General features: G+C 61.6%; 54 protein-coding genes (2 of these 54 running past the window's edge). 40 read left to right on the top strand and 14 right to left on the bottom strand.

The window, feature by feature from the left end; genetic code table 11:
- From cobU to ACW9IN_RS12245, 7 genes are all read left to right on the top strand, one after another.
- Positions 1–447 carry the 3' portion of a bifunctional adenosylcobinamide kinase/adenosylcobinamide-phosphate guanylyltransferase gene (gene cobU / locus ACW9IN_RS12275; RefSeq protein ID WP_457366116.1) on the top strand. The gene continues 75 nt to the left of window position 1, outside the view, so only the last 447 of its 522 coding nucleotides appear in the window; its start codon lies off the left edge, out of view; it ends in the stop codon at positions 445–447.
- On the top strand, positions 444–1,499 hold the full coding sequence (gene cobT, locus ACW9IN_RS12270) for a nicotinate-nucleotide--dimethylbenzimidazole phosphoribosyltransferase (RefSeq protein ID WP_457366115.1): 1,056 nt from the start codon (positions 444–446) through the stop codon (positions 1,497–1,499). Before cobU ends, cobT begins: the two co-directional genes overlap by 4 nt.
- Complete coding sequence (gene cobC / locus ACW9IN_RS12265; protein WP_457366114.1) at positions 1,496–2,071, top strand: alpha-ribazole phosphatase family protein; 576 nt, start codon at positions 1,496–1,498, stop codon at positions 2,069–2,071. Before cobT ends, cobC begins: the two co-directional genes overlap by 4 nt.
- Positions 2,072–2,073: 2 nt before the next feature.
- Positions 2,074–2,802, top strand: a complete 729-nt coding sequence (locus ACW9IN_RS12260) for an adenosylcobinamide-GDP ribazoletransferase (protein ID WP_457366113.1) — start codon at positions 2,074–2,076, stop codon at positions 2,800–2,802.
- A 42-nt stretch (positions 2,803–2,844) separates the two neighbouring features.
- Positions 2,845–3,249, top strand: coding sequence for a MarR family winged helix-turn-helix transcriptional regulator (locus tag ACW9IN_RS12255; RefSeq protein WP_457366112.1), 405 nt, complete (start codon positions 2,845–2,847; stop codon positions 3,247–3,249).
- Between the two features lie 54 nt (positions 3,250–3,303).
- A complete protein-coding gene (locus tag ACW9IN_RS12250; protein WP_457366111.1) occupies positions 3,304–4,512 on the top strand; it encodes an MFS transporter in 1,209 nt (402 codons plus the stop codon).
- A 149-nt stretch (positions 4,513–4,661) separates the two neighbouring features.
- Positions 4,662–5,210, top strand: a complete 549-nt coding sequence (locus ACW9IN_RS12245; RefSeq protein ID WP_457366110.1) for a glutathione peroxidase — start codon at positions 4,662–4,664, stop codon at positions 5,208–5,210.
- Between the two features lie 65 nt (positions 5,211–5,275).
- On the opposite strand, the gene ACW9IN_RS12240 is transcribed toward ACW9IN_RS12245, so the two are convergent.
- From ACW9IN_RS12240 to ACW9IN_RS12225, 4 genes are all read right to left on the bottom strand, one after another.
- Positions 5,276–6,562 carry an OmpP1/FadL family transporter gene (locus ACW9IN_RS12240; protein WP_457366109.1) on the bottom strand — a complete coding sequence of 429 codons (1,287 nt, stop codon included), beginning with the start codon at positions 6,560–6,562 and terminating at the stop codon, positions 5,276–5,278.
- A gap of 147 nt (positions 6,563–6,709) precedes the next feature.
- Positions 6,710–7,192: a hypothetical protein gene (locus ACW9IN_RS12235; RefSeq protein ID WP_457366108.1), complete on the bottom strand. Its 483-nt coding sequence runs from the start codon at positions 7,190–7,192 to the stop codon at positions 6,710–6,712.
- A gap of 279 nt (positions 7,193–7,471) precedes the next feature.
- Positions 7,472–7,696, bottom strand: a complete 225-nt coding sequence (locus ACW9IN_RS12230; protein WP_071482924.1) for a hypothetical protein — start codon at positions 7,694–7,696, stop codon at positions 7,472–7,474.
- 441 nt (positions 7,697–8,137) lie between these two features.
- On the bottom strand, positions 8,138–8,443 hold the full coding sequence (locus tag ACW9IN_RS12225) for a hypothetical protein (RefSeq protein WP_457366107.1): 306 nt from the start codon (positions 8,441–8,443) through the stop codon (positions 8,138–8,140).
- Between the two features lie 458 nt (positions 8,444–8,901).
- On the opposite strand from ACW9IN_RS12225, the gene ACW9IN_RS12220 reads away from it, so the two are divergent.
- Both ACW9IN_RS12220 and rmuC read left to right on the top strand, forming a co-directional pair.
- Positions 8,902–9,225: a sel1 repeat family protein gene (locus ACW9IN_RS12220; protein WP_457366106.1), complete on the top strand. Its 324-nt coding sequence runs from the start codon at positions 8,902–8,904 to the stop codon at positions 9,223–9,225.
- 175 nt (positions 9,226–9,400) lie between these two features.
- Positions 9,401–10,765, top strand: coding sequence for a DNA recombination protein RmuC (rmuC, locus tag ACW9IN_RS12215; protein ID WP_457366125.1), 1,365 nt, complete (start codon positions 9,401–9,403; stop codon positions 10,763–10,765).
- A 301-nt stretch (positions 10,766–11,066) separates the two neighbouring features.
- Here rmuC and ACW9IN_RS12210 read toward each other — a convergent pair whose 3' ends face one another.
- From ACW9IN_RS12210 to ACW9IN_RS12200, 3 genes are all read right to left on the bottom strand, one after another.
- A complete protein-coding gene (locus tag ACW9IN_RS12210) occupies positions 11,067–14,537 on the bottom strand; it encodes a hybrid sensor histidine kinase/response regulator (RefSeq protein ID WP_457366105.1) in 3,471 nt (1,156 codons plus the stop codon).
- A 135-nt stretch (positions 14,538–14,672) separates the two neighbouring features.
- On the bottom strand, positions 14,673–15,062 hold the full coding sequence (locus tag ACW9IN_RS12205) for a YbaN family protein (RefSeq protein ID WP_457366104.1): 390 nt from the start codon (positions 15,060–15,062) through the stop codon (positions 14,673–14,675).
- Positions 15,063–15,082: 20 nt separating this feature from the next.
- Entirely contained in the window at positions 15,083–15,670 is a 588-nt protein-coding gene (locus ACW9IN_RS12200) for a UPF0149 family protein (RefSeq protein WP_457366103.1), read from the bottom strand.
- A gap of 276 nt (positions 15,671–15,946) precedes the next feature.
- On the opposite strand from ACW9IN_RS12200, the gene recQ reads away from it, so the two are divergent.
- The gene (recQ, locus tag ACW9IN_RS12195; protein WP_457366102.1) at positions 15,947–18,073 is read left to right on the top strand and encodes a DNA helicase RecQ; all 2,127 of its coding nucleotides are present in this window, start codon (positions 15,947–15,949) and stop codon (positions 18,071–18,073) included.
- A gap of 121 nt (positions 18,074–18,194) precedes the next feature.
- On the top strand, positions 18,195–18,629 hold the full coding sequence (locus ACW9IN_RS12190) for a MarR family transcriptional regulator (protein WP_457366101.1): 435 nt from the start codon (positions 18,195–18,197) through the stop codon (positions 18,627–18,629).
- 79 nt (positions 18,630–18,708) lie between these two features.
- On the opposite strand, the gene ACW9IN_RS12185 is transcribed toward ACW9IN_RS12190, so the two are convergent.
- On the bottom strand, positions 18,709–20,898 hold the full coding sequence (locus tag ACW9IN_RS12185; RefSeq protein ID WP_457366100.1) for a patatin-like phospholipase family protein: 2,190 nt from the start codon (positions 20,896–20,898) through the stop codon (positions 18,709–18,711).
- An 83-nt stretch (positions 20,899–20,981) separates the two neighbouring features.
- Between ACW9IN_RS12185 and ACW9IN_RS12180 the strand changes: the two genes are divergently transcribed.
- A complete protein-coding gene (locus tag ACW9IN_RS12180) occupies positions 20,982–21,269 on the top strand; it encodes a SelT/SelW/SelH family protein (protein ID WP_457366099.1) in 288 nt (95 codons plus the stop codon).
- Between the two features lie 37 nt (positions 21,270–21,306).
- Here ACW9IN_RS12180 and ACW9IN_RS12175 read toward each other — a convergent pair whose 3' ends face one another.
- The 3 genes from ACW9IN_RS12175 to ACW9IN_RS12165 form a co-directional block, all read right to left on the bottom strand.
- Complete coding sequence (locus tag ACW9IN_RS12175) at positions 21,307–21,588, bottom strand: hypothetical protein (protein ID WP_457366098.1); 282 nt, start codon at positions 21,586–21,588, stop codon at positions 21,307–21,309.
- A gap of 128 nt (positions 21,589–21,716) precedes the next feature.
- Positions 21,717–22,601, bottom strand: coding sequence for a DMT family transporter (locus ACW9IN_RS12170; RefSeq protein ID WP_457366097.1), 885 nt, complete (start codon positions 22,599–22,601; stop codon positions 21,717–21,719).
- Positions 22,602–22,701: 100 nt separating this feature from the next.
- Positions 22,702–23,451, bottom strand: coding sequence for an AraC family transcriptional regulator (locus tag ACW9IN_RS12165; protein ID WP_457366096.1), 750 nt, complete (start codon positions 23,449–23,451; stop codon positions 22,702–22,704).
- Positions 23,452–23,588: 137 nt separating this feature from the next.
- Here ACW9IN_RS12165 and ACW9IN_RS12160 point away from each other — a divergent pair, with 137 nt between their 5' ends.
- The gene (locus ACW9IN_RS12160; protein WP_457366095.1) at positions 23,589–24,398 is read left to right on the top strand and encodes a UDP-2,3-diacylglucosamine diphosphatase; all 810 of its coding nucleotides are present in this window, start codon (positions 23,589–23,591) and stop codon (positions 24,396–24,398) included.
- Between the two features lie 256 nt (positions 24,399–24,654).
- Here ACW9IN_RS12160 and ACW9IN_RS12155 read toward each other — a convergent pair whose 3' ends face one another.
- From ACW9IN_RS12155 to phhA, 3 genes are all read right to left on the bottom strand, one after another.
- Positions 24,655–25,848, bottom strand: a complete 1,194-nt coding sequence (locus ACW9IN_RS12155; RefSeq protein ID WP_457366094.1) for an amino acid aminotransferase — start codon at positions 25,846–25,848, stop codon at positions 24,655–24,657.
- Positions 25,848–26,204, bottom strand: coding sequence for a 4a-hydroxytetrahydrobiopterin dehydratase (locus tag ACW9IN_RS12150; protein WP_457366093.1), 357 nt, complete (start codon positions 26,202–26,204; stop codon positions 25,848–25,850). The genes ACW9IN_RS12155 and ACW9IN_RS12150 overlap by 1 nt, the downstream gene beginning before the upstream one ends.
- A 98-nt stretch (positions 26,205–26,302) precedes the next feature.
- On the bottom strand, positions 26,303–27,094 hold the full coding sequence (phhA, locus tag ACW9IN_RS12145) for a phenylalanine 4-monooxygenase (protein ID WP_457366092.1): 792 nt from the start codon (positions 27,092–27,094) through the stop codon (positions 26,303–26,305).
- Between the two features lie 258 nt (positions 27,095–27,352).
- Here phhA and ACW9IN_RS12140 point away from each other — a divergent pair, with 258 nt between their 5' ends.
- The 27 genes from ACW9IN_RS12140 to ACW9IN_RS12010 all read left to right on the top strand — a co-directional run.
- Complete coding sequence (locus ACW9IN_RS12140; protein ID WP_457366091.1) at positions 27,353–28,918, top strand: sigma-54-dependent transcriptional regulator; 1,566 nt, start codon at positions 27,353–27,355, stop codon at positions 28,916–28,918.
- A gap of 246 nt (positions 28,919–29,164) precedes the next feature.
- The gene (locus ACW9IN_RS12135; protein ID WP_457366090.1) at positions 29,165–29,905 is read left to right on the top strand and encodes a flagellar basal body rod protein FlgF; all 741 of its coding nucleotides are present in this window, start codon (positions 29,165–29,167) and stop codon (positions 29,903–29,905) included.
- A gap of 61 nt (positions 29,906–29,966) precedes the next feature.
- Complete coding sequence (gene flgG / locus ACW9IN_RS12130; protein WP_457366089.1) at positions 29,967–30,752, top strand: flagellar basal-body rod protein FlgG; 786 nt, start codon at positions 29,967–29,969, stop codon at positions 30,750–30,752.
- A 53-nt stretch (positions 30,753–30,805) separates the two neighbouring features.
- The gene (gene flgH / locus ACW9IN_RS12125) at positions 30,806–31,501 is read left to right on the top strand and encodes a flagellar basal body L-ring protein FlgH (RefSeq protein WP_457366088.1); all 696 of its coding nucleotides are present in this window, start codon (positions 30,806–30,808) and stop codon (positions 31,499–31,501) included.
- A gap of 27 nt (positions 31,502–31,528) precedes the next feature.
- Positions 31,529–32,617, top strand: coding sequence for a flagellar basal body P-ring protein FlgI (locus ACW9IN_RS12120; RefSeq protein ID WP_457366124.1), 1,089 nt, complete (start codon positions 31,529–31,531; stop codon positions 32,615–32,617).
- Between the two features lie 10 nt (positions 32,618–32,627).
- Positions 32,628–33,887, top strand: coding sequence for a flagellar assembly peptidoglycan hydrolase FlgJ (gene flgJ / locus ACW9IN_RS12115; RefSeq protein ID WP_457366087.1), 1,260 nt, complete (start codon positions 32,628–32,630; stop codon positions 33,885–33,887).
- A 10-nt stretch (positions 33,888–33,897) separates the two neighbouring features.
- Positions 33,898–35,940: a flagellar hook-associated protein FlgK gene (gene flgK / locus ACW9IN_RS12110; protein WP_457366086.1), complete on the top strand. Its 2,043-nt coding sequence runs from the start codon at positions 33,898–33,900 to the stop codon at positions 35,938–35,940.
- A 14-nt stretch (positions 35,941–35,954) separates the two neighbouring features.
- Positions 35,955–37,553: a flagellar hook-associated protein 3 gene (locus ACW9IN_RS12105; protein WP_457366085.1), complete on the top strand. Its 1,599-nt coding sequence runs from the start codon at positions 35,955–35,957 to the stop codon at positions 37,551–37,553.
- Positions 37,554–37,835: 282 nt separating this feature from the next.
- Positions 37,836–38,765 (top strand): ketoacyl-ACP synthase III, encoded by a 930-nt coding sequence (locus ACW9IN_RS12100; protein WP_457366084.1) that lies wholly within the window; start codon positions 37,836–37,838, stop codon positions 38,763–38,765.
- A gap of 276 nt (positions 38,766–39,041) precedes the next feature.
- Positions 39,042–40,463, top strand: a complete 1,422-nt coding sequence (locus tag ACW9IN_RS12095; protein WP_457366083.1) for a flagellin N-terminal helical domain-containing protein — start codon at positions 39,042–39,044, stop codon at positions 40,461–40,463.
- A 75-nt stretch (positions 40,464–40,538) separates the two neighbouring features.
- Complete coding sequence (locus ACW9IN_RS12090) at positions 40,539–40,889, top strand: flagellar protein FlaG (protein WP_457366082.1); 351 nt, start codon at positions 40,539–40,541, stop codon at positions 40,887–40,889.
- Between the two features lie 82 nt (positions 40,890–40,971).
- A complete protein-coding gene (gene fliD, locus ACW9IN_RS12085) occupies positions 40,972–42,360 on the top strand; it encodes a flagellar filament capping protein FliD (RefSeq protein ID WP_457366081.1) in 1,389 nt (462 codons plus the stop codon).
- A 140-nt stretch (positions 42,361–42,500) separates the two neighbouring features.
- The gene (gene fliS, locus ACW9IN_RS12080; RefSeq protein ID WP_457366080.1) at positions 42,501–42,905 is read left to right on the top strand and encodes a flagellar export chaperone FliS; all 405 of its coding nucleotides are present in this window, start codon (positions 42,501–42,503) and stop codon (positions 42,903–42,905) included.
- 25 nt (positions 42,906–42,930) lie between these two features.
- Entirely contained in the window at positions 42,931–43,227 is a 297-nt protein-coding gene (locus ACW9IN_RS12075; RefSeq protein WP_457366079.1) for a flagellar protein FliT, read from the top strand.
- Between the two features lie 170 nt (positions 43,228–43,397).
- Positions 43,398–44,873, top strand: coding sequence for a sigma-54 dependent transcriptional regulator (locus ACW9IN_RS12070; RefSeq protein WP_457366078.1), 1,476 nt, complete (start codon positions 43,398–43,400; stop codon positions 44,871–44,873).
- A 110-nt stretch (positions 44,874–44,983) separates the two neighbouring features.
- On the top strand, positions 44,984–46,195 hold the full coding sequence (locus ACW9IN_RS12065; RefSeq protein ID WP_457366123.1) for a sensor histidine kinase: 1,212 nt from the start codon (positions 44,984–44,986) through the stop codon (positions 46,193–46,195).
- 5 nt (positions 46,196–46,200) lie between these two features.
- Entirely contained in the window at positions 46,201–47,580 is a 1,380-nt protein-coding gene (locus ACW9IN_RS12060) for a sigma-54-dependent transcriptional regulator (RefSeq protein ID WP_457366077.1), read from the top strand.
- Between the two features lie 145 nt (positions 47,581–47,725).
- Positions 47,726–48,055: a flagellar hook-basal body complex protein FliE gene (gene fliE, locus ACW9IN_RS12055; protein ID WP_457366076.1), complete on the top strand. Its 330-nt coding sequence runs from the start codon at positions 47,726–47,728 to the stop codon at positions 48,053–48,055.
- 16 nt (positions 48,056–48,071) lie between these two features.
- A complete protein-coding gene (gene fliF / locus ACW9IN_RS12050) occupies positions 48,072–49,847 on the top strand; it encodes a flagellar basal-body MS-ring/collar protein FliF (protein WP_457366075.1) in 1,776 nt (591 codons plus the stop codon).
- Positions 49,840–50,859: a flagellar motor switch protein FliG gene (gene fliG, locus ACW9IN_RS12045; RefSeq protein WP_457366074.1), complete on the top strand. Its 1,020-nt coding sequence runs from the start codon at positions 49,840–49,842 to the stop codon at positions 50,857–50,859. The genes fliF and fliG overlap by 8 nt, the downstream gene beginning before the upstream one ends.
- 10 nt (positions 50,860–50,869) lie before the next feature.
- Complete coding sequence (fliH, locus tag ACW9IN_RS12040) at positions 50,870–51,634, top strand: flagellar assembly protein FliH (protein ID WP_457366073.1); 765 nt, start codon at positions 50,870–50,872, stop codon at positions 51,632–51,634.
- On the top strand, positions 51,624–52,982 hold the full coding sequence (gene fliI, locus ACW9IN_RS12035; protein ID WP_457366072.1) for a flagellar protein export ATPase FliI: 1,359 nt from the start codon (positions 51,624–51,626) through the stop codon (positions 52,980–52,982). Before fliH ends, fliI begins: the two co-directional genes overlap by 11 nt.
- A 3-nt stretch (positions 52,983–52,985) precedes the next feature.
- The gene (gene fliJ / locus ACW9IN_RS12030; protein WP_457366071.1) at positions 52,986–53,435 is read left to right on the top strand and encodes a flagellar export protein FliJ; all 450 of its coding nucleotides are present in this window, start codon (positions 52,986–52,988) and stop codon (positions 53,433–53,435) included.
- 65 nt (positions 53,436–53,500) lie between these two features.
- A complete protein-coding gene (locus ACW9IN_RS12025) occupies positions 53,501–53,806 on the top strand; it encodes an STAS domain-containing protein (RefSeq protein WP_457366070.1) in 306 nt (101 codons plus the stop codon).
- Positions 53,803–55,521 carry an ATP-binding SpoIIE family protein phosphatase gene (locus ACW9IN_RS12020; protein WP_457366069.1) on the top strand — a complete coding sequence of 573 codons (1,719 nt, stop codon included), beginning with the start codon at positions 53,803–53,805 and terminating at the stop codon, positions 55,519–55,521. The genes ACW9IN_RS12025 and ACW9IN_RS12020 overlap by 4 nt, the downstream gene beginning before the upstream one ends.
- 30 nt (positions 55,522–55,551) lie before the next feature.
- On the top strand, positions 55,552–55,896 hold the full coding sequence (locus tag ACW9IN_RS12015) for an Hpt domain-containing protein (RefSeq protein ID WP_457366068.1): 345 nt from the start codon (positions 55,552–55,554) through the stop codon (positions 55,894–55,896).
- Between the two features lie 222 nt (positions 55,897–56,118).
- Positions 56,119–57,012 carry the 5' portion of a flagellar hook-length control protein FliK gene (locus tag ACW9IN_RS12010; RefSeq protein ID WP_457366067.1) on the top strand. The gene runs 465 nt beyond the window's last position, so 894 of the gene's 1,359 nt are visible here — the first part of the coding sequence; it begins with the start codon at positions 56,119–56,121; its stop codon lies beyond the right edge, outside the window.

Raw genomic sequence — 57,012 nt, 5'->3', positions numbered from 1 at the left:
TTGCCTGTCATTTACATCGCCACCAGCCAGCCGCTGGACGGTGAGATGAACGCGCGCGTGGCGTTGCATCGCGAGCGTCGTCCACAGGCCTGGGGGCTGGTCGAAGAACCTGTCGAATTGGCCCGCGTGCTGCGGGACAACGCGGCGCCCGAGCGTTGCCTGTTGGTGGATTGCCTGACGTTGTGGCTGACCAACCTGCTGATGCTCGACGACCCGCAACGCCTAGCGCTCGAACGCGAAGCCTTGCTGGATAGCTTGGCGAGCTTGCCGGGGAACATCATTTTTGTCAGCAACGAGACCGGTCTGGGTGTCGTGCCGCTGGGCGAATTGACTCGCCGCTATGTGGATGAAGCCGGTTGGCTGCATCAAGCCTTGGCCGAGCGGTGTCAGCGTGTGGTGCTGACCGTTGCCGGCCTGCCCCTGACTTTGAAAGGTACTGCGTTATGAACGACACCTGGTGGCTCAACCCCTGCAAGGCTACTGACGCTTCGGCGTACGAGGCTGCGCTGGAACGCCAGCAGCAACTGACCAAACCGGCCGGCTCCCTGGGCCAGCTGGAAGCATTGGCGGTGCAATTGGCCGGCTTGCAGGGGCGGGTCAAACCATCGGTGGACCAAGCCTGGATTGCCATCTTTGCCGGAGACCACGGTGTGGTGGCCGAAGGGGTTTCGGCATTTCCCCAGGAAGTGACCGGGCAGATGCTGCTCAACTTTGTCAGCGGCGGCGCGGCCATCAGCGTATTGGCGCGGCAGTTGGGCGCGCGTCTGGAGGTGATCGACCTGGGCACCGTCACACCGGCGTTGGACCTGCCCGGCGTGCGTCACCTGAACCTGGGCGCGGGCACCGCCAATTTCGTCAACGGGCCGGCCATGACTGATGGCCAGGGGCAGTTGGCGTTGCATGCCGGGCGTGACAGTGCGCGTCGTGCCCTGGCCAGCGGTGCGCAATTGTTTATCGGCGGTGAAATGGGCATCGGCAACACCACTGCAGCGAGTGCGCTGGCCTGTGCCTTGCTGGACTGCCAGGTGAGTGATCTGACCGGCCCGGGCACGGGGCTGAGTGCCCAGGGTGTGAGCCACAAGGTAGCGGTGATCGAGCGTGCGTTGGCGTTGCACGCCGGGCAGCGTGAGGATGTGTTGCGAACCCTGTTCAACTTGGGTGGTTTTGAAATCGCCGCCTTGGTGGGCGCTTATCTGGGCTGCGCCCAGGAAGGTATCGTGGCGCTGGTAGATGGGTTCATTTGCAGCGTCGCGGCCCTGGTTGCCACGCGCCTGAACCCGGCGTGCCGTGAGTGGTTGGTGTTTGGCCATCAGGGCGCCGAGCCAGGTCATCGCCATGTGCTGCAAAGCCTTGACGCGCAACCGCTGTTGGAACTGGGCCTGCGCCTGGGCGAGGGCAGTGGCGCGGCGCTGGCGGTGCCGGTATTGCGCCTGGCCTGCGCGTTGCACGGGCAGATGGCGACATTCGCCGAAGCCGCCGTGGCAGACCGCCCGGCATGACCTTGCACCTGGACCTGCTGCGCCACGGCGAAACCGAGTCGGGTGGCGGCTTGCGCGGTAGCCTGGACGATGCGCTCACCGCCAGGGGCTGGGAACAGATGCGCGCAGCCGTGGTGAACCAGGGCCCATGGGACCGACTGGTCAGCTCTCCGCTGCAACGTTGCGCACGTTTTGCCGAGGAACTGGGTGCGCGCCTTGCGCTGCCGGTCAGTCTGGACAAAGACCTGCAAGAACTGCATTTCGGCGCCTGGGAAGGGCAGAGCGCGGCGGCGTTGATGGAAACCGACGCCGAAGCACTGGGCCTGTTCTGGGCGGATCCCTACAGCTTCACACCGCCTGACGGTGAACCCGTGAGCGAGTTTTCCCGACGGGTGATGGGCGCCGTGTCACGTTTGCATCAGGCCTATGCCGGCCAGCGCGTGCTGCTGATCAGCCATGGCGGTGTGATGCGTTTGCTCCTGGCCCAGGCGAGGAGTTTGCCCCGCGAGCAGTTATTGAATGTCGAGGTTGGCCATGGCGGGCTGTTCAGTATGCAGGTCCTGGCCGATGGCGTTTTTAAGGAAGGGCGCTGAGCATGTTGCCGTTCTGGATTGCTTTGCAGTTTCTCAGCAGCCTGCCGATTCGTCTGCCGGGCATGCCGCAGCCGCAGGAACTGGGGCGTTCGTTGTTGTTTTATCCGGTGGTGGGTTTGCTCTTCGGCGTGCTGCTATGGGGCCTGAATGGGCTGTTGATGGGTGCGCCGTTGTTGTTGCACGCCGCGCTGCTGCTCACCGCCTGGGTGTTGCTCAGTGGCGGTTTGCACCTGGATGGCCTGGCGGACAGCGCCGATGCCTGGCTGGGCGGTTTCGGCGACCGTGAGCGCACCCTCAGCATCATGAAAGACCCGCGCAGCGGGCCGATTGCGGTGGTCACCCTGGGTCTGGTGTTGCTGCTCAAGTTCACGGCACTGGTGGCCTTGATCGAGCAGCGCAATGGCGCCGCGCTGATCCTGGCCCCCTTGATCGGGCGCGCATCCCTGCTGGCGCTGTTTCTTACGACTCGCTATGTGCGGGCGGGAGGACTGGGTCAGGCATTGTCGGATCATTTACCGAGAGTCGTCGGCCAACAGGTGCTGATCCTCAGCGGTCTGGCGTGCATCCTCATCGGTGGCTTCAGCGGCGGGGTCGCCGTGCTGCTGGCTGCGCTGGCTTTTATGGGGCTGCGCCAATTGATGGTCAATCGCCTCGGCGGCACCACCGGCGACACCGCCGGAGCCCTGTTGGAGTTACTGGAAATGGTGGTGCTGGTCGGTCTGGTGTTGTAACACTTTCTTGCATTTCCTTAATCCCGGGTATATACACGCTCCATGCTTGCCTCCCAATGTTTATGTACCAACCTGCGTCGCGCCGCCCGTGGCGTCAGCAGGCATTACGACGGCGCTCTCGACGGCTTCGGGATCAACGTCGCCCAGTATTCTTTGCTGTGCAATCTGCAGCGCCTGGATCAACCGAGCATTTCCAGCCTGGCCGACGCCATGGGCCTGGATCGCAGCACCCTGGGGCGCAACCTGCGGGTGCTGGAAGGCGAGGGCCTGGTGCAGTTGGTGGAGGGGGATGACTTGCGCAATCGCCTGGTTGTGTTGACTGAAACCGGCACGCAGCGATTGGCTGCGGCGTTGCCGGCCTGGGAAGCGGCACAGCAGAAATTGATCGATCGACTCGGCGCGGAAAAACGCGAAACCCTGTTGGCCTTGCTGGATGAACTCGCCTGACGGCGGGTTTTTCCGATTACAAGCGGGTATATACCCGCGAACGGAGAACAAGAAATGACCTCGATGTGGCGCACCAGTGGATGGGTTCTGTTAGGGAGTGCGCTGATCCTGGCGCTGTCATTGGGCGTACGCCATGGTTTTGGCTTGTTCCTGGCGCCGATGAGTGCCGAATTCGGCTGGGGTCGTGAGACGTTTGCCTTCGCCATCGCCCTGCAGAACCTGATCTGGGGCCTGGCGCAACCCTTCACTGGCGCCCTGGCGGACCGCTTCGGCGCCACCAAGGCCGTGTTTGTCGGCGGCGTGCTTTATGCGGCGGGTCTGGTGCTGATGGGCATGTCCGATTCGGCGTGGTCGCTGTCGCTCAGTGCGGGACTGTTGATTGGTATTGGCCTGTCCGGCACCTCGTTCTCGGTCATCCTCGGCGTGGTGGGCCGTGCCGTGGCCCCGGAAAAACGCAGCATGGCCATGGGGATCGCCAGCGCCGCAGGCTCTTTTGGGCAGTTCGCCATGGTGCCGGGCACCCTCGGATTGATCAGCTGGCTGGGGTGGTCGGCGGCGCTGCTGACGCTGGGCATGATGGTGGCGCTGATCCTGCCGTTGGTCGCCATGCTCAGGGATCGCCCCTTGCCGGTTGCGGTGGGCCAGCAAAGCCTGCGCGACGCCTTGCGCGAGGCGTGCTCCCATTCCGGGTTCTGGCTGTTGGCGTTCGGTTTTTTCGTCTGTGGTTTCCAGGTGGTGTTCATCGGCGTGCACCTGCCGGCGTACCTGGTGGATCAACATTTGCCCGCAACCGTGGGCACCACGGTGCTGGCCTTGATCGGTCTGTTCAACGTATTCGGCACCTACACCGCAGGCTGGCTCGGTGGACGCATGTCCAAGCCGCGCTTGCTCACCGGTTTGTACCTGCTGCGGGCGCTGGTGATCGTGCTGTTTCTGTGGGCGCCGGTGACCGAGGTTACGGCTTATCTGTTCGGCATGGCGATGGGCTTTTTGTGGCTGTCCACGGTGCCGCTGACCAATGGTACGGTAGCTACCTTGTTTGGCGTGCGAAACCTTTCCATGCTCGGCGGGATTGTGTTCCTGTTCCATCAGTTGGGTTCGTTCCTCGGCGGCTGGTTGGGCGGTGTGGTCTATGATCGAACCGGCAACTACGATTTGATCTGGCACGTCGCGATCCTCTTGAGCCTGCTCGCGGCGGCCCTGAACTGGCCGGTGCGCGAGCGTCCGGTGGCGCGTTTGCAGGCGCAGATGGAGGCGGCATGAGCATCGCGATAAGGGGGCTGGTCCTGATTGCAGGAGGGGCTCTGCTGTTGCTGGCCTGGTGGGGCTGGCAGCACGGTGGTCTGGCGTTGATGCAACTGGGTATGTCGATCTGTTAAGTTCAAGGGCCTGACCTTTTCAAGGACTCCACCATGCAGATGCGCTGGCTTGTTGTACCTGTGCTGATGGCCATTGGCAGCGCCGCGATGGCTGCCAGTTGTCCGCCGTTGCTGGAAGGCCAATTGCCCAAGTTGCGGGCCAAGGAATCCATCGACCTGTGCCAGCGTTTTGCGGGCAAACCGTTGGTGATCGTCAATACCGCCAGCTTCTGCGGGTTCGCGCCGCAATTCAAAGGCCTCGAAGCCTTGTACCAACGCTATAAGGGCGACGGCCTGGAAGTGATTGGCGTGCCATCCGACGACTTCAAGCAAGAAGCCAAGACCGGCGAGGAGACTGCCAAGGTCTGCTACGTGAATTACGGCGTGACCTTCACCATGACCGAACCGCAGAAGGTCAAGGGGCCGGATGCGGTGCACCTGTTCAAGGCGCTGGCGCAGCAGACCAGCGCGCCGAAGTGGAATTTCTACAAGTATGTGGTCGATCGCCAGGGCAAGGTGATCGCCAATTTCTCCAGCCTGACCAAGCCGGACAGTCCGGATCTGATCAAGGCGGTGGAAGAGGCGCTGGCGTCCAGGCCCTGATCATCGGTCATTAAAAAGCCCCGCCTCCTTTGCAGGAGAGCGGGGCTTTTTTACACCGATCCGAATCAGAAGGTGTAGGTCATGCCCAGGCCGAAACCGTTGGCACTGTTTTCGTACTTGGCGTTGTAGCTGGCCGTCGATGGTGCCTTGGCGGTGCGGTGAACCTTGACGTCTTCTTCCTGCAGGTAGGAGTAAGCCAGGTCGATGGTCATGTTATCCATGACTTTGTAGCCCAGGCCCACGCTGAAGATCGTGCGGTCGCCCGTCGGGATACGCGGCGAACGGTCGGTGTTGTTGGCGGGCGACTGGTCGAACGTCAGGCCGGTACGCAGCACCACTTGCTTGGTCAGTTGGTACGAGGTACCCACGGCGTATGCCCAGGTGTCGTGCCAGTTCTGTTCTTCGGAGATGCTGGCGATCTGCAGTGGAGCCAATCCGCCGCCGGTTGCGGCAGTGACACCTTCGTTGTTGACGGTAATGTCTTTCAGACGGCTCCAACGGGTCCAGGTGGCACCGCCGTAGAGTTTCCATGCGTCGGTCAGGTCTTGCGTCACCGACAGGTCGTAGGATTCTGGCGTTTCGATTTTCAGCGAGGCGTCGTACCGGTTGTTGCGCAGGAACGGCTGGGTGGCGGCCGGTCCGCTGACGGTAGTGTGACCTTCGAGCTTGTAGTTGACCTTCGAGTGGTAGGTCAGGCCGATGCGGGTGGTATCGGTCGCCTGGACCAGTACGCCGACGTTGAAGCCCAGGGCGGTATCGTCACCCTTGATTTTCACGTTGGTGTCGGCAACGGCCGGGTTCAGGGTGGCATCCGATTCCAGCACGCCGGAAATCCGGTTGAAGGTCGGGCCGAAGCCGATGGACACCTTGTCGTTGAAGGCGTAGCTGACCGTTGGCTGGAAGGTGATGACCTTCACTTCGCTCTTGCTGCCAAAGCCACGGCCCTGGAAGTTGTTTTCGTAGTCGGTCACCAAACCGAACGGTGCATAGACGCCAAAGCCGATCGCCCATTGTTCGTTGAGTTTATTGGTGTAGAAGCCGAAAGGAACCGCGGTGAAGGGCACCATATCGCCTTTGTTGGTACCGCGAGAGTTGCCGCTCACGTCGCTGATATCGGTCGACGCATCAATGGCAGCGACACCGCCCGTGATTTGTTGGCCTTCCAGGCGAGCCATACCGGCAGGGTTACCGTAAACAGTGCTTGCATCATCGGCAGAGGAAGAGCGACCTGCGAAACCCGTACCCATCCCGCTGACGCTCTGTTCGTTCAGTGCGAAACCGCTTGCGAACAGGTGGGAGGATGCCATGGCAACGGCGAGGCTAAGTGTGGTCTTGAGCATTACTTTTTTCATTATTAGAAACTCCTTGGTGATCACCGCTGCGGAAAGTAACAATAAATTTAAGATCGCGCTATAGGCTGTAATGCAGGAGATAGAGCGGTTTTGTAGGACAATCCGACCAAAATCAGGGTTTTTTGGCGAATCTTGCAAATTGCCCGGTCAGCAGGCCACGTGATTCAGGGGTGAGACACAGGTGTGCCAGGCGCGGGTAAAATCGCGAAGCCGTCCCTGGGGGTGAAATATTTCTTTCCATAGGCGCGCCATGGCCAATACATCTCCGGGTGGGGGCAGTGCAGGGGTGTGTTGTTCGACCAGCAGCCAGGCGATGGCGGTGGCGTAACGCAGGTTGACGGTCAGTTCGAGCTGGGGAGCGCCGAGGAAGGCGTGTTGGCTGGCCAGCCCGCGGACAAGGCTGGCGCGTTCGGGGTCCAGCGCCAGGTAGTTGTCCCATAAGGCGCGGTGGCGCGGTTCGGTGATGCTGTACAGGCCGTGGCCACGGCGATCGTGCAGAGCGGACCCCAGTTCCGACTGGCTGGCTGCGATGCCCAGCAGCAGGGATTCGGCGGTCGGATGATGGCGGCCCAGGTACGTCAATGTCGGCCGGATCACATAACGACACAATTCGCTGGCAGCGATACCCATACAAGCCTCAATCCGTGAAAGTGGTCGACGAAGCCTGAGAGGAGGGGCTTGGCAGCAGTCAATCGGATCTCAGGCTCGCCGGAAGCGGATCATGCCGCTTGACTTGAAGTGTAGTGTCATATTTGTGATGTAAAGGACTGTTTTTAAAACATCTTCTTCATTTAGTTATAACGTTTATATCTATTTGAACTTAGTGCAAACGCTCAATCGTTGAATTTCGGGCAATAAAAAACCCTGCTTTTCAGGCAGGGTTTTTTGTATTTCAGCGACGCAGGTCGATCAGGCAGTGAGGGCCTGACGGGTACGTTCGATCACGGCCTGCAGCGGTTCGGCGCTGGAGTACTGATCGGGGTACAGGCGTTCGCTGTGACGGGCGATGCCGTGTTCGTTGACCAGAGTGAAGCTGAAACAGCCTTTGCGGGCCGCCATGATCAGGCAGTTCATTGGAGCAAAAGCGTTAGTGAGGGTGCGAATGGCATCCTGAGTATGGATTTGAGTCGACATGTTATGGGTGTTCCTACAAATGACACGGAATAGAACCGTGCAACGTTAAAACGTTCCAGTAACGTTGATCACCATTGATCAAACGAAGAACCCGACTGGAACAAAGCAGCCAGTGTGAAGCGCTATCAAGTTGGCGCGCTTGGGCTGGCAGGTAGGTACTTAGGAGGGCAGGCAACACAACAGGGGCAAAGGTTCTGGGCCCGGGGTGAAGATCCTGATCAATTTGCAGGTTGGTTCGGTCAGAGTATGCGCATCTCGCGAAAACCCTTTGCTTGTTCAAAGGTGTCGTTGTCGCGAGGGATACCTGGAAACCATCGAGGTGGTCGATCCCGTGTGGTGAGGGGAATGTTTCGACCAGAATTGATTTTCAGCTTGGTACTAACGGCGCGGATACTAACGGATTGAGGTGATGAAAGAAAGGGGTATGCTCAAAAAAATCAATCAGCCACCCAACAGGCCCCGATAGACCAGAACGGTGACAGCCGCCGCCATCGAGCAACCCAGGCCATAGGCTGCCAGGGTCAGACGCAGGGATTGGCCAGCCTCGACCACCTTCATGACGTCGCCCATGTCATTGATTCGGCCTTCACCCAGTTCGATGCTCAGGCTCACCGCCGTGAAGGCTGCCGACAACAGGATCGCGATGGCAAACAACGCACCGTCCGGAGAGGGGAGTGCTGCGTTGATACCCAGGGATATCGCGCAAATGGCCAGCAACAGCACGGCAAACAGCAGCATTCCTTTCATCGTTCCGACCGGCCTGCGAGGGGAGGTGCAGCAGTGTGGCGAGCCGGATCGGATTTGAAAAGTCCCTGGGTTTGGCCTCGCGGTAACATTCCGGGACGGAAGCGAATCAAAAAATACCCGCGATATAACCAACGGATGTGTACTTGTGCACATTAGTTGCGGCAGGTGTAACCGTTATGTCAAGTACTGCCGAGCGCAGCCATTTGCCTGTGATAGAAATTTAAGTCAATGAAAAATCTCGCTTTTTTTTATTGGTGAAAAAATCGTCAGTTTGACTGCGGCCCCCGTTCCATGGGCCTTTGCGCGAGTTCAAGGGGGGTTGTCCACTGAGTTATCCACAGCTTCTGTGGATTGTCCCGAGCGCTTGCTCTAGAACGGGCGTGCAGCGTTTTTTCAGCTTTACCTGTACGAAAAAAAGAGTAGAGTGGCGCGCCTTTCGTTCCGTCCCACAGTGCTTTATGAAGTTTCGCTCAGTATCACCTTCTGTTACCGACGCCTCCCAAACTGTTACCGCACCCAAGCGCTTTTCATTGAAAGTGGCCTTGTGGTTGCTCGACAGCCCGCGCCTGGGCCATAACGTCAACGTCAAACATTTCGCCGGGCGCCTGCTCAAGCAGCCGGCCCGTGACGGTGTGGTGGCTGCGCAAAGCCGCTTGGGCCAATTGTTATGCCGTGAGTGCGGCAATGCCCGCGACCGTCGTATCGGCCACGATCTGCTGCGCATGGCCGCCCGTGCCGGCGACCGCCGCGCCCAGCGTGAACTGGGCCAGGTCGAAGACTGAGCTGTCGTCCCGCCTTGCGCTCCGCTAACCTTGCTCTTTTTCGGTAACGGCAGAAATGGCTATGGCTTTTGACTGGACCAGTATCGCCTTGGGGCTTGCTGGCGCCGCGGTGCCTTTGTTGGCGCTGTGCTGGCAGCTTCAGCGACGACTGACCGCGCGCACGACCGGTTGGGAACTGCTCGAGGAACGCCTCGCCACTGCACAACTGGCTCAGGAAGGGCTAGCCGCCCAACTGGATGCCAGTCGCGATGAAATCAGCGACCTGAGCCAGGCCAATGCCGCCAAACAAGCCGATCTGGCGGCGCTGAGACGTGAAGTCGAGCTGTTGCAGATCGACCGCGACAATGCGCGTGACGCAGCCCATGCCTGGAACCTCGACCGCAGTGCCAAGGAAACCGAACTGCGCCGGCTGGATGCGCTGTCGGCAGCCTTGCGCGCTGAGCTGCGTGAACAACAGGACAGCCATCAGCAGCGCCTCACTGACTTGCAAGGTTCGCGGGATGAACTGCGTGCCCAGTTCGCCGAGCTGGCCGGCAAGATCTTCGACGAGCGCGAACAACGCTTTGCCGAAACCAGTCAGGAACGCCTGGGCCAGTTGCTTGACCCGTTGAAAGAGCGCATTCAGTCCTTTGAAAAGCGCGTGGAAGAAAGCTACCAGAACGAAGCCCGCGAGCGTTTTTCCTTGGCCAAGGAGCTTGAGCGGCTACAGCAACTCAACCTGCGCCTGTCGGACGAGGCCACCAACCTCACCCGTGCCCTCAAAGGCCAGAAAACCCAGGGCAACTGGGGGGAGTTGATCCTTGAGCGCTTGCTGGAGCACGCAGGCCTGGAAAAAGGCCGCGAGTACCAGACCCAAGTCAGCCTTAAAGGCCCGGATGGCGAGCGCTTCCAGCCGGACGTGCTGATCCTTTTGCCGGGGGACAAACAGGTGGTGGTGGACTCCAAGGTCAGCCTGACGGCTTACCAGCAGTTCGTGGCGGCGGAGGATGAGGTGATCGGTCAGGCGGCGCTGAAGCAGCATGTGCTGTCGCTGCGCAATCACGTCAAAGGTTTGGCCGGCAAGGATTACAAGCGCCTGGAGGGCTTGCACAGCCTGGATTTCGTGTTGTTGTTCGTGCCTATCGAGGCGGCTTTTTCGGCGGCGTTGCAGGCCGAGCCGAACCTGTTTCAGGAGGCCTTTGATCGCCATATCGTGATTGTCAGCCCCACCACCTTGCTGGCCACGTTGCGGGTGATCGACAGCCTGTGGAAGCAGGAGCGCCAGAGTCAGAACGCCCGAGAGATCGCCGAGCGCGCCGGTTGGCTCTACGACAAGTTCGTGCTGTTTATCCAGGATCTGGACGAAGTAGGCAACCGTTTGCAGCAGTTGGACAAAGCTTACAGCGCAGCGCGAAACAAGCTGACAGATGGACGCGGAAACCTGGTCAGCCGCACCGAGCAATTACGTCTGCTCGGCGCCCGCGCCAGTAAAAGCCTGCCGGCCGATTTGCTGGAGCGAGCCATGACCGATGCCGATGGCGTGGCCCATCTGCCTGAATAAAATGCGGGCGATGTGGAAGCAACTGTCTTGCCTGCTGCCCAAAACATCTGCATGACCTGACCCACCGCTTTCGCAGCCTCGCCGGGGCTCGACAACTCCCACAGGGGCTTGCAGTGTCTGGAAAGCCTCTGCCAGCAGGGCCATCGCGTCGGGCACTATCTCGCCAACAATAGACATCCAATGTGGGAGCTGGCTTGCCTGCGAAGACGGCGGCATGGCCGACACAGATGCCGCCTGCCTCACCGCCTTCGCAGCCTCGCCGGGGCTCGACAGTTCCTCGCAAGGGATGAGCGCAGTTCTGCTACAACGGCAGATGCCGACTCAACAGCGCACGCAAGGCCGCCGGTTTCACCGGTTTGGCCAGATAATCCAACCCCGCCGCGTGCACCTCGGCCACCATTTCCGGGCGACCGTCGGCGCTGATCACCACGCCAGGGATCGGCTCTGCCAACTGCGCCCGTAGCCAGCCCATCAGTTCGGTGCCGGTTTCGCCATGGTCCAGGTGGTAATCCACCAACGCCAGTTGCGGGCGTACGCCCTCGGCCAGCAAGGCTGCGCATTGTGCCTGGTCAGTGGCGGTCCACACCTCGCAACCCCAGCGCGTCAGCAGGCTGCGCATGCCGATCAGGATGCTGTCTTCGTTGTCCACGCACAGCACCTGGGCTCCGCTCAAGGGCAGGCCGTTCTCCTGCGGGGTTTTGGCCGGTGCACTCGCCTGGTTGCGCGCCAGTGGCACCCGCACGCTGAATACACTGCCCTTGCCTGGCCACGAACGCACGCTCAGGCGATGGCCCAGCACGCGGCACAAACCGTCGGCGATCGCGAGGCCCAGGCCCAGGCCTTTTTCGGCGCGGGTCTGGTGACTGTCCAGCCGTTTGAATTCTTCGAAGATCACCTTTTGTTTGTCCTGCGGGATGCCAGGGCCACGGTCCCAAACCTCCAGGCACAGCTCACCTTTGCGCCGACGTACGCCAAGTAGCACGGGGCCGTCGGCATAGCGGAACGCGTTGGTCAGAAAGTTCTGCAAAATCCGTCGCAGCAGCTTGATGTCACTGTCCACGCGCAAACGGCTGCCGCGCAGACGGAAGCGCAAGCCTTGTTCCTGGGCCAATGCCTTGAACTCGGCACCGAGGGTATCGAACAGCTCGTTGAGCACAAAGGGTTGGCGCTGCGGGTTGATCTTGCCGTTTTCCAGGCGCGAGATATCTAGCAGGTCGCTGATCAGGTCTTCGGCAGAACGCAGCGAACTGTCCAGGTGCTGCACCAGTTGCCGGGCCTCGCTCGACAAGCCGTCGTGCTGGTGGGAGAGCGCGGCGGAGAACAATCGTGCAGCGTTCAGCGGCTGCATCAGGTCATGGCTGACAGCTGCGAGAAAGCGTGTCTTCGATTGACTGGCCGATTCGGCGACGCCCTTGGCGTCGGTGAGCGCCACATTGAGTTGCGACAGCTCATGGGTGCGTTCGGCCACCCGCTGTTCCAGACCCTCGTTGGCCTCGGTCAGGGCCTGCTCGGCTTCGCGGAATGCGGTGATGTCGGTAAAACTCATGACAAAGCCGCCGCCGGGCATCGGGTTGCCGATCAGCTCGATCACCCGTCCATTGGGGAACAGCCGTTCGGAGGTATGCGCGCGACCCTGGCGCATCCAGTGCAGGCGGCGCGCCACATGCACTTCGGCTTCGCCTGGCCCGCACAGGCCGCGCTCGGCGTTGTAGCGAATAATGTCAGCGATCGGCCGGCCTACGCTGATCAGCCCGTCGGGGTAATTGAACAGCTCCAGATAGCGACGGTTCCAGGCCACCAGCTTGAGGGACTGGTCCACCACGCTGATGCCCTGGGTAATATTCTCGATCGCGCCCTGCAACAAGGCCCGGTTGAACTGCAGCACTTCAGACGCCTCATCGGCGATACGTACTACGTCTTCGAGCTGCATTTCCCGCCCTTCGATGGCCGCTTTCACCACCGCACGGGTCGACGAGGCGCCGAGCACACCGGCCAGCAGTCGCTCGGTATGGGCGATCCACTCGTTGTCGGCATTCTGGTTGGGGTTGAAGCCCTTGCCCTGGCGATAGGCGAAGCGGATGAAGCTCTGCTGGGCGCGTTCCTCGCCGACGAAGCGCGCCGCGAGGCTGAGCAGGTCGCTGATCTGCACCGACAGCATGGACCGTGCACCGGCCCGCTGCCTGATTTCCTGGCCAATGAAACGCCCGGCCTGCCAGTGCTCGGAGACGCGCGTGCGCGACAGCATCGACACCCACACGAACAGCGTGAAGTTACCGGCCAGGGACAGCACCGTGCCCAGGGTCAAGGAGGTCACGGACAAGCCGAAAGGATGTGAATGCAGCCACGTCAGGCCGGGGAAAAGACTGAGGGACCAGCCCAGGCTTTTCGCGGTCACCGGCAGTACCAGGGTGTAGAACCACAGGAAAGTACCGGCCGCGAGTCCTGCGAATACGCCACGCCGGTTGGCCTGCTTCCAATACAGCGCGCCGAGCATGGCCGGCGCCAGTTGGGTGACGGCGGCGAAGGCGATCTGGCCGATGGTCGCCAGGCTCGCGGTGGAGCCCAGCAGGCGATAACTCACATACGCCAGCAACAGGATGATCACGATGCTGACCCGGCGCACCGACAGCATCCAGTGCCGGAACACTTCGAACGGCCGCTCGGCGCTGGAGCGGCGCAACAGCCACGGCAGCAACATGTCGTTGGACACCATGGTCGACAGCGCGATGCTGGCCACGATCACCATGCCGGTTGCCGCCGACGCGCCGCCGATGAACGCCAGTACGGCGAGGGCCGGATGGGCTTTGCCCAGGGGTAGGCTGATTACGTAGGAATCGGGCAGAACGGAGCCGGGCAGCATCATCTTGCCGCCGAGGGCGATGGGGATCACGAACAGCGCCGCGAGCACCAGGTACGCCGGAAACACCCATTTGGCCAGGCGCAGGTCCTGGGGGTCGATGTTCTCCACGACGGTTACGTGAAACTGCCTGGGCAAGCAGATGATCGCCATCATGGCGACGCCGGTCTGTACCACCATCGAGGGCCAGTTGATGGTCTCTTTCCAGTACTCCTCCAAGCGTGGCGCGAGGATCGCCTGGCTGATCAGGTCGCCGAAACCGTCATACAGGCCGTAGGTCACAAACGCGCCGACGGCAAGAAAAGCGAATAGCTTGACCAGCGACTCAAACGCAATCGCCAGCACCATGCCCCGGTGGTGCTCGGTGGCATCGAGGTTGCGCGTACCGAACACAATGGTGAACAGCGCCAGGGCCAGTGACACGATCAATGCCGTGTCCTGGGCCCGGGTGCCGGTGGTTTCCGGGCCGGAGCCGATCAGCAGGTTCACGCCCAGCACGATGCCTTTGAGTTGCAGGGCGATGTAGGGCAGCACGCCCACTAGGCAGATCAGCGCCACCACCACCGCCAGGGATTGGGACTTGCCGTAACGCGCGGCGATGAAGTCGGCAATGGACGTGATGTTTTCCTGCTTGCTGATCAGGATCATCTTCTGCAGCACCCAGGGCGCCAGCACCAGCAAGATCACCGGTCCCAGGTAGATCGGTAAAAACGCCCACAGCTGTTCTGCCGCCTGGCCTACGGCGCCAAAGAATGTCCAACTGGTGCAGTACACGGCGAGCGACAGGCTGTATACCCACGCGCGCATGCGTGGCGGCAAAGGCGCACGGCGGCGGTCACCGTAAAAGGCGATGGCAAACATAATGGCCATATAGGCCAGGGCAACGGCGGCGATCAGCCCGCTGGACAACGTCATGGTAACTCCGAGCGTAAGAACACCCGGGCATTCCGGGCCCGGTTGGACAGTCTCGCATGATGCCGGGGCTTAGTCAGTGTCGACCAAGGTCGTGTGCAGTGTGTGGGAGCCGGGCTTGCCTGCGATGGCCGGTTCCTAGGGTTTGCGGGGCGGCAGGGTTTTCTGGCGCAGGATGTAGATTGTCACCAGCACCGCACTCGTGAGCATGAAACCTCGGGCCCAGGGTAGCGACACCAGATAGCAGGAAAAACCGATGCTCAGCCACATCAAGCCGATGGCGTAGACCTTGCCTTTAAGCGGAATGCCATTGCCGTCCAGGTAGTCGCGGATCCACGGGCCCAGGCGCGGGTGTTCCACCAGCCACTGGTAGAAACGCGGGGAGCTTCGGGCGAAGCAGGCGGCGGCGAGTAACAGGAAGGGGGTGGTGGGCAGGACCGGCAGGAAGATACCGATCACTCCCAACGCTACGCTGAGCCAGCCGACGGCCAGCAGTGCGTAGCGCAGGAGCAGCGAGCGCTTGCCCATGGGTGTCACGGGCAAGCGGCTCAGTGGTGACGGGGCTTGAGGATCGCCGGTTTTTCGTCAGGGGCGTTGCACAGCAGGTACAGGGCGGTCAGGGCTTCCGGGATCTGCACGATCATGTCGTCCATCAGGTTGGCATCGGCGGCAATGTCGGAGAATTCCGGCTGGTCGTCGAACAGACCCGAACCGACCATGATCGGCAGCAGCATTTCGCTGACTTCTTCCTCGGCGGTTTCGAACCAGGCGGCTTCGCGCAGGAACACGCCTTCCATGAAACCGATGCACCAGCCGCGCAGTTCGGAGTCGTCCGGCTCATCGCCCAGGTCCAGCTCGCAGGGCAGCTCGAACTCTTCGTCGGAAGCCAGCTGGCGACCGATGTGGGCCTTGAGGGCCAGCAGGGTGCTTTCGATTTCTTCGCGCTGCGCAGCGTCGGTGTAGTGAGGCTCTTCGGCGAACAGCGCATCGATCCATTCGCGGTCAGGTACGGTCTCGGCGCAAATCGAAAGGGCGGTCAGGTAGCCGTGGGCGGCCACGTAGTCCAGCGCCTCGTCATGCAGCTCATCGGCGTCGAGGAAGGCTTGCAGGCGGGTTAGTTGCTCAGCAAAGGACATTGAAGGACTACCTTGGGGAATAAACGATGCTGAATTCTAGGCTTTCTTGCGCGCCCAGGCCAGCTGCAAGGCATATTTGCCAGGTTTTGGGTCACGACGTCTATTCGTCAGCGGCGCCCTGTGGCGGATGACGCTCGGGTATACTGCCGCGTTTTGTGATGCCCCGGCAGGCCGAGCGCCACCCCGAGAAAACTTCGCTTACGGATTATTTCCCGTGACGCGGTGTTTTTTCGGCCAGCCTGCACAGAGGGATTTCGGCACTATTTGGAGTTATACATGCTCGAGCAGGCTCAACGCGTCCTCAAGGACATCTTCGGCTACGACAGTTTTCGTGGCCGCCAGGGTGCGATCATTGAGCGCGTGGCCAGTGGCGGCGACGCCCTGGTGCTGATGCCTACCGGCGGCGGCAAGTCGTTGTGCTTCCAGGTGCCGGCGCTGTTGCGCAATGGCCTGGCCGTGGTGGTGTCACCGCTGATCGCGCTGATGGACGACCAGGTTGCCACCCTCGAAGAACTGGGTGTTGCCGCGGCTTCGTTGAACTCCACCCTCAGCCCCGAGCAGCAACGGGACCTGGCCGCGCGCATCAAGCGCGGTGAAGTGAAAATGCTCTACCTGGCCCCCGAGCGCCTGGTGCAGCCACGCATGCTGGCTTTTTTGCAGGGGCTGGAAATCGCCCTGTTCGCCATTGACGAAGCCCACTGCGTTTCGCAATGGGGCCACGATTTCCGCCGCGAATACCTGCAACTCGGGCAACTGGCGGAGCTGTTCCCCGATGTCCCGCGCATCGCCCTGACCGCCACGGCCGACAAGCGTACCCGTGAGGAAATCGTCGAGCGCCTGCACTTGCAGAACGCCGAGCGCTTCCTGTCGAGCTTCGACCGGCCAAACATTTTTTACCGCATCGTGCCCAAGGAGCAGCCGCGCAAACAGTTGCTGGCGTTTCTCTCCGAGCGGCGCAGCGATGCGGGCATCGTCTATTGCCTGTCGCGCAAGAAGGTCGATGAGGTGGCTGCATTTCTCTGCGAGCAGGGCTATCCGGCGCTGCCGTATCACGCCGGTTTGCCGAACGATCTACGGGCCTACCACCAGAAGCGCTTCCTCAATGAGGAGGGTCTGATCATGGTGGCGACCATCGCCTTCGGCATGGGTATCGACAAGTCCAACGTGCGCTTCGTGGCCCACATGGACCTGCCCAAATCCCTCGAGGCTTACTACCAGGAAACCGGACGTGCCGGTCGTGATGGCCTGCCCGCAGATGCCTGGATGGTCTATGGCCTGCAGGATGTGGTGATGCTCAAGCAGATGCTGCAGAACTCCGAAGGCGACGAGCGTCACAAGCGCCTGGAGCAGCACAAGCTCGACGCCATGCTCTCGTTGTGCGAGGAAACCCGCTGCCGGCGCCAGACCTTGCTGGCGTATTTCGACGAAGACATGCCCGAGCCCTGCGGCCATTGCGATAACTGCATCGATGGCGTGCAGACCTGGGACGCCACCGAGCCGGCGCGTCAGGGACTGTCGGCGATCTACCGCACCGGCCAGCGTTACGGCGTGGGGCATCTGGTGGATGTGTTGCTGGGCAAGGATAACGAAAAGGTACGCAGCTTCGGCCACGAAAAACTCTCGGTCTTCGGTGTCGGCAAGGCCCGTGCCGAGGGCGAGTGGCGCTCGTTGTTCCGCCAGATGGTCGCGCGCGGGCTGGTGGACATCGACATCGAAGGGTTTGGCGGCCTGCGCCTGAACGACAGCTGCCGGCCATTGCTCAAGGGGGAAGTGAGCCTGGAGCTGCGTCGCGACCTCAAGCCGCAAACCACCGCCAAGAGCAGCACCAGCCAGGCCAGCCAGCTGGTCAGGGGAGAAGAACGCGAACAGTGGGAAGCCCTGCGCACCCTGCGGCGCAAGCTGGCCCAGGAACACAGTGTGCCGCCATACGTCATCTTTCCCGACTCCACCTTGTTGGAGATGCTCCGCGAGCAGCCCACGACCATGGCCGAGATGGCGCGGGTCAGCGGCGTGGGCGCGCGCAAGCTGGAGCGTTATGGCCAGGCATTCCTCGAGGTGCTCGGCGGCCAGGCCGAAGCGCCCCGGGAAGTCGCCGATATTCGTCACGAACTGATCAGTTTGGCGCGTGCCGGCATGACGCCTATCCAGATCGCCGGCCAGTTGCAATGTTCGGAAAAGAACGTCTACACCTTGCTCGCCGAATCGATTGGCAAGCAGCAGCTGTCGTTGGAGCAGGCCCTTGATCTGCCAGAGGATTTGCTCGGTGAAATTCAGGACGCCTTTCTGGACGGAGAGGGCGAATTGCCACCTGTCGCGGAGATTCTGCCGCTGTTTACCGGACGTGTTCCGGAGGGTGTCTTGTACTGTGTGCGGGCCGCCTTGCAGTCTGAATTCGAAATTTAATGTGCCAATTACGACAATGTAACGAATCAGTACATACCGAAGCTTGCCTATGGGCATGGCTCATGCTTAGCTGACTAATAATTAGCCACACTTTATTTTCAGTCTAAATCATGAGTTTTTTATGCCGGTAACCGATCAACACCGTTTTGGCATGCAGTTGGCGCAAATGTCCCGAGGTTGGCGCGCCGAATTGGACCGCCGTCTGGCGGGGCTGGGCTTGTCACAGGCGCGCTGGCTGGTGCTGCTGCACCTGGCCCGTTTCGAAGAAGCCCCTACCCAGCGTGAGCTGGCGCAAAGCGTGGGGGTCGAGGGGCCGACCCTGGCCCGTCTGCTCGACAGCCTTGAAGGGCAGGGGCTGGTGCAACGCCAGGCTGTAGTCGAAGACCGCCGCGCCAAGCGCATCCTGCTGTGTGACACCGCCCGCCCGCTGATCGAACAGATCGAAACCATCGCCACGGCACTGCGTCATGAGCTGTTCGTAGGTGTGGACGAAGCCGATCTGAGCGTGTGCATGCGGGTGCATGGGCACATCCTGGCGAACCTGGAAAAGTCCTGACACGCAGCTGTTTTGTAGTGAGCGGGACAAGCCCGCTCACCACAATCGGTTTGTTCTTATATTGAATTTGTGTGGGGCATCAGAACGTCTGTCCCAGGTTCAGGTACACCGCTTTCTGATGCTCGGAGTTGACGCCATAGCTGAAATTCAGCGGGCCCAGCGGTGTGTCGAACCCCAGGAAAATACTGGCGGCGTTGATGTAGCCGCTGTCGAATTCGTTATCGTTGTTCCACGCTCGGCCGCGTTCCAGCGACGCGCCGAGGTACAGCGGGAAATCCAGTGGCAGGTACGAACGAGGGGTCAGGCGGCGGTAGTACACCGCCCGCATCAGGCTGATGTTCTGCCCTGAAATCGCGTCCTGGCGAAAGCCCGACAACTGCCGTGCACCGCCCAGCAGAAAGCTGGAAATCACCACGTCCGAATCGTCCAGTGTGCGCCCGTAGCGCCCGCCGAGCACCAGTGTGTCGGGGCCGTGGCTCATGGCCTTGTCCAGCGTGAACTCCCATTGCCGGTAGCGCTGGTCCGAGCCCAGCCCCGGTTCGAATTCGCGGTAGGCCAGGCCGATGTCTTCACCGGTGTGGGGGAAGTACACGTTGTCCAGGGAGTCGAAGGAGTACTTCAGTTCATAGAAGCCTTCGCTGAAACTCACGCTGGGCAGGTCGCGGTCGCCGATACGTACGTCCGCCTTGCCCCAGGCCTCGCCGACGCCGAAGCGGATTTCGCCGCTGTTGCCGATCTGTCGCCCCACGTTCAGGCCGAAACCGTAGCGTTCCAGGCGATATTCGGAGATGGGGTCGTTGTCCAGGATCAGCTCGACGTTCTGTGCCTGGGCGCTGATATAAGGCGCGACAAAGTAGCGTGAGCCGGTGTCCATCGGTTGATAGAACTCGCTGTACAGCTCTTGTCGATCACCGATCTGCACCCGCGTCAGCCACTCGGCGCCCAGGCGGTTGATGCCATTCATGCGGTAGCTGGCGCCGAGGTTGAATGCACTGTCGCCGCGCATGTCATCCGACAGATTCAGACCCAGGCGCAGGTAATCGGTACCGGCACGTTTGCCCCGTGCGCTGATGACCAGGGTGTTGTCCTGGCCCTTCTTGACCACGCGGTATTGCACTTGCTCGAAGTAATCCAGGCCGTACAAGGTGCCCATATCGGCCTGTAAGCGGCCAAGGTTCAGCGGCTCACCCAGGGGTTGGCGAATGTAGTAGCGGATCACGTCGTTGCTGACTTTCGAGTCGTTCTCCACGTCGATGGCGGTGATCACCGGTGTGCGTTCACCCGGGGTGCGCGCGGCCACCAGCTGCGGGTCGATCGGTTCGGCGGGGCGCAGGTGAGCCAGTCGCGCATCGAGGGTGCGGGTCGCGCGGTAGCCGGCATCGATCATGTCTTTGGCGCGACCGAAGTCGGTCACGCCGTAGGCCGCGAGGGGCGGCTGGATCAACACGTCCTTGGGGTGCAAGGCCTTGAGTTGTTCTTCGGAGTTGCGCCGGGTCATCAGGGTGATCGACTGGTTGAGCACATCCACCACGGTCGCCAGTTGCTTGCGCGAGCGCAGCGGGGTGCCGATATCCACCACGATGGCGATATCGACGCCCATCTCCCGCGCCACGTCCAGCGGAATGTTATCGGTCATGCCGCCGTCCACCAGCAGGCGTCCGTCGATTTCCACTGGCGCGAACACCGCCGGGATCGACATGCTCGCGCGGATGACCTGGGGCAGGTGGCCCTTGCGGAACACCACTTTCTCGCCGGTGGTGATGTCCGTCGCCACGGCGCGGAAGGGGATCGGCAGCTTGTCGAAATTGCGCGTGTTACTGCTGTGGGCAAACATGCTTTCGAGCAACAAGGCGAGGTTCTGGCCCTGGATCACGCCCAGGGGCAGGCCCAGGCTGCCGTCGTCGCGAAAGCTGAGTTTCTGTTTGACCAGGAAATCCCGGTCATCCTGCTTGCGCCGAAAGGGCACGTCTTCCCGGGGCGGTGCATCGGACAGTGCCTGTTGCCAGTCAATATTGAGCGCGAGCTTTTCCAGTTCATCGATCTTGTAACCCGAGGCGTACAGCCCACCAATCACCGCACCCATGCTGGTGCCGGCAATCGCGTCGATCTGGATGCCCTGTTCTTCCAGGGCCTTGAGCACACCGATATGCGCCAGGCCACGGGCGGCACCGCCGGACAGCACCAGGCCGATTTTCGGGCGTGGGCTTTCGACGGCGTCGGCAATCAGGGGGAACAGGCACAGCACAAGGCAGGACAACAGGCGGCGCATCATCAATCTCGAGGCTTGGCGATAAGGCCGGTATTATAGCCAGCCGATCCTCCGAGCCCGTTATGCCAGGAACCTGTCAAATTATGTCCGCGAGCAAACCCGAGATTGTCATCACCTATTGCACCCAGTGTCAGTGGCTGTTGCGCGCGGCGTGGCTGGCCCAGGAGCTGCTGAGTACGTTCGCCGACGACCTGGGCAAAGTGTCGCTCGAGCCGGCGACCGGCGGGACGTTCCGCATCACCTGCGATGGTGTGCAGATTTGGGAGCGCAAGGCGGATGAGGGCTTCCCCGAAGCCAAGGTGCTCAAGCAGCGCGTACGTGACCAGATCGACCCGCAGCGCGACCTGGGGCATAACGACCGCACACGCTGAAGGTCACCACCGGTGAGCGATGGTGACCTTCATACCGTTATTTGGTGGCGAGCTTTTGCTTGATGAACCCCACGACCCATGTCAGCACCAACCCGCCGACACCACCGCCGACGATATTGCTGCCCACTGCCGCGACATCCAGTGCTTCGCCGCCGGATGTGCCGGTGAACTGCGCCAGCACCTGGCCCAGTACCAGACCGCCGACACCGCCGAGCATGGTATTGAGCCCGGTCCCCAGGCTTTGTTTGGTCATGCCCGCCAGGTTACCGCCGACGGCTCCGCTGATGATCTGCACCAGCAAGCTGATAAGTGTTTCCATGATGAAGCTCCTGCATAGCGTTTAGGGAGTGACCACTCGCTTGCAGCAACTTCAATGGGACATGGCTGGCGTCGAGCGGCCTTATCCGTTGAACGACGACAGACTGTTGCGGATGCGCAGAGTATAGATCAGGCCGTCGCGGCGGGCTGTTTGGCCTGGCTGGCACCCCCCATCAGGCCGGACAGCACGATGGCGATGATGATCAGCACGCCCCCCAGCAGCATGCGCAGGGTCGGGGTTTCGGCGAACAGCAGCCACGCCACGGTGATGCCGTAGAGCGGCTCCATGGCAAACACCACCGAGGCGGTGCGTGCCTTGATCACCGCCAGGCTGGCGACGAACAGACTGTGGGCGAGCCCGGTGCAGAACACGCCGAGCAGACCGATCCACAACCAGTCCAGTGCGCGCACGCTCGCCAGTCCCGGCGCCGCGAACGGCAACAGGCAGGCAGCCACCACGAGGTTCTGGCACAAGGCGGCCTGGACCGCCGGGATACGCCCGGAGCTGGCGCGGTTGTTCAGTGACAACAGGGAAAACAACAGCCCCGACGCGATCCCCCACAACAAGCCGCCGGTGGCCTCGCTGGCCAGGTTGAAGTCCGGGGTGACGAGCACCAGGCCCACGCTGACCAACACCACCAGCACCACTTCATTGGCGCGGATTCGCTCACGGAAAATCAGCCCTTCGAGCATCACGGTGAAAGCAGGGAAGGCGGTGAACCCCAGGGTCGCAACCGCCACCCCGGCGACTTTGACCGCAACGAAGAAGGTAACCCAGTGAGCCGCCAGCAACACGCCGCTGATCAACAGGCGGCGACAGTCGCGCGCCTGCAGTTTTTTCCAGGTGTTGTTGCGGGCCAAGCGCGCGAACAGCGCAAGGGCGGCCACGGCAAATACGGCACGCCCAAATACGATGATCGTAGGCGACGCGGCCGCCAGCTTGCCGAATACGCCGGTAAGGCCAAACATCAATGCGCCGATATGCAGGGCGCCCAGGGCTGAACGGGGAGTCATTGCGATCCTTGAACCAACGGGGGTGACAGCGTCGCAGTCTAGAGGGTGTCAGGCCCTGGCGTCTGTCGCCCGCCTCGCGATTTTTATCGCAGGACTCTTCCTACGATACCCGGCGCAGCGCACCCGGGGAGGCGCCAAATTCGCGCAACATGGCTGCGGCAAAGGCACTTTGGGAGTTGTAACCGACACGCTCGGCGATTTCGCCGATGGGCAGCGGGGTTTCTCGAAGCAGTTTCAGCGCCATGTTCAGGCGACGGCTGCGCAGGTAGTCCATGGGCGTCTGTCCGCACTCCGCCATGAACCGTGCATGCAGACGCGCGACGGAAAGGCCGGCGATTTTTGCCAGGTCCGCCACTTGCAGCGGATGTGCCAGGTGTCGCTCGATATGCGCATTGAAGGCTGCGTAGGGCAGGCGTCGTCCCGGTTCGGGCCGGGCCAGGGGATGATTGAGGCTGGCAAGCAACAGCACGGCGCCTTGCTGCACGATCAGCGGGTCATCCACCGGGCTGTGCGCCAGCCATTGCACCAATTGGCTCTGCCGGGCATCCAGGGCCAGGCGCGCGGGTCGGTCGAGCAGGCGGCGGCTGGCATCGGCGTGCTCGCCCAGCGATTGCAGCACCCAGTGTTCCGTGGGCACGTCCAGGACCAGGCAGCGGCTGCCATCGCGGCTGCCACAGGCGTGGTGGGCGGAGAAGGGCAGCACCATCACGCTGCTTTCATGCACCTGGCTGCCGCGCCCATCGACTTCCAGGTCCAGATGCCCGGACAGCCCGAACACCAACTGTGCATGGTCATGGCTGTGGGCGAGGGGCGCTTCGATGTAGTGGCGTAGCGTGAGGGACGGTCTCATCGCGGTCTCCGGGGCTGCAAGCCGGCAGTCTACAACGCTTCGCGCTCATTGAGCGCTGTCATCAGACTGACGCACCGTTGTCATGGACTGTTAATCGCCATGGCGCAAGCTCGCGAAAACACCGTCGAGGGATGCCCATGACCAGTGCCGAGTTCGCCAAGCCCAGCCGCAAGCAACGGGTTCGTACCCTGTGGATTTCCGATGTGCACCTGGGCACCCGGGATTGCCAGGCCGAACACCTGTCGCAGTTTCTCAAGGGCTATCACGCCGACAAGGTGTACCTGGTCGGCGACATCATCGACGGCTGGAAAATGCGCGGCGGCATGTACTGGCCCCAGGCTCACACCAATGTGATCCGCCGGTTGCTGACCATGGCCAAGCGCGGCACCGAGGTGATCTACGTCACCGGCAACCATGACGAGTTCCTGCGTCGCTATTCCAAGCTGATCCTGGGCAACATCCAGTTGGTGGACGAAGCGGTGCACGTGACCGCCGACGGTCGTCATCTGTTGGTGATCCATGGTGATCAATTCGATGTGATCACCCGCTACCACCGCTGGCTGGCATTCCTCGGCGACTCGGCCTACGAATTCACCCTCACCTTGAACCGCTGGCTGAACCATTGGCGCGCGCGGTATGGCTACGGCTATTGGTCGCTGTCGGCATACCTGAAGCACAAGGTGAAAACCGCCGTGAGTTTTATCAGCGATTTCGAAGAAGCCATCGCCCACGAAGTCACTCGGCGCGAACTGCATGGTGTGGTATGCGGGCACATCCACCATGCCGAGATTCGCAAGGTGGGCGAGGTGGACTACCTCAACTGCGGGGATTGGGTGGAATCGTGCACGGCGTTGATCGAACACTGGGATGGCAGCATCGAGTTGTACCGGTTGGCCGATGCGCAGGCCAAAGAAGCCTTGCTGAAAGCCGAGATGGTTGCAGGTTGACAGGCTCTACGCGGTCAAATGTGTGCTTGCTCGCGACATCCAATAAAGATGTCGACTGATGCACCGCTATCGCAGGCAAGCCAGCTCCCACAGGGGATTCATGGAGGTTGGAAAAACGCTGTCGGCAGGGGGCATTGCGACGGGCGCTTTCTTACCGGCAACCGAGATTCAATGTGGGAGCTGGCTTGCCTGCGATAACGGCAGTATGGCTAGCAGAAAGTCTGCCGTTTGCTCCCACATTGTTGGTGCAGTTTCTTCAGTTGGAGACGTCGGCGATCGCCTTAGCCAGCAACCCCAGCCGCGTCGAGTCAATTCCGGCCATGCTCGCCCGGCCTGAGCTGACCATGTACACGCTGTGTTTCTCCCGCAACTGCTTCACCTGTTCGGCACTCAAACCGGTGTAGGAAAACATCCCGCGTTGCGCACCAATATGCGCATAGCGCTCGGCCAAACCGTGGGGCGCCAGCGCCTCCAGCAGCCCGGAACGCAACTGCGCAATTCGTGAGCGCATGGCTTCGACTTCGCCGGCCCACACCTGTTTGAGATCTGCATCACCGAGGATAGTCGCGACGATCGCCGCGCCGTGATCCGGTGGCGTCGACCACAGGTTGCGCGCGGTGTTCGCGAGTTGGCTGCGCACATCGGTCAGCTTCTCGGCATCTTTCGCGCATACGATCAGCGCTCCGACGCGGTCGCTGTACAGGCCGAAGTTCTTCGAGCAGGAACTGGTTACCAGCACTTCCGGCAGCTCGGCGGCGAACAGCCGCACGGCCCAGGCATCCTGTTCCAGGCCGTCGCCAAAACCCTGATAGGCGAAGTCGATCAGTGGCAGCAGCTGGCGCTCGCGCACGATCTGCAAGACCTGGCGCCAGTCATCCCGGGACAGGTCAAAACCGGTAGGGTTGTGGCAGCAGGCGTGCAGCAGCACGACGTCGCCCTGGGGCACGCTGGACAGGGTCGCGAGCATCGCCGTCACATCCAGACGATTGTCCGCCCCCACGTAGGGGTAATGACTGACCTTGAGCCCGGCCTTGGCAAAGATGCTTTCGTGGATCGGCCAGGTCGGGTTGCTCAGCCACACACCTCGGCCCGGCAGGTGCTGGGCGATGAAGTCGGCACTCAAGCGCAGGGCACCGGTACCGCCCGGGGTCTGGGTGGCGCCGGCGCGGCGTTCGCCGATCAAGGCCGAGTCGGCACCGAGGACCAGCTCAGTGATCAGGCTGCCGAACGCGGTGTTGCCGTGGCCGCCGATGTAGGTCTTGGTGGTTTGTGTGTCCACCAGGCGCTGCTCGGCGACTTTCACCGAATGCGGGATCGGCGTCAGGCCCTGGTCATCCTTGTACACACCCACGCCGAGGTCGAACTTGTTCGGGTTGGTGTCCTGGGCATACAGGTCCATCAGCCCGAGGATCGGGTCGCCGGGCACGCGGCCAATGGCATCGAAATGCATTACTTGCGGCCCTCGGCGTGCTTGGCCACTTCGTCGGTGCGCGCGGCCATGATGAAGTCGTTGCGGTGCAGGCCCTTGATGGAATGGCTCCACCAGGTCACGGTGACCTTGCCCCATTCGGTGAGCAGGCCCGGGTGATGGCCTTCGGCCTCGGAGATGTCACCCATGGCATTGGTGAAGGCCAGGGCGAATTTGAAGTTCTTGAACAGGAAGACCTTTTCCAGCTGCATCACGCCGTCGCGCACTTCGATGTTCCAGTCGGGGATCTGCTTGAGCAGCACCGGCAGTTCTTCATCGCTGACTTGCGGGGCATCGGCGCGGCAGGCTTCGCAGTGGGCTTGGTTCAAGGTGGTCATGTGGGGTGTCCTGAATTCGAATGTATGAAGGTCAGTGGCGTCACCCTAAAGCAACGCGGGGCCAGGGAACAGACTCACCTGGCCTCAAGATGTAAGGTTCACGCAGCTTTGGGCTTGGGTGGAAACTTCGGTGCATGCAAGCCAAGCTGCATGCCGTGTTCGACCATGCCCATGATGTCTTCCTGCGCCACCTCGAACAGGCGCTTGAGGTCGGGCAGCACGAAGTACAGCGGTTGCAGGATGTCGATGCGATACGGCGTGCGCATCGCTTCCAGCGGGTCGAAGACTTGGTGTTCGGGTTCGGAGGACAGGCTGTACACCGTCTCCTTGGGTGACGACAGAATGCCACCACCGTAGATGCGTCGACCGGCAGGCGTGTCTACCAGGCCGAACTCGATGGTCATCCAGTACAGCCGGGCCAGGTACACCCGCTGTTCTTTGGTGGCCGCCAGGCCGAGTTTGCCGTAGGTATGGGTGAATTCGGCGAACCAGGGGTTGGTCAGCAACGGGCAGTGGCCGAAGATTTCGTGGAAAATATCCGGCTCTTGCAGGTAGTCCAATTCTTCACGGGTACGAATAAAGGTCGCCACCGGGAACTGCTTGCTGGCGAGTAATTCGAAGAAGGTCTGGAAGGGGATCAGTGCCGGCACCCGGGCAACTTGCCAGCCCGTGGTTTCGGCAAGCACTTTGTTGATTTCGCCCAGTTGCGGAATGCGATCCAGGGGCAGGCCGAGCTTGTCGATGCCGTCCAGGTATTCCTGGCAGGCACGACCCTCGATCACTTTCAATTGGCGAGTGATCAGGGTGTTCCACACCGCGTGTTCTTCCGGCGGGTAGTGGATAAAACCTTGCGCATCGGGCTCGCGGGCCACGTACTGCGTCTGCTTCATACGGCTCTCCTGCTAGGCATTCGTTCTTTTTATGTCCTGCGATGCCTGTATTGATACCCGGTGCGGGCCAGGATTCCACTGCTCAGATGGCTGGATGCGTAGGAATATTTACCGTTTTTCGTAAAGTATTCGTTACGGTTGCGCAGTTGGTCTCTGTGATGGGCTGGGAAATGCCCATAACCTGTCACATAATCTTGACGATTATCTGCGCCCCAGCACAAAAAAAACGCGGCGCCTCCTACCTTTCGGGCCTTTTTCATGCGAATCAAAGTTCACTGTCAGAACCGCATCGGCATCCTGCGGGACATCCTCAACCTGCTGGTGGGATACGGCGTCAACGTGGCCAAGGGCGAAGTGGGCGGTGAGCACGGCAACGCCATCTACCTGTTCTGCCCGAACCTGGTGAACATGCAGTTCCAGGCGTTGCGCCCGCAGTTCGAAGCGATTGCCGGTGTATTTGGTGTGAAGCGGGTGGGGCTGATGCCCAGCGAGCGTCGGCATATGGAGCTCAATGCCTTGCTCGGTGCCCTGGAGTTTCCGGTCTTGTCCATCGACATGGGCGGCTCCATTGTCGCCGCCAACCGCGCGGCGGCGCAGTTGCTTGGCGTGCGGGTGGACGAGGTGCCGGGCATTCCCCTGTCGCGCTATGCCGAGGATTTCGACTTGCCGGAGCTGGTGCGCGGGAGCAAGTCGCGGATCAATGGCTTGAGGGTCAAGGTCAAAGGCGACGTTTTCCTGGCGGACATCGCGCCGCTGCAATCTTCCGAGCACGATGACAGCGAAGCCATGGCCGGTGCCGTATTGACGCTGCACCGTGCCGACCGGGTGGGGGAGCGTATCTACAATGTGCGCAAGCAGGAGCTGCGCGGCTTCGACAGCATCTTCCAGAGCTCCAGGGTGATGGCCGCCGTGGTGCGTGAAGCCCGACGCATGGCCCCTTTGGATGCGCCTCTCTTGATAGAAGGCGAAACCGGTACCGGCAAGGAGTTGCTGGCCCGCGCCTGTCACCTGGCCAGCCCGCGCGGCCAGTCGCCGTTGATGGCGCTCAACTGTGCGGGGCTGCCGGAGTCGATGGCCGAGACCGAACTGTTCGGCTACGGCCCAGGTGCGTTCGAAGGGGCGCGGGCCGAAGGCAAGCTGGGGCTCCTGGAGCTGACGGCCGGCGGCACGTTGTTTCTCGACGGTGTGGGGGAAATGAGTTCGCGCTTGCAGGCGAAACTCTTGCGCTTCCTGCAGGACGGTTGCTTCCGTCGCGTCGGCAGCGATGAAGAGGTGTACCTCGATGTGCGAGTGATCTGCGCGACCCAGGTGGATTTGTCCGAACTCTGCGCCCGGGGTGAATTCCGTCAGGATCTCTACCATCGCCTCAATGTGCTGTCGCTGCATATCCCGCCGCTGCGCGAGTGCCTTGATGGCCTGGAGCCGCTGGTCGAACACTTTCTCGATCAAGCCAGCCGGCAAATTGGCTGCCCGCTGCCCAGGCTGGCGCCGGCGGCGATGGACCGGCTGAGTCATTACCATTGGCCGGGCAATGTGCGCCAACTCGAGAACGTACTGTTCCAGGCGGTATCGCTGTGCGACGGCGGTACGGTCAAGGTCGAGCATATTCGCTTGCCGGACTACGGCGTGCGTCAGCCGCTTGGCGATTTCTCGCTTGAAGGTGGATTGGAAGAAATTGTCGGGCGGTTCGAAAAAGCTGTACTCGAAAGCCTGTATGCCGAGCATCCCAGCAGTCGGCAGTTGGGTAAGCGTCTGGGGGTGTCCCACACCACCATCGCCAACAAGTTACGCGATTACGAAATTCTCAAGTCTGAGCGCGGTTAAAAACTGTGGGAGCTGGCTTGCCTGCTCCCACAGTTGATCTTTGTCGTTTTCAAGGACGGGGCTTGCCGCAGGCGGCAGTAGTCCGCCGTTTTTTCGACTCTCGTTCGACCATCAGTTCTTCATACCTGCCTGCAAAGCCCCGCCCCGCCTGGACTTCTCCACCTTTTAAAAAGTTGGTTCGCAAATTGCTTAAGCCTCATCAGTACCGTGGTGGGCGGCAAGCGTCCGTCAGAAAGAGGAAAGAGTGTGGACAAGTACCTTTATGTGGCAATGACCGGCGCCAGCCAGAATGCTCTGGCGCAAAAGGCCCACGCCAACAACCTGGCGAACATTTCCACCAACGGTTTCCAGCGTGACCTGGAGCAGGCGCGGTCGATGCCGGTGTTCGGTGACAGCTTTCCGGCGCGTGCCTTTGCCATGACCGAACGGCCGGCCACTGACTTCTCGCCTGGTGCCATGGTGGAAACCGGTCGTGACCTGGACGTGGCCGTCAACGGCAACGGCTGGCTGGCCGTGCAGACCCCGGATGGCGGCGAAGCCTACGTGCGCAGCGCCAGCATGAACGTCGACGCGCTCGGCGTACTGCGGGCCGGCAACGGCATGCCGATCATGGGCAACGGTGGCCCGATTGCCGTGCCGCCCCAGCAGAAAATCGAAATCGGCTCCGACGGCACCGTGAGCATCCGCGCCATGGGCGAGGGGCCGCGGGTCATGGCCGAAGTCGACCGCATCAAGCTGGTCCAGCCCGACCTCAAGAACATGAACAAGGGCCTGGACGGCACCATCCACACCAAGGATGGCCAGCCGGCACAGGCCGACGCAAACGTCACGCTGACCTCGGGTTTCCTGCAGGCGAGCAACGTCAACGCCGTTGAAGAAATGACGGCGGTGCTGGCGCTTTCCAAGCAATTCGAGCTGCACATCAAAATGATGAACAGCGCCAAGGAAGACGACCAGGCCATGACGCGCGTCATGCAGATGAGCTGATCGAGCCCGTTAACTAATTTGTGATGCGGCGCCAACAAACAGGCGCACGAAGGAGAACAGCATGCTTCCGGCTCTATGGGTTGCCAAAACCGGCTTGTCCGCCCAGGACACCAACCTGACCACCATTTCCAACAACCTGGCGAACGTGTCGACCACGGGCTTCAAACGTGACCGTGCCGAATTCCAGGACTTGCTCTACCAGATCAAGAAGCAGCCTGGCGCCCAGTCGACCCAGGACAGCGAACTGCCGTCGGGACTGCAATTGGGTACCGGTGTGCAGATCGTCGGCACCCAGAAGAACTTCAGCGCCGGTAACCTGCAACAGACCGGTCAGCCCCTGGACATGGCCATCAACGGCCGTGGTTTCTTCCAGATCCTGCAACCGGACGGCACCACTTCCTACACCCGTGACGGCACCTTCCATCTGGATTCCAATGGCCAGATCGTGACCGCCAACGGCTTCGCCCTGGAACCGGCGGTGGTTGTGCCTGCCGATGCCAAGACCTTCACCGTCGGCAACGACGGCACCGTGTCGATCACCGTGGCCGGCAACCCGGCGTCGCAAGTGATCGGCAACCTGCAAACCGCCGACTTCATCAACCCGGCCGGCCTGCAGGCCATCGGCAACAACCTGTTCCTGGAAACCGCATCCAGCGGCGCGCCGCAGATCGGCACCCCGGGCCTGAACGGTTTCGGCACCACCCTGCAAAGCACCCTGGAAACCTCCAACGTCAGCACCGTTGAAGAGATGGTCAACATGATCACCACTCAGCGCGCCTACGAGATGAACTCCAAGGTGATTTCCACCGCCGACCAGATGCTTTCGTTCGTAACGCAGAATCTGTAATCAAGTCTATGGGGCGCTCTTGAGGGCGCCTGCAACACCGTGAGGTAAGGGTCATGAATCGCTATGTTTCCGTTCTGGCATTGAGTGGGATTGCCGTGCTCGCGGGCTGTGTCGCCCCGACGCCAAAGCCCAATGACCCGTACTACGCGCCGGTGTTGCCGCGCACGCCACTGCCGGCGGCGGCCAACAATGGTTCGATCTACCAGGCGGGTTTCGAGCAGAACCTGTACAGCGACCGCAAGGCGTTCCGGGTCGGTGACATCATCACCATCACCCTGAACGAGAAGACCCAGGCCAGCAAGAACGCCAACTCCCAGATCAACAAGAACAGCAAGACCGGTATCGGCCTCACCTCGCTGTTCGGCGGCGTGCCCAACACCAACAACCCGCTGGGCAGCGGTGACCTGAGTCTGGATGTGGGCTACAGCGGCGACCGTGCCACCAACGGCAAGAGTGCGGCGGGCCAGGGCAACAGCCTGACCGGTTCGATCACCGTGACCGTGGCCGACGTGCTGCCCAACGGCATCATCGCCGTACGCGGTGAAAAGTGGATGACCCTCAATACCGGCGACGAGCTGGTGCGCATTGCCGGTATGGTGCGGGCCGATGACATCGCCACCGACAATACCGTGTCGTCCACGCGCATTGCCGATGCACGCATTACCTACTCGGGTACGGGTTCGTTCGCTGATGCGAGTCAGCCGGGCTGGTTCGACCGTTTCTTCCTTAGCCCGCTGTTCCCGTTCTAGGTGGCCACTTTGAAACTCAAACAGCTGATGGCTGCGGCGCTCCTGCTTTCCTTGAGCGCTGTCGCCCAGGCCGAGCGCCTGAAAGACATCGCCAGCATCTCCGGCGTGCGCGCCAACCAGTTGATCGGTTACGGCCTGGTGGTGGGGCTCAATGGCACGGGTGACCAGACCACCCAGACCCCGTTCACCCTGCAGACCTTCAACAACATGCTCTCGCAGTTCGGGATCAAGGTGCCGCCTGGGTCAGGCAACGTACAGCTCAAGAACGTCGCGGCGGTGTCGATCAGCGCCGACTTGCCGGCGTTCTCCAAGCCGGGCCAGGTGCTGGATATCACCGTCTCGTCCATCGGCAACTCGAAAAGCCTGCGTGGCGGCACCTTGCTGATGACCCCGCTCAAAGGTATCGACGGCAACGTCTACGCCATTGCCCAGGGCAACCTGGTGGTGGGCGGTTTTGACGCCGAGGGTCGCGACGGTTCGAAGATCACGGTCAACGTGCCGTCGGCCGGTCGTATCCCGGGTGGTGCCACGGTCGAACGCACCGTGCCCAGCGGTTTCAACCAGGGCAACAGCCTGACCCTGAACCTGAACCGTTCGGACTTCACCACCGCCAAGCGCGTGGTCGACAAGATCAACGACATGCTCGGCCCGGGCGTGGCCCAGGCCATCGACGGCGGTTCGATTCGCGTCACCGCGCCGCTGGACCCGAGCCAGCGTGTGGACTACCTGTCGATCCTGGAAAACCTCGAGGTCGATCCCGGCCAGGCCGTGGCCAAGGTCATCATCAACTCGCGGACCGGCACTATCGTGATCGGGCAGAACGTCAAGGTATCGCCGGCGGCAGTGACCCACGGCAGCTTGACCGTGACCATCACCGAAGACCCGATCGTCAGCCAGCCGGGACCTTTGTCCAACGGCCAGACGGCGGTGGTGCCGCGCTCGCGCGTCAACGCCCAGCAGGAAGCCAAGCCGATGTTCAAGTTCGGCCCGGGTACCACCCTGGATGAGATTGTCCGCGCGGTGAACCAGGTGGGCGCAGCGCCCGGCGACTTGATGGCGATCCTCGAAGCCCTGAAACAGGCCGGCGCCTTGCAAGCCGACCTGATCGTGATTTGAGGCCGTGGCCATGGATATGCGTAAGAGCGGGATCAGCAGCACGGCGGACTCGGGGTCTTACTCCGACCTGAACCGGCTCAACCAGCTCAAGGTGGGCGACAAGAACAGCGAAGCGAATATGCGCAAGGTGGCGCAGGAGTTCGAGTCGTTGTTCTTGAACGAGATGCTCAAGTCGATGCGCTCGGCCACCGAAGCGTTGGGTAAGGACAACCCGATGAACACGCCGGCCGCCAAGCAGTACCAGGAAATGTACGACCAGCAACTCGCGGTGTCGTTGTCCCGCGAGGGCGGCGGTATCGGCCTGGCCGACGTGCTGATGCGCCAGATGCAGAAGAACAAACCGGTGGACGCCCAGGCAGCCACCTTGCAGGGCCCCGCAGCCGCGGAGCCGGCGAAGAAGGTCGATGTGCCGACGGAAATCGCCGCCGGTACCCAGGCCGACGGACCGCTGGGCCGCTCCAATGGCCAGCGTCCGCTGTGGGCGTATCGCGTGGCCGAGCCCCAGGCGGGCGCGGCGGCCTCCCATAGCAATGACATGGAACTGATGAACCAGCGCCGAATCGCGTTGCCGAGCAAGCTGACCGACCGTCTGCTCGCCGGCATCGTGCCGAGCACCGATGCGGCTGTCGCCCAGGCCGCGCCACTGCGTAACAGCGCTGCCCAGGACAACGTGATCAACAGCGCCGCGCGCAGCTTTGCCGTGCCCAGCGGGCGCATGCAGGTCTACGGGCGTGCCGTGGCCCAGCCACCGCTGGCGCCGGCGAAAAAGGCCTTCAGTTCGCAGGACGAATTTGTCGCCACCATGCTGCCGATGGCCAAGGCCGCCGCCGCACGTATTGGGGTCGATCCGAAGTACCTGGTGGCCCAGGCCGCGCTGGAAACCGGCTGGGGTAAATCGGTGATGCGCGCCGAGGACGGCAGCAGCAGTCACAACCTGTTCGGCATCAAGGCCGGGCAGAGTTGGCAGGGCGGCCAGGCGCGCGCGATCACCAGCGAGTTCCGCGATGGGGCGATGGTCAAGGAGACGGCGCAATTCCGTTCCTACAACTCCTATCAGGACAGCTTCCACGACCTGGTGACGTTGCTGCAAAGCAATGATCGCTATAAAGAAGTTGTGAAATCAGCCGACAACCCGGAACAGTTTGTACGCGAGTTGCAAAAAGCCGGATATGCAACCGACCCGGACTACGCCAGCAAGATTTCGCAGATCGCAAAAACGATGAACAGTTACCAGAATTACGCTGCCGTTGGCGCAACCACCCATTTATAAGGTCTGAACCATGAGTTTGCTCAGTATCGGGATGTCAGGGCTCAACGCCTCCCAAGGATCGCTGTCGGTCTTGAGTAACAACATTGCCAACGCCAACACCTCGGGCTACTCGCGCCAGCAGACCACTCAGAACGCCAGCGCCTCGAACCCGTATGGCGGCGTGTTCATCGGCAGCGGCACCACCCTGGCGGATGTGCGCCGGGTGTACAACGAATTCCTCGACGCGGCGTATCAGAACAGCACTGCGTTGAATAATGACGCCAAGGCCTATGCGGCCCAGGCGAATGCGGTAGACAAGACGCTGTCGGACAAGACCACCGGCATGTCTTCGGTACTCAGCGCCTTCTTCGCCGCCGTGCAGACCTCGGCGGCCAACCCGAGCGATGTGTCTGCGCGCCAGGTATTGCTGACCAGCGCCCAGACCCTGAGCAACCGCTTCAACGCGATCTCCGGCCAGTTGAACCAGCAGAAAGAGACGATCAACAGCCAGTTGAAAACCATGAGCGATCAGGTCAACCAGTTGACCTCGTCGATTGCCTCGCTCAACAAACAGATCACCCAGGCCCAGGGCTCGAACAACAGCGCGCCGGCCAACCTGCTGGATGCGCGTAACGAAGCCGTGCGTTCGCTCAACGAGCTGGTGGGCGTCACCACCAGCGAAAAGAATGGCGTGTTCAGCGTCAGCACCGGTACCGGTCAATCCCTGGTGCTGGGCGACCAGTCCAATACCATCTCTGCGGTTCCGAGCAACAGCGACACCAGCCAGTACACCATCCAGCTCAACATGAGCGGTGGCACCTCGGTGGACATCGGCAGCGTACTGAGTGGCGGCAGCATTGGCGGCCTGTTGCGTTATCGCAGCGATATGCTGATGCCGGCCATCAATGACCTGGGCCGTATCGCCATTGCCACCGCCGAGACGATCAACAGCCAGCTGGGCCAGGGCCTGGACCTGAACGGCGAGTTCGGCTCCTCGTTGTTCAAGGACATCAACAGCGCCGCGGCCATCGCCCAGCGCAGCCAGGGTGCCGTCGGCAACAGTGCCGGCTCGGGCAACCTGAACGTGACGATCAAGGACTCCAGCAAGCTGTCGACCTACGACTACAAGGTCACCTTCACCAGCGCCAACAACTACACCGTGGTGCGTTCCGACGGCAAGGCCATGGGCGCCTTCGACGTGACCACCACGCCGCCACCGGTGATCGACGGTTTCACCCTGGCGCTGAACGGCGGCGGGCCGATGGCCGCCGGTGACAGCTTCAAGGTCAGCCCGACCGCCAATGGCGCCACCAATATCGGTACCGATCTGAAGGACGCCAACAAACTCGCGTTCGCCGGCCCGTTGCTGGGCGAGGGCAGCAAGACCAACCAGGGCACCGGGACGTTCACGCCGCCGACCCTGACCGTGCCAATCGATATTCATGGCGGCGCCGATACCGCGCAGCTGCGGACCGGGATCGAGCACTCGATGCCGGTGAAGATGGTCTTCGGCAAGCCTGCCGCCGACGGCACTCAGACCTACACAGTCAACGATGCCCAGGGCAACCCGATCGGCACCGGCAGCATCATCCCGGGCCAGAGCAACAAGATCACCATCGACGTGCCGATGCGCGATGCCAACGGTGCGTTGGTGGTGCCGGCGAAAAGCTTCAAGTTCGACACCACGGTCGGCGGTGCGCCGTCCGAAGGTGACAGCACCACGTTCTCGTTCAACGCCTCGGGCAAGTCGGACAACCGCAACGCCCAGTCGCTGCTCGACCTGCAGACCAAGGCGACGGTCGGCCTGAACGATGGTGCCAGCGGCATGAGCCTGGTCGGGGCCAACAGCAACCTGGTTTCGACCGTGGGCGCCAAGGCGGCCTCGGCCAATACCGACAACACCGCGACCGGTGCGGTGCTCAAGGCCAACCAGGATGCACGCAACTCGGTGTCCCAGGTCAACCTGGACGAAGAGGCGGGCGACATGATCAAGTTCCAGCAGTACTACACCGCGTCGTCGCAGATCATCAAGGCCGCGCAAGAAACCTTCAGCACGCTGATCAATAGCCTTTAAGGGAGCCTGGGACGATGCGTATTTCTACCGCTCAGTATTTCGACACGACGACCGCCAAGTATTCGGATAACTATTCCAGCGTGGTCAAGGCGCAGAACCAGGCCACCACGGGCATTCGCGTGGAAACCGCGGCGGATGATCCGGTGGCGGCGGCGCGCCTGCTGATGCTGCAACAGCAGAAGGACTTGCTTGGCCAGTTCAACGGCAACATCACCAGCCTGAAGAACTCGCTGACCAACGAAGAAAGCGTGCTCAACTCGATCAACGATGCGCTGCAAGCGGCCAGCACCCTGGCCCTGCAGGCCGGTGGCTCGCTCAGTGATGCGGACCGCAAGTCGATCGCCGGCCAGATCGGCGCCCTCGAAGACCAGGTGCTGGGCTTGCTCAACAGCAAGGACTCGTCGGGCAACTACCTGTTTTCCGGCTCCAAGACTTCGACGCCGCCCTACAGCCGCAACAGCGACGGTACCTACACCTATCAGGGCGATGAAACCCCGCTGAGTCTGCAGGTTTCCGACACGCTCAAAGTGAGCGCGGGCGATACCGGCAAGAGCATCATGTCGGGCGCCGTCAACTCGGGCCGCACCCAGGCGACCTGGATTCAGCCAGCGATTCCTCCGGCGCCGCCGGTGGTCAACGACAACAAAGTGTCGGTGTCGGCCGGCCTGGTGACGTCGGGCAGCGATTACACGCGTAAATTCGCCGATGGCCAGCCCTACAAGCTGACCTTCACCAGCAGCACGCAGTACACCGTGACCGACAAGGACGGTAACGACATCACGTCGGAGATCCCGGGCAACGGCACCTTCGACTCCACCAAGGAAGGCGCTTCCACGGTGAGCCTGCGTGGCGTGAACTTCGATATCAACCTGGACCTCAAGGGTGTCGCGCCCGGGCCGGACTCCGATGCGCTGGTCGGGGGGCGTTCCTTCAGCCTGGCGGCCAAGCCGGACACCTTCGGGGTCTCGCGCACTGCCAGCAACGCGTCCACCGCGCAGTTGACCAACGCCCAGGTGACCAACCAGGCCGCCTACGCCAGTACGTTCCCGGCGAACAGCGGGGCGGTGATCAAGTTCACCAGCGGCACCGCCTACGAGGTGTATGCCCAGCCCTACACCGCCAACAGCAAGGCAATCGCCACCGGTGATACCGGCGGTGGGACGACGGTCACGGCGGCGGGTGTGACCTTCGACGTCAGTGGCACGCCGCAGGCGGGCGATCAGTTCGCCGTATCGGCCAGCACCCAGAAGACCCAGAACGCACTGGATACCCTGAGCCAGCTGCGCCAGGCCCTGGAGCAGCCGGCTGACGGCAATCCGGCGGCGACACTCAAGCTCAAGGATGTGATCAACTCGTCCGTTGCCAACCTTGCCAACTCCCGGGCCCAGGTCGACAACGTGCGTGGCTCCATCGGTGCGCGGACCGCGGCGCTGGATATCCAGACCGCCGAAAACACCAGCATTGGCCTGGCCAACACCAGCACCATGAGCGACCTGGGCAACATCGACACCGCGCAGGCGGCGATCAACCTGACGCTGCAACAGACCATGCTGCAAGCCTCTCAGGCGGCCTTCGTGAAAATCTCCCAGCTGACCCTGTTCAGCAGAATGTGATTTTCACCGCGCAAAAACGACGGCCCACCCCGGAAACGGGGTGGGCCGTTGTCGTTTTTGCGACTTAATTGTTTGAAGGTTTTGCATAAACCACAGAGAATTGAGTGACCTGTGAGTCATAAAGCGCATCTTCACTGTATCGTGCGAAAAGGATAAGTCGCCTGCGGGTCTTTGTTTGGCGGCTTTCAGCGAGATTTTTGCGGGGTCATCCCCTTTTATTGTCAGCATCCGGCGAGCCTGTTCGCGGGGTGTTCTCCAGCTATTTAGTATTGGGAAGCCACAATGATTGGCATAAAAAGCATCGCCAGTTACGTGCCGGCCGACGGGATCGATAACTACGCCCAGGGTGCCAAATTCGCCAAGGATGAAGAATTCATCATCGGCAAGATCGGTTCGGCCTTTCTGCCACGCAAGGATGCGGTGCAGGAAACCTCCGATCTGTGTGTCGAGGCGGTCAACGCTTTGTTTGCCAACAACCCGGATTTGAAGCGCGAGTCCATCGACGCGCTGATCGTCGTGACCCAGAACGGCGACGAAGAGGGTTTGCCCCACACGGCGGCTATCGTCCAGGACAAACTGGGCCTGCCGACCCACGTGGCGGCGTTCGATATTTCCCTGGGCTGCTCCGGCTACGTCTATGGCATCTATGCCATGAAAGGCTTCATGGAAGCCGCCGGCCTGAAAAACGGCCTGCTGATCACCGCCGACCCGTATTCGAAGATCGTCGACCCGGAAGACCGCAACACCACCATGTTGTTCGGCGACGCCGCCACGGCGACCTGGATGGGTGAAGATGCGCCGTGGTTGCTCGGCAAATCCAAGTTCGGCACCGACGGTTCCGGCGCGCCGCACTTGAAAGTCAGCGACGGGGTGTTCTTCATGAATGGCCGTCAGGTGTTCAACTTCGCCTTGCTCAAGGTGCCGGCGCACCTGCATGAGCTGCTCGATGAGTCGCAGCTCAAGGCCGAAGACATCGATGCGTTCTGTATCCACCAGGGCAGCGCGGCGATCGTCGATGCCGTGGCGCGCCGTTTCGAAGACGCGCCGCTGGACAAATTCATCAAGGACATGGTCGAGACCGGCAACACCGTGTCTTCGAGCATTCCGTTGCTGCTGGAAAAGCACGTGATGGACGCGACCTGGAAGCGGGTCGCGGTCAGCGGGTTTGGTGTGGGCCTGTCGTGGGGATCGGCGATTCTCTATCGTCCGTGACTGCCTGATAGGCTAAACAGCACCTTTAAATGAAGACGCCGATGATTGAAGAGTCATCGGCGTTTTTTATTTGGCGCCAGAAAAACCGGCAAATGCGGGGTTTCAGGCCGGTGTAAACCCTTGAATTTCAAGGGGTGGCACGGTGCTAGTAAAAAATTTCAAAAAAAACCTCAAGCAACCGCTCACCACGACGATAACTATTACGTAGGTTCTCAGGCCACACCCGGCGGTTGCCAGGGCCGGAAGCCGCAGTATCCATCCAACGAGGATTTCGTCATGGCTTTAACAGTAAACACTAACATTGCTTCCATCACTACCCAGAACGGCCTTGGCAAAGCGGCCAGCTCGCTGCAAACCTCCATGCAGCGTCTGTCCACCGGCCTGAGCATCAACAGCGCCAAAGACAACGCCGCCGGCCTGCAGATCTCCAACCGTCTGACCAGCCAGATCAACGGCCTGGGCCAGGCAGTCAAGAACGCCAACGATGGTATCTCCATCGCGCAAACCGCTGAAGGCGCAATGCAGGCTTCGACCGACATTCTGCAAAAAATGCGTACCCTGGCTCTGTCCTCGGCTACCGGCTCCCTGAGCGACGCCGACCGTACTTCCAACCAGGAAGAATACCAGGCTCTGACTTCGGAACTGACCCGTATCTCCCAGACCACTACTTTCGGTGGCCAGAAGCTGCTGGACGGTTCGTACGGCACCAAGTCGATCCAGGTCGGCGCCAACGCCAACGAAACCATCAACCTGTCCCTGGACAACGTTGCGGCCAACAACATCGGTTCCCAGCAGATCAAGAGCGTGGGCGTTGCCCCTAGCGCTACTGGTGTTGCAGGCGGCGTGATCGGCGTCACCGGTAACGGCCAGACTGCCAGCGTCACCGTAGCTGCCGGCGCATCGGCCAAAACCATCGCCAGCCAACTGAACGGCGCTGTAGGTGGCCTGAGCGCTTCCGCCAGCACTGAAGCTCAGTTCACTGTGGGTGCTGCTGCCAAGACTGCTCCTGCTACCTTCACCATGACCATCGGTGGTCAAGCCACTACCTTCACCGGTGTGACTGACACTGCCAGCCTGGCTGACCAACTGAAGTCCAACGCCGCCAAACTGGGCATCAGCGTTAACTACGACGAATCCAAAGGCACCCTGTCGGTGAAATCCGACTCCGGTGAAAACCTGGCCTTCAGCGCTTCGACCGACGCCGGTTCGATCACTGTTGCCACCAAAAACGGTTCGGGCGTCTACGGTGCCGGTGTTGCACTGGCTGACGGCATCATCGCCACTGGCGCTGTGAACCTGGACTCGTCCAAAGGCTACGCCCTGAACGGTGCTGGTGTAACCGGTCTGTTCGCTGCTGCCGGTACTGCCGCTGCTTCGACCAAGACTTCGGTTGCTCAAACCGACGTGACCAGCGCTTTCAACGCGCAATCGGCCATCGCTGTAATCGACAAAGCCATCGGCGGCATCGACAGCGTACGTTCGGGCCTGGGTGCTGTTCAGAACCGTCTGACCACTACCGTAGACAACCTGACCAACATTCAGAAGAACTCCACCGCTGCACGTTCGACTGTACAAGACACCGACTTCGCTGCTGAAACAGCCGAGTTGACCAAGCAACAAACCCTGCAGTCGGCCGCTACCGCGATCCTGTCGCAAGCCAACCAACTGCCATCCTCTGTACTGAAACTGCTTCAGTAATAGCGGCGCTTGGTAACTGACGGAGGGGCGCGTTTACGTGCCCTTTCGTCTTTTCAGTTGTAGAGGAGATTGGACATGGACATGAGTGTAAAGCTGGCCTCGTCTTATCCACCGGTTGCCCCGCAAAGCGCGACCACCCCTGTTGTTGCAGACAAAGACAAGACCAGGGTCGAGCCGATTGCGCCGTCCTCGGCTGAGCCTGAACGGGCTGACCTGGAAAAGGCTGTCACTGATATTCGCGAATTCGTACAAGCGGCCCAGCGCAAACTGGATTTTTCCATTGATGACACGACCCACCGGGTGGTGGTCAAGGTGATCGCCACCGAGAGCGGTGAAGTGATTCGCCAGATTCCATCGGAAACGGCCTTGAAGCTCGCACAAAGCCTGGCGACTGCCAGCCATGTGCTGTTTGACGAAAAGGTCTGAACTGGCACGAAACTTGTTGCAGTGATTTTCTTGAAGTGTTGTTCGCCAAGAAAACGGCAACTACTGGATTAGGAGAGAGACGATGGCGAGTACAACGGTTAACGGTGTTGGATCGGGCATCGACATTCAGGGCATCGTGAAGTCCCTGGTGGCTGCTGACAGTGCGCCGAAGCAGACGCAGATCAACACCCAGTCGCAGAAGGCTACCACCCAGCTGTCGTCGATCGGCAAGATCCAGGCTGCGCTGGACGCCTTTCGTGGTTATCTCAAGAGCACTACGGACGACAACAGCTTCAGCGGCTTGACCGGTACCTCGTCGAACGAAAAGGTCGCGACCATGACCACTGCGGCGGGGGCGGCCAACGGCAGTTTCAACCTGGTGGTCAACAAGCTCGCGCAGCCTTCCAAGCTGTCGACCGCTACCTTGGCGGGCGGTGCGTCGACCGTCGTCAACAAAGGCACCACTGCCACCACGTTGACCATTTCCCAGTCCGGCAAGAAGTTCGACCTGAGCGTTCCGCCGGGTGCGACCTTGAAGCAGGTGCGTGACTCCATCAACACGCAGTTCGGCACCTCCGGCCTGAGCGCCAACATCGTGACGGACTCCACCGGTTCGCGTATGGTCCTGACGTCCACCACCGGTGGTGTGGGCTCGGACCTGACGCTGTCGGGCAACTCGGGCATCGACACCGGCTACACCGTGATCGACACGCCGCAGAACGCCGAATACACCATTGACGGTGTGGCGTACACGTCCAAGACCAACAACATCACCGAAGCGGTGAGTGGTGTGAGCATCAAGCTGTTGTCGGTCTCGCCGCCCGTGAGCAGCACCGACTCGACGAAATCGGTCACGACCATTTCCGTCACCACCAGCACCACGGCGCTGAAGTCCGGGGTCAAGGGTTTCGTCGACAGCTACAACGCCTTGCTCAAGGCCATGAACGCCGAAACCAAGGTGACCAAGGACGCGGCCGGTAACTCTGTGCCGGCGGCGTTGACCGGTGACGCGAACATGCGCTCCCTGCAGACGGCATTGCGCAACGAGTTCAACGCCCAGTCCGGCATGGGCGCCTTCAAGTCTCTGGCGCAGTTTGGCGTGAGCACCGACTCGGCCACCGGCCTGTTGGTACTCAACGACAAGGACTTCGACAAGGCGGTACTGACCAACGCGGCGGACATCAGCAGCATGTTCAGTGGCAAGACCGGGCTGCTGGCACGCATGACGGCAGCGACCGACGACTACGCCAAGCCGACCACCGGGATCTTCGCCACGCGTTCCACGTCGCTGTCGGACAGTTTGAAGAAATTGACCCAGGACCAGACCGACCTGGATGCGCATGTGACTGACCTGACCGCCAGCCTGACCCGGAAATATACCGCCATGGACACCCTGGTGGCCCAGTTGCGTCAGCAAAGTAACAACATCCTGGGTACGCTCAACGCGTTGAACAATCAGAAGAACAATTGATTGATCGCGCATGAAAAAGCCCAGGTCATGCGACCTGGGCTTTGTTGTTGATAAGACCGGCGGGTTAAAGTTTTTTGTGAGCTCGTCGACATAATGGTTACTGAAACCCTATTCGCTGTCGCCTGTCACGAGGTAGAACCATGAATCCCATGCGAGCCCTTCGCCAATACCAGAAGGTCAATTCCCACGCCCAGATCTCCGAAGCCAGCCCGCACCGCCTGGTGCAGATGCTGATGGAGGGCGGTCTCGACCGCATGGCGCAGGCCAAGGGTGCGCTGGCGCGGGGTGACATCGCGCAGAAGGGCCTGATGCTCGGCAAGGCTGTCGACATCATCATCGGTCTGCGTGACGGCCTGGATGCCGAGAAGAGTGAAGACCCTGCCTACATCCAGCAACTGGAAAGCCTGTACGCGTACATGACCAACCGTTTGATGGAAGCCAATCTGCACAACGACGCCAGCATGATCGACGAAGTCGCCCGTTTGCTGATTACCGTGAAAGAGGGCTGGGATGCCATCGCAACGCCACAAGGTGAAGCACAATAAGGCCGAGCGCCTTGAGGAACACGTCATGAGCCAAGCACTTCAACGCATTGATGAAACCCGTGAAGCCCTGATCGATGCGCTGGCGGAACGTAACTGGGACGCCATTGGCGAACTGGATATGGGATGCCGCAACGTGATCGAGCAAGTGCTGAACGAAGCGCCGGTGGACGAAGATGTGCTGCGCGAGAAGCTCGAAAGCCTGTTGGCGGTCTACCAGCAATTGCTGGAAGTGACCACAGGTGAGCGGCAGGCGATTTTTGAAGAGATGTCGCTGATCAACCGAGCTAAAAATGCGTCAAAGGTTTACCATCTGTTCGGCTGAACGGGCCCAGTTAATCCGAACGGTGCGTCATATATTTGACTATGCCCGCATTTTTGACTTAACTAGTGCTGTTTTCAGATTTCAGACGGTTGCAGCGCAGAAAATGCCTACAGCTATCTAGATTGCCCCGATTCGAGGGCATTTGAGTTAACTAGGGAAGTTGCTATTGCATGTGGCGTGAAACCAAAATTCTGCTGATTGATGACGATAGCGTCCGCCGCCGCGATTTAGCGGTGATTTTGAATTTTCTTGGCGAAGAAAATTTGCCCTGCGGTAGCCATGATTGGCAGCAGGCGGTCAGCTCATTGTCATCGAGCCGTGAAGTCATTTGTGTGCTGATCGGGACGGTAAACGCTCCTGGCGCAGTTCTGGGCCTGTTAAAGACACTCTCAACCTGGGATGAGTTCCTTCCGGTTTTGCTAATGGGCGAAATTTCTTCTGTCGACCTGCCGGAAGACCAGCGCCGCCGGGTGCTTTCCACCCTGGAAATGCCCCCCAGCTACAGCAAATTGCTAGATTCCCTGCACCGCGCCCAGGTCTATCGCGAGATGTACGACCAGGCCCGCGAGCGTGGTCGCCACCGCGAACCCAACCTGTTCCGCAGCCTGGTCGGCACCAGCCGCGCCATCCAGCACGTGCGCCAGATGATGCAGCAAGTGGCCGATACTGACGCCAGCGTGCTGATCCTCGGCGAGTCGGGAACCGGCAAGGAAGTGGTGGCGCGCAACCTGCACTACCACTCCAAGCGTCGCGACGGACCCTTCGTGCCGGTCAACTGCGGGGCGATCCCGGCAGAGTTGCTCGAAAGCGAACTGTTCGGCCACGAGAAGGGCGCCTTTACCGGGGCGATCACCAGCCGTGCCGGGCGTTTCGAGCTGGCCAACGGCGGCACCCTGTTCCTCGACGAAATCGGCGACATGCCGCTGCCGATGCAGGTCAAGCTGCTGCGCGTGTTGCAGGAGCGTACCTTCGAGCGCGTGGGCAGCAACAAAACCCAGAGCATCGATGTGCGCATCATCGCGGCCACCCACAAGAACCTCGAAAGCATGATCGAGGTGGGCAGCTTCCGTGAAGACTTGTACTACCGCCTCAACGTATTCCCCATCGAGATGGCACCGCTGCGCGAGCGCGTGGAGGACATCCCGCTGCTGATGAACGAACTGATCTCGCGCATGGAGCACGAGAAGCGCGGCTCCATCCGCTTCAACTCGGCGGCGATCATGTCCCTGTGCCGACACGGCTGGCCGGGCAACGTCCGCGAGTTGGCCAACCTGGTGGAGCGCATGGCGATCATGCACCCTTACGGCGTGATCGGCGTGGTCGAGCTGCCGAAGAAATTCCGCTACGTCGACGATGAAGACGAGCAACTGGTGGACAGCATCCGCAGCGACATGGAAGAACGGGTCGCCATCAATGGCCACACGCCGGACTTCGGTTCCACCGCCATGCTGCCGCCGGAAGGCCTGGACCTCAAGGACTACCTCGGCAACCTGGAGCAGGGGCTGATCCAGCAGGCTCTGGACGACGCCAACGGCATCGTCGCCCGCGCCGCCGAACGCCTGCGCATCCGTCGTACCACCCTGGTGGAGAAGATGCGTAAGTACGGAATGAGCCGCCGCGAAGGCGATGAACAGACAGATGATTGACGCCTGAAATACAAACCGCTGACTATTCAGCGGTTTTTTTTCGGCACAAGTATTGCTACAGCCCTCGCAACGCACCGTTTCACTGACGGTCAGCCAAGCGAGAGAGCATGATGCCCCACGCCGCCCAACTATCTTCGGTCCCTGATCTCCAGGGGCCTGCGCCTTCTGTAGAACAGCTCAGCCGCCATGGCCTGGAACAGGCTTTTTCGCTGTTCAACCAGATGTCCAGCCAACTGACGGACTCCTACAGCCTGCTCGAAGCCCGGGTCTCGGAACTCAAGGGCGAACTGGCGGTGGTCAGCGCCCAGCGCATGCAAGAACTGGCCGAGAAAGAGCGCCTGGCCAACCGTCTGCAAAACCTGCTGTCGCTGTTGCCGGGCGGTGTGATCGTCATCGACGACCAGGGCCGTGTGCGCGAAGCCAACCCGGCAGCCAGCGACATGCTCGGCCTGCCGCTGGAAGGCGAGCTGTGGCGCGAAGTCATCAGTCGCTGCTTTGCCCCGCGTGAAGACGACGGTCACGAAATCTCGCTCAAGGACGGTCGTCGCCTGTCCATCGCCACCCGTTCCCTGGACGCCGAACCCGGGCAACTGGTGCTGCTCAATGACCTGACTGAAACCCGTCACTTGCAGGACCAGTTGGCGCGTCATGAGCGGCTGTCGTCCCTGGGGCGGATGGTCGCTTCTTTGGCGCATCAGATCCGCACGCCCCTGTCGGCGGCGTTGATCTACGCCAGTCATTTGACTGATGAACAATTGCCCGCTTCGACGCACCAGCGTTTTGCCGGGCGCCTGAAAGAGCGCCTGCACGAGCTGGAGCACCAGGTGCGCGACATGCTGGTATTTGCCCGGGGGGAGTTGCCGCTGACCGATCGCGTCAGCCCTGGCGAACTGATGCAGGCGTTGCAGGCGGCGGCTGCTACCCATATCCAGGACGTCCAGGTGCGCTGGCAGTGCGACAGCCACGTGGGTGAGTTGCTGTGCAATCGCGACACCCTGGTCGGTTCCTTGCTCAACCTGATCGAAAACGCCGTCCAGGCCAGCGGCTCGGGGGCGCGTCTCAAAGTGCACCTGTACGGCCGTGGTCAAACCCTGCGGCTGTGCATCAGTGACAGCGGCAGCGGTATCGATCCCGCCGTGTTGCAGCGCCTCGGCGAACCGTTTTTTACCACCAAGACCAACGGCACTGGCCTGGGCCTGACCGTGGTCAAGGCTGTGGCACGGGCTCATCAGGGAGAATTGCAACTGCATTCGCGCCTGGGGCGCGGCACTTGTGCATTGATGACGTTGCCGCTGTTTTCAGGCGCGGCAAGCGCGGAGTAAAAAGCATGGCTATCAAGGTTTTGTTGGTGGAAGACGATCGCGCCCTGCGTGAAGCATTGGCTGACACGCTGCTGCTGGCGGGCCATGACTACCGGGCGGTCGGTTCTGCCGAGGACGCCTTGGAGGCCGTCGAGCAAGAGTCGTTCAGCCTGGTGGTCAGCGACGTCAACATGCCGGGCATGGACGGCCATCAGCTGCTGGGCCTGTTGCGCGCGCGCCAGCCGCAATTGCCGGTGCTGTTGATGACCGCCCACGGTGCGGTAGAGCGCGCGGTGGACGCCATGCGCCAGGGCGCAGCGGATTATCTGGTCAAGCCCTTCGAGCCCAAGGCACTGATCGAACTGGTGGCCCGTCATGCCCTTGGGGTGATCGCGGTGGTGGAGGGCGAAGGCCCGATCGCCTTCGAACCGGCCAGTGCGCAATTGCTGGAGCTGGCCGCCCGCGTGGCGCGCAGTGATTCCACCGTGCTGATTTCCGGCGAGTCCGGCACCGGCAAGGAAGTGCTGGCGCGGTATATCCACCAGCAATCGACCCGGGCCAAGCAACCCTTTATCGCGATCAACTGCGCGGCGATCCCCGACAACATGCTCGAAGCCACGCTGTTCGGCCATGAAAAGGGCTCCTTCACCGGCGCCATCGCGGCCCAGGCCGGCAAATTCGAACAGGCCGATGGCGGCACCATTCTGCTCGATGAAATCTCGGAAATGCCCCTGGGCCTGCAAGCCAAACTGCTGCGGGTGTTGCAGGAGCGCGAAGTGGAACGGGTCGGCGCACGCAAGCCGATCCAGCTGGATATCCGCGTGGTCGCCACCACCAACCGCGACCTGGCGGGCGAAGTGGCGGCGGGGCGCTTCCGTGAAGACCTGTACTACCGGCTGTCGGTGTTCCCCCTGGCCTGGCGCCCACTGCGCGAGCGGCCGGCCGACATCATCCCGTTGGCCGAGCGCCTGCTGAGCAACCACGTCAAAAAAATGAAGCACGCCCAGGCGCGGCTGTCGGCGGAGGCCCAGGCGTGTCTGGTGGCTTACCCGTGGCCGGGTAACGTGCGTGAACTGGATAACGCCATCCAGCGCGCGCTGATCCTGCAACAGGGCGGCTTGATCCAGCCTCAGGATTTCTGCCTGGCCATGGGCTCAGGGGTAGCGCCGCTGCCCAGCCTGGCACCTGCACCGGTGGTGGTCGCTGAAGCGGAGTCCGCCGGCGCGCTGGGCGATGACCTGCGTCGCCGCGAATTCCAGATGATCATCGACACCCTGCGTTCCGAGCGCGGCCGCCGCAAGGAAGCTGCCGAACGTTTGGGGATCAGCCCGCGCACCCTGCGCTACAAGCTGGCGCAGATGCGCGACGCGGGCATGGATGTGGAAGCGTACCTGTTCGCCACCTGACCCGCGGGGTTGGGCAAAAATTTAGGCCGACAGGGTTTGTCGCCTTTTCTTACGAGTCGCCACGGATCTGGCACCCTTGTTGCTACCACCCCTAGTAACTGCTGCGTAGTGTCAAAAAATTGCGGGTTGTCGGAGAGAGAAGGTCATGAGCCAGGGTATTGAGTTCAATCGGTTGATGTTGGATATGCGCTCCATGCAAATGGATGCCATGAGTCAGCCGAAATCCGTCGCACAAGCGCCGGAATTGGGCCAAAGCAGTTTTGCCGACATGCTGGGCCAGGCCATCAACAAGGTCAGTGATACCCAGCAAGCCTCCAGCCAGTTGGCCAACGCCTTCGAGATCGGTAAAAGCGGCGTCGACCTCACCGATGTGATGATCGCCTCGCAAAAAGCCAGCGTTTCCTTCCAGGCCTTGACCCAGGTGCGCAACAAGTTGGTTCAGGCCTATCAAGACATCATGCAGATGCCGGTTTAAGGACGAGATTTAAGTCATGGCAGAAGCAGTCGTGGACAACGTACCCGCCAAGGCAGAAGGCAAGCCGCCGCTGTTTGGCCTGTCGTTCCTGGAAAACCTCTCCGAAATGACCATGCTGCGTCAGGTGGGCCTGTTGGTCGGCCTGGCGGCGAGCGTGGCGATTGGTTTTGCCGTGGTGCTGTGGTCGCAGCAACCCGATTACCGGCCGCTGTACGGCAGCCTGGCGGGCATGGACTCCAAGGCGATCATGGAAACCCTGGCCGCCGCTGACATTGCCTACACCGTAGAGCCCAACTCCGGGGCGCTGCTGGTCAAGGCCGATGACGTGGCCCGTGCGCGCATGAAGCTGGCCGCCGCCGGCGTGACCCCGTCGGACGCCAATATCGGTTTCGAAATCCTCGACAAGGACCAGGGCCTGGGTACCAGCCAGTTCATGGAAGCCACCCGTTACCGCCGTGGCCTGGAAGGTGAACTGGCACGGACCATCTCCAGCCTCAACAACGTCAAGGGTGCCCGCGTGCACCTGGCCATCCCGAAAAGCTCGGTGTTTGTGCGCGACGAGCGCAAGCCGAGCGCTTCGGTGCTGGTCGAGCTGTTCGCTGGCCGCTCCCTGGAGCCCGGCCAGGTGCTGGCGATCATCAACCTGGTGGCCACCAGCGTTCCCGAGCTGAGCAAGTCGCAGATCACCGTGGTGGACCAGAAGGGCAACCTGCTGTCCGACCAGGCCGAGAACTCCGCGCTGACCCAGGCCGGCAAGCAGTTCGACTACAGCCGTCGCATGGAAAGCATGCTCACCCAGCGCGTGCATAACATTCTGCAACCGGTGCTCGGCAACGACCGCTACAAGGCCGAAGTGTCGGCGGACGTCGACTTCAGCGCCGTCGAGTCCACCTCCGAACAGTTCAACCCGGACCAGCCTGCGCTGCGCAGCGAGCAGTCCACCAACGAACAACGCACCGCCAGCAATGGCCCGCAAGGTGTGCCGGGTGCCCTGAGCAACCAGCCGCCGACCCCGGCCTCCGCGCCGCAGACCACCGGTGGCGCCACTGCGTCCGCCGGTGCCGTGCAGCCTGGCCAGCCATTGCTCGACGCCAACGGCCAGCAGATCATGGACCCGGCCACCGGCCAGCCGATGCTCGCGCCGTACCCGTCGGACAAGCGTAACCAGTCCACCAAGAACTTCGAGCTGGACCGTTCCATCAGCCATACCAAGCAGCAGCAGGGCCGTATCAATCGCCTGTCGGTGTCGGTGGTGGTCGATGATCAGGTCAAGGTCAACCCGGCGGACGGCGCCGTTACCCGTGCCCCGTGGAGTGCCGACGAATTGGCGCGCTTCACCCGCCTGGTGCAGGACGCCGTCGGTTTCGACGCCAGCCGTGGCGACAGCGTGAGTGTGATCAACATGCCGTTCTCCGCCGAGCGCGGCGAAGTGATTGCCGACCCGGCGTTCTACACCCAGCCGTGGTTCTGGGACATCGTCAAGCAAGTGCTGGGCGTGTTGTTCATCCTGGTGCTGGTGTTCGGCGTGCTGCGCCCGGTGCTCAACAACATCACCGGCCATGGCAAGAAACAGCTGGCCCTGGCCGGCGGCGACGTCGAGCTGGGTGGCATGGGCGGCCTGGATGGCGAGCTGGCCAACGACCGCGTGAGCCTCGGCGGACCGCAAAGCATCCTCTTGCCAAGCCCGAGCGAAGGCTATGACGCTCAGCTGAACGCAATCAAGAGTCTGGTGGCAGAAGACCCGGGCCGTGTGGCCCAGGTCGTGAAAGAGTGGATCAACGCAGATGAGTGATAATCGAGCCGCTGTTGCCAAGCTCACCAAGGTCGACAAAGCCGCAGTCCTGCTGCTGTCCCTCGGTGAAACCGACGCCGCCCAAGTGCTGCGCCACATGGGCCCCAAAGAGGTCCAGCGCGTGGGCGTGGCCATGGCGCAGATGCGCAATGTGCACCGCGAGCAGGTCGAGCAGGTGATGAGCGAGTTCGTCGAGATCGTCGGCGACCAGACCAGCCTGGGCGTCGGCTCCGACAGCTACATCCGCAAGATGCTCACCTCGGCCCTGGGCGAAGACAAGGCCAACGGCCTGATCGACCGCATTCTACTGGGCGGCAACACCAGCGGCCTGGACAGCCTCAAGTGGATGGAGCCGCGCGCCGTGGCCGACGTGATCCGCTACGAACACCCGCAGATCCAGGCGATCGTGGTGGCGTACCTGGACCCGGACCAGGCCGGCGAGGTGCTTGGCCACTTCGACCATAAAGTGCGCCTGGACATCATCCTGCGTGTCTCGTCGCTGAACACCGTGCAGCCGGCGGCCCTCAAGGAACTCAACACGATTCTGGAGAAGCAGTTCTCCGGCAACTCCAATGCCTCGCGCACCACCCTGGGTGGCATCAAGCGTGCGGCGGATATCATGAACTTCCTCGACAGCTCGGTCGAAGGCCAGCTTATGGATTCGATCCGCGAAATCGACGACACCCTGTCGGTGCAGATCGAAGACCTCATGTTCGTGTTCAACAACCTGTCCGATGTCGATGACCGGGGCATCCAGGCGTTGCTGCGCGAAGTGTCCTCCGACGTGCTGGTGCTGGCGCTCAAGGGCTCCGACGAGAACGTCAAGGAAAAGATCTTCAAGAACATGTCCAAGCGTGCGTCCGAACTGTTGCGCGACGACCTGGAGGCCAAGGGCCCGGTGCGCGTCAGCGACGTGGAAACCGCACAGAAGGAAATCCTTACTATTGCCCGCCGTATGGCCGAAGCCGGAGAAATCGTTCTCGGCGGGAAGGGCGGCGAAGAAATGATCTAAGGCGCCACGCATGTCGAACAAAGATGAGGCGCCCAGCGATGTGATTCGCGCGCGGGATGTCGGCGGGTTCGACATCTGGTCGTTGCCCAGTTTCGATCCCCACGTGCCGGAGCCTGAGCCTGAGCCGGTCGAAGAGCCTCCGGTGGAAATCGAAGAAGTGCCGCTGGAGGAAGTCCAGCCACTGACCCTCGAAGAGTTGGAGGCTATCCGCCAGGAGGCGTACAACGAAGGCTTTGCCGCTGGCGAAAAGGACGGCTTTCGCAGCACCACCCTCAAGGTGCGCCAGGAAGCCGAGGCCGCGCTGAGCGTCAAGCTGGCCAGCCTGGAGCGTTTGATGGGCGGGCTGTTCGACCCGATTGCCGAGCAGGATTCGCAGATCGAAAAAGCCATGGTCGGCCTGGTGCAGCACATCGCTCGCCAGGTGATCCAGCGCGAGTTGCTGATGGACTCCAGCCACCTCGAAAGCGTGATGCGCGAAGCCCTCAAGTTGCTGCCGCTGGGCGTCGGCAATGTGCGCCTGTACATCAACCCTCAGGATTTCGAACAGGTCAAAAGCCTGCGCGAGCGCCATGAAGAAACCTGGCGCATCGTCGAGGACGCGTCCCTGCAACCGGGCGGATGCCGCGTCGAGACCGAGCACAGTCGCATCGACGCCACGGTGGAAACCCGTATCAGCCAGATCATGGCCAAGCTTTTCGATCAACTGCACGAGCAGGCCCTGCACCCGGCGGAGCCTGACCTGAGCGTTGAGCTGGACGCTCCCGATGCGCCTTGATCGCACCAGCTTCGCCAAGCGCCTGGGCGGTTACGTTGAGGCCACCGAGCTGCCTGGCCAGCCAATTCTCGAAGGGCGCCTGCTGCGTATGGTCGGCCTGACGCTCGAAGCCGAAGGCCTGCGCGCCGCCATGGGCAGCCGTTGCATGGTGATCAACGATGACAGCTACCACCCGGTGCAGGTCGAGGCCGAGGTGATGGGCTTTTCCGGCAGCAAGATTTTCCTGATGCCCGTGGGCAGCCTGGCGGGTATCGCCCCCGGCGCCCGCGTGGTGCCACTGGCCGATACGGGCCGCCTGCCCATGGGCATGGGCATGCTCGGTCGGGTCCTCGACGGCGCCGGTCGCGCGCTGGACGGCAAGGGCGGCATGAAGGCCGAAGACTGGGTGCCGATGGACGGCCCCACTATCAACCCGCTCAACCGCAACCCCATCAGCGTGCCGCTGGACGTGGGCATTCGCAGCATCAACGGATTATTGACGGTGGGCCGTGGCCAGCGTCTGGGCCTGTTCGCCGGTACCGGTGTGGGTAAGTCGGTATTGCTGGGCATGATGACCCGCTTTACCGAGGCCGACATCATCGTGGTTGGGCTGATCGGCGAACGGGGCCGTGAGGTGAAGGAGTTCATCGAGCACAGCCTCGGTGAAGAAGGTCTGAAGCGTTCGGTGGTAGTGGCTTCGCCAGCCGACGATGCACCGCTGATGCGGTTGCGCGCCGCCATGTACTGCACGCGCATCGCCGAATATTTTCGCGACAAGGGCAAGAACGTCCTGTTGCTGATGGACTCGCTCACGCGTTTCGCCCAGGCCCAGCGGGAAATCGCCCTGGCCATCGGCGAGCCGCCCGCGACCAAGGGTTATCCGCCGTCGGTGTTCGCCAAGCTGCCCAAGCTGGTGGAGCGTGCCGGTAATGCCGAGGCCGGCGGGGGCTCGATCACCGCGTTCTACACCGTGTTGTCCGAGGGCGATGACCAGCAGGACCCCATCGCCGACTCGGCGCGGGGCGTACTTGACGGCCACATTGTGTTGTCGCGGCGCCTGGCCGAGGAGGGGCATTACCCGGCCATCGATATCGAAGCGTCCATCAGCCGGGTGATGCCGTCGGTGGTCACGCCGGAGCACATGATCCGTGCGCAGCAGTTCAAGCAACTGTGGTCGCGCTATCAACAAAGCCGCGACCTGATCAGCGTCGGTGCCTACGTGGCCGGCGGTGACCGTGAGACCGACCTGGCGATTGCCCTGCAGCCGCAACTGGTGACCTACCTGCGCCAGGGCCTCAACGACAAGATCGGCATGGGGGAAAGCGAGGCGCACCTGCAATCGATCTTCGCCCCGGCGCCAGGGGGTTAAGCCATGGCCAACAGCCGTTCCGCGCGCCTGGCCCCCGTGGTGGACATGGCCGAAAAAGCCGAAAAGACCGCCGTGCAACGCCTGGGATATTTCCAGGGGCAAGTACGCCTGGCGGAAAGCAAGCTGGGTGACCTGGAGCGCTTTCGCGGCGAATACCAGCAGCAGTGGATAGAGCGCGGCAGCAAAGGTGTATCCGGCCAATGGCTGATGGGCTATCAGGGCTTTCTCAATCAGCTGGAAACCGCTGTGGGCCAGCAACGCCAAAGCCTGGCCTGGCACCAGAACAACCTCGACAAGGCGCGCGAGAGCTGGCAGGCGGCGTTCGCCCGGGTCGAAGGCTTGCGCAAACTGGTGCAGCGCTATATCGACGAAGCGCGAGCCATCGAAGACAAGCGCGAACAGAAATTGCTCGACGAACTCTCCCAGCGCCTGCCACGCAAAGACGTCTATTGAAAGTTGCCCGCAGCTCCTTCTCCTGCTAAACCTTGTCTCATTGCCAATGACACGGAAGCAGTTGCATGTCAGTCGAGTCGGAAGTATCCCTGGATGGGAAGAAGTTGACGATCGCGGTCAAGGGCCGGTTTGATTTCAGCAGTCACCAGCACTTTCGTGAAGTCTACGAACGCATCTACCCCAAGCCCGACGCCATTGTGGTAGACCTCAAGGAGGCCACCTACCTCGACAGTTCCGCCCTCGGCATGTTGCTGCTGCTGCGTGACCATGCCGGGGGCGACGATGCCGATATCCGCGTGATCAACAGCAACTCCGATGTGCGCAAGATCCTCGGCATTTCCAATTTCGACAAACTGTTCGACATCAGTTGAGCGCCCTGGCCCCGGTCCTTGAGCCGCTGACGATCCTGATCGCCGAAGACAGCGCCGCCGACTTGTTGTTGCTGTCGACCATCGTGCGGCGCCAGGGCCACCAGGTGCTCACCGCCAGCAACGGTGCGCAAGCGGTGGAGGTGTTCACGCGCGAGCGTCCGCAATTGGTCTTGATGGACGCGCTGATGCCGGTGATGGACGGTTTTGAAGCCGCACGGCAGATCAAGCAACTGGCGGGTGAAGCGCTGGTGCCGATCATCTTTCTGACCTCGTTGCGCGAGAGCGAAGCCCTGGCCCAATGCCTGGATGCCGGCGGTGACGACTTCCTGCCCAAACCCTATAACCAACTGATTCTGGCCGCGAAGATCAACGCGATGGACCGCCTGCGTCGCTTGCAGGCCACGGTGTTGCAGCAACGTGACCTGATCGCGCGGCACCATGACTATCTTTTGCATGAGCAGCGCGTGGCCAAGGCCGTGTTCGACAAAGTCGCCCACTCCGGGTGTATCAACGCCGCGCCGAATATCCGCTACCTGCAATCGCCCTACGCGCTGTTCAACGGCGACCTGTTGCTGGCTGCCTACACGCCCTCGGGCGACATGCACGTGCTGCTCGGTGATTTCACCGGCCACGGCTTGCCGGCGGCGGTGGGGGCGATGCCGCTGGCCGAGGTGTTCTACGGCATGACCGCCAAGGGCTATGGCCTGGCGCAGCTCTTGCGGGAGATGAATGCCAAGCTCAAGCGCATCCTGCCGGTGGACATGTTCTGCTGCGCCACCTTGTTGTGCCTGAGTGCCCAGCGGCGGGTGGTCGAGGTGTGGAATGGCGGCATGCCCGATGGCTATGTGCATGAGGTCGCCAGCGGCAAGCGCACGCCGTTGGCATCAAGGCACTTGCCGCTGGGCGTGCTCTCGGCGGAAGCCTTTGATGACCGCACTGAAGTCTGGCCCATGGCCTTGGGCGATCGGGTGTTTCTGTTGTCCGATGGCGTGCTGGACACCGCTGACGCCAATGATCAGCTGTTTGGCGCCGAACGGTTGCAGCAGGTGTTTGCCGCCAATCGCGAGCCCGACCGCCTGTTCGAAGACATCGAACAGGCCCTGGCCGCGTTTCGTGGTGAGGCCCGGGATGACGTGAGCATGGTGGAAGTCACCCTGCAACCCGGCCAATCGCTGCGGGCCACGGAGCCGTTGTATGCCGACAGCGGCCAGTCGTGCCCGCTGGACTGGTCAGTGAGCTTTGAGTTTCGCGCCGAAACCCTCAAGCGTTACAACCCGTTGCCGTACCTGTTGCAATTGTTGCTGGAAATTCACGGCCTGCGAGAGCAGAGCGGGGCGCTCTACAGTGTGATGGCCGAACTGTATTCCAATGCCCTGGAGCATGGCGTGCTGGGCCTGGACTCCCGGCTCAAGCGCGATGCCCAGGGGTTTGCCCGCTATTACCGCCAGCGCAACGAGCGCCTGGCGAGTTTGAACAGCGGCTATGTGCGGGTGCATGTGCAGGTGGTGCCGACCGACATGGGCGGCAACCTGACCTTGCGCATTGAAGACAGTGGCCCGGGGTTCGACGTGGAACACGTATTGGCCCGTCCGCTGGATATCGACCGTCTGTCTGGTCGGGGGTTGAGCCTGGTGCGCCAGCTGAGCAGCGATGTACGTTGGTCTGACGGCGGGCGCAGTGTCTGCGTGGAGTTTTCCTGGGAGGCTCTGGCATAATCCGCCGATTCTTGATCAAGGAGCGAGCAAGTGGTTGAGACTCATCTGGACCCTGGCGTGTTGTCGGGTTTGCAGGAGGTCATGGAAGGCGAGTATCCCAAGTTGCTCGATACCTTTCTCGATGACTCCCAGAAGCGTGTCGAGGCCCTGCGCAAGGCGCGGGGCGATGCCACGACATTGGGGCGGATCGCCCATAGCTTCAAGGGCAGCAGCGGCAACCTCGGTGCATTGCGCTTGGCGGAGTTGTGTCGGCGTCTGGAGGTTGAGTCTGCCGGGGCGGCGGTGGATCTTGGGAAGCTGGTGGATCAGATTGATCGTGAGTTTGCGGTGGTGAAGCGGTTGTATGAGACGGAGCGCCAGCGGTTTCGGATTTGATTGCGTGTAGATCCGTTTCTGCGGTAACGGCGGCCTGGTAGCCGACCGCTCCCACAATTTGGATCTCCTGTATCAAGCAGATATCAATCTGCTCTGGCTCTGTTTTTGATCTGGGCGCCCCATCAAACAACGGATCTGCACACAAAACCGAAAGCTGGCCCAACTCTTGCTCTACCTCCTGATACTGCATCCTCGATCCCTATGCAGTGGAGACCTTTACCTATGCCAGTCGCCCCGAATTCGCTCCTTCAGGCTGCCCCTGCGGCCAAGCCTCAAGCGCCCGCTGCTACTCCTCAGGTAGCGGCTGCGGACCCCCGGGACAAGGGCCCGGCCTTCGCTCAGGTGTTCGCCAACCAGGCCTCGAAACCTTCGGTCAAGACCGATGACAACTCGGCCAAGCCCACGCGGGACAAGGCTTCCGACGCCAGCGCCAAACCTGCTGCCGGCAACGACAAGTCTGCCGCCAGCGCGCCAGCGGTTGCCGATAGCGGCAATACCTTGCCTGCCAACCCGCCGGCCACGCCGCCTGCCAAATCCGATGACAGCGCCAGTTCCGATGACGATGCCTCGGTGGACCCGACCCTGGCGCAACAGCCGCCGACGGACCCGGTGGTCGACCCGGCGCTGATCGCCACGGTCGCCCCGGTGGCGGTGCCGGTCCCCGCGCCGGTGGAAACCCCTGCGCCGGTGGCAGCCAAGGATGACAAGGCTGCGCCACCGGTTGCCGCTGCGCCGGTTGTGGCGACCGAGCCGGCCAAGCCCGAGTTCGATCCGCAAGCCGACCCGCTGGACGCCATGCCGGCGGTGCGTCTGGCGATGGAGCAGGGTGGGCATGTGTCGGCCAGCAGCCAGACTCCGCCGAAAACCGCGCCAGCGCCGACCCAGGATCAACCGACCGCCGCGCAGAATTTCGCCGCCGGCCTAGCCAATATGGTTGACCAGCAAGCCGCCAAGGACAGCACTGACACGGGCGGCGACAAGGCGTTCGGCAGTCTGATCGAGGATGGCCTCAAGGACTTGAAGGGCGCGAGCAGCGACACCCGTGTCGATGACTTCGCCAACCGTCTGGCCGCGTTGACCCAGGCCGCCACGCCGAAAACCGCCAACGCCTTGCCG

The organism is Pseudomonas sp. SDO5271_S396 (genome assembly GCF_054071795.1).
Note: the sequence above shows the minus strand (reverse complement) of the source record. Positions and strands in the feature narration are given on the sequence as shown.

Coding starts and splice junctions, on each gene's coding strand:
- cobT (WP_457366115.1), top strand. CDS start 444: ATGAACGACACCTGGTGGCTCAACCCCTGCAAGGCTACTGACGCTTCG.
- cobC (WP_457366114.1), top strand. CDS start 1,496: ATGACCTTGCACCTGGACCTGCTGCGCCACGGCGAAACCGAGTCGGGT.
- ACW9IN_RS12260 (WP_457366113.1), top strand. CDS start 2,074: ATGTTGCCGTTCTGGATTGCTTTGCAGTTTCTCAGCAGCCTGCCGATT.
- ACW9IN_RS12255 (WP_457366112.1), top strand. CDS start 2,845: ATGCTTGCCTCCCAATGTTTATGTACCAACCTGCGTCGCGCCGCCCGT.
- ACW9IN_RS12250 (WP_457366111.1), top strand. CDS start 3,304: ATGACCTCGATGTGGCGCACCAGTGGATGGGTTCTGTTAGGGAGTGCG.
- ACW9IN_RS12245 (WP_457366110.1), top strand. CDS start 4,662: ATGCAGATGCGCTGGCTTGTTGTACCTGTGCTGATGGCCATTGGCAGC.
- ACW9IN_RS12240 (WP_457366109.1), bottom strand. CDS start 6,562: ATGAAAAAAGTAATGCTCAAGACCACACTTAGCCTCGCCGTTGCCATG.
- ACW9IN_RS12235 (WP_457366108.1), bottom strand. CDS start 7,192: ATGGGTATCGCTGCCAGCGAATTGTGTCGTTATGTGATCCGGCCGACA.
- ACW9IN_RS12230 (WP_071482924.1), bottom strand. CDS start 7,696: ATGTCGACTCAAATCCATACTCAGGATGCCATTCGCACCCTCACTAAC.
- ACW9IN_RS12225 (WP_457366107.1), bottom strand. CDS start 8,443: ATGAAAGGAATGCTGCTGTTTGCCGTGCTGTTGCTGGCCATTTGCGCG.
- ACW9IN_RS12220 (WP_457366106.1), top strand. CDS start 8,902: ATGAAGTTTCGCTCAGTATCACCTTCTGTTACCGACGCCTCCCAAACT.
- ACW9IN_RS12210 (WP_457366105.1), bottom strand. CDS start 14,537: ATGACGTTGTCCAGCGGGCTGATCGCCGCCGTTGCCCTGGCCTATATG.
- ACW9IN_RS12205 (WP_457366104.1), bottom strand. CDS start 15,062: ATGGGCAAGCGCTCGCTGCTCCTGCGCTACGCACTGCTGGCCGTCGGC.
- ACW9IN_RS12200 (WP_457366103.1), bottom strand. CDS start 15,670: ATGTCCTTTGCTGAGCAACTAACCCGCCTGCAAGCCTTCCTCGACGCC.
- recQ (WP_457366102.1), top strand. CDS start 15,947: ATGCTCGAGCAGGCTCAACGCGTCCTCAAGGACATCTTCGGCTACGAC.
- ACW9IN_RS12190 (WP_457366101.1), top strand. CDS start 18,195: ATGCCGGTAACCGATCAACACCGTTTTGGCATGCAGTTGGCGCAAATG.
- ACW9IN_RS12185 (WP_457366100.1), bottom strand. CDS start 20,898: ATGCGCCGCCTGTTGTCCTGCCTTGTGCTGTGCCTGTTCCCCCTGATT.
- ACW9IN_RS12180 (WP_457366099.1), top strand. CDS start 20,982: ATGTCCGCGAGCAAACCCGAGATTGTCATCACCTATTGCACCCAGTGT.
- ACW9IN_RS12175 (WP_457366098.1), bottom strand. CDS start 21,588: ATGGAAACACTTATCAGCTTGCTGGTGCAGATCATCAGCGGAGCCGTC.
- ACW9IN_RS12170 (WP_457366097.1), bottom strand. CDS start 22,601: ATGACTCCCCGTTCAGCCCTGGGCGCCCTGCATATCGGCGCATTGATG.
- ACW9IN_RS12165 (WP_457366096.1), bottom strand. CDS start 23,451: ATGAGACCGTCCCTCACGCTACGCCACTACATCGAAGCGCCCCTCGCC.
- ACW9IN_RS12160 (WP_457366095.1), top strand. CDS start 23,589: ATGACCAGTGCCGAGTTCGCCAAGCCCAGCCGCAAGCAACGGGTTCGT.
- ACW9IN_RS12155 (WP_457366094.1), bottom strand. CDS start 25,848: ATGCATTTCGATGCCATTGGCCGCGTGCCCGGCGACCCGATCCTCGGG.
- ACW9IN_RS12150 (WP_457366093.1), bottom strand. CDS start 26,204: ATGACCACCTTGAACCAAGCCCACTGCGAAGCCTGCCGCGCCGATGCC.
- phhA (WP_457366092.1), bottom strand. CDS start 27,094: ATGAAGCAGACGCAGTACGTGGCCCGCGAGCCCGATGCGCAAGGTTTT.
- ACW9IN_RS12140 (WP_457366091.1), top strand. CDS start 27,353: ATGCGAATCAAAGTTCACTGTCAGAACCGCATCGGCATCCTGCGGGAC.
- flgG (WP_457366089.1), top strand. CDS start 29,967: ATGCTTCCGGCTCTATGGGTTGCCAAAACCGGCTTGTCCGCCCAGGAC.
- flgH (WP_457366088.1), top strand. CDS start 30,806: ATGAATCGCTATGTTTCCGTTCTGGCATTGAGTGGGATTGCCGTGCTC.
- ACW9IN_RS12120 (WP_457366124.1), top strand. CDS start 31,529: ATGGCTGCGGCGCTCCTGCTTTCCTTGAGCGCTGTCGCCCAGGCCGAG.
- flgJ (WP_457366087.1), top strand. CDS start 32,628: ATGGATATGCGTAAGAGCGGGATCAGCAGCACGGCGGACTCGGGGTCT.
- flgK (WP_457366086.1), top strand. CDS start 33,898: ATGAGTTTGCTCAGTATCGGGATGTCAGGGCTCAACGCCTCCCAAGGA.
- ACW9IN_RS12105 (WP_457366085.1), top strand. CDS start 35,955: ATGCGTATTTCTACCGCTCAGTATTTCGACACGACGACCGCCAAGTAT.
- ACW9IN_RS12100 (WP_457366084.1), top strand. CDS start 37,836: ATGATTGGCATAAAAAGCATCGCCAGTTACGTGCCGGCCGACGGGATC.
- ACW9IN_RS12095 (WP_457366083.1), top strand. CDS start 39,042: ATGGCTTTAACAGTAAACACTAACATTGCTTCCATCACTACCCAGAAC.
- ACW9IN_RS12090 (WP_457366082.1), top strand. CDS start 40,539: ATGGACATGAGTGTAAAGCTGGCCTCGTCTTATCCACCGGTTGCCCCG.
- fliD (WP_457366081.1), top strand. CDS start 40,972: ATGGCGAGTACAACGGTTAACGGTGTTGGATCGGGCATCGACATTCAG.
- fliS (WP_457366080.1), top strand. CDS start 42,501: ATGAATCCCATGCGAGCCCTTCGCCAATACCAGAAGGTCAATTCCCAC.
- ACW9IN_RS12075 (WP_457366079.1), top strand. CDS start 42,931: ATGAGCCAAGCACTTCAACGCATTGATGAAACCCGTGAAGCCCTGATC.
- ACW9IN_RS12070 (WP_457366078.1), top strand. CDS start 43,398: ATGTGGCGTGAAACCAAAATTCTGCTGATTGATGACGATAGCGTCCGC.
- ACW9IN_RS12065 (WP_457366123.1), top strand. CDS start 44,984: ATGCCCCACGCCGCCCAACTATCTTCGGTCCCTGATCTCCAGGGGCCT.
- ACW9IN_RS12060 (WP_457366077.1), top strand. CDS start 46,201: ATGGCTATCAAGGTTTTGTTGGTGGAAGACGATCGCGCCCTGCGTGAA.
- fliE (WP_457366076.1), top strand. CDS start 47,726: ATGAGCCAGGGTATTGAGTTCAATCGGTTGATGTTGGATATGCGCTCC.
- fliF (WP_457366075.1), top strand. CDS start 48,072: ATGGCAGAAGCAGTCGTGGACAACGTACCCGCCAAGGCAGAAGGCAAG.
- fliG (WP_457366074.1), top strand. CDS start 49,840: ATGAGTGATAATCGAGCCGCTGTTGCCAAGCTCACCAAGGTCGACAAA.
- fliH (WP_457366073.1), top strand. CDS start 50,870: ATGTCGAACAAAGATGAGGCGCCCAGCGATGTGATTCGCGCGCGGGAT.
- fliI (WP_457366072.1), top strand. CDS start 51,624: ATGCGCCTTGATCGCACCAGCTTCGCCAAGCGCCTGGGCGGTTACGTT.
- fliJ (WP_457366071.1), top strand. CDS start 52,986: ATGGCCAACAGCCGTTCCGCGCGCCTGGCCCCCGTGGTGGACATGGCC.
- ACW9IN_RS12025 (WP_457366070.1), top strand. CDS start 53,501: ATGTCAGTCGAGTCGGAAGTATCCCTGGATGGGAAGAAGTTGACGATC.